General features: G+C 36.2%; 41 protein-coding genes and 3 pseudogenes. 22 read left to right on the top strand and 22 right to left on the bottom strand.

Going from position 1 to position 57671, the window contains the following annotated elements:
* Nucleotides 1-74 precede the first annotated feature (74 nt).
* The 3 genes from F6K18_RS24010 to F6K18_RS24000 all read right to left on the bottom strand — a co-directional run bounded on the left by F6K18_RS24010 (nt 75) and on the right by F6K18_RS24000 (nt 5956).
* On the bottom strand, nt 75-1217 hold the full coding sequence (locus tag F6K18_RS24010) for an RNA-guided endonuclease TnpB family protein (RefSeq protein ID WP_287524815.1): 1143 nt from the start codon (nt 1215-1217) through the stop codon (nt 75-77).
* A 359-nt stretch (nt 1218-1576) separates the two neighbouring features.
* Entirely contained in the window at nt 1577-3787 is a 2211-nt protein-coding gene (locus F6K18_RS24005; protein WP_287524813.1) for a nitrate reductase, read from the bottom strand.
* Nucleotides 3788-4522: 735 nt separating this feature from the next.
* On the bottom strand, nt 4523-5956 hold the full coding sequence (locus F6K18_RS24000) for a thioredoxin family protein (protein ID WP_287524811.1): 1434 nt from the start codon (nt 5954-5956) through the stop codon (nt 4523-4525).
* 127 nt (nt 5957-6083) lie between these two features.
* Here F6K18_RS24000 and F6K18_RS23995 point away from each other — a divergent pair, with 127 nt between their 5' ends.
* The gene (locus F6K18_RS23995; protein ID WP_287524809.1) at nt 6084-6224 is read left to right on the top strand and encodes a hypothetical protein; all 141 of its coding nucleotides are present in this window, start codon (nt 6084-6086) and stop codon (nt 6222-6224) included.
* A 21-nt stretch (nt 6225-6245) separates the two neighbouring features.
* On the opposite strand, the gene F6K18_RS23990 is transcribed toward F6K18_RS23995, so the two are convergent.
* The 3 genes from F6K18_RS23990 to F6K18_RS23980 form a co-directional block, all read right to left on the bottom strand.
* Nucleotides 6246-7763: an MFS transporter gene (locus F6K18_RS23990; protein WP_287524807.1), complete on the bottom strand. Its 1518-nt coding sequence runs from the start codon at nt 7761-7763 to the stop codon at nt 6246-6248.
* A 335-nt stretch (nt 7764-8098) separates the two neighbouring features.
* Nucleotides 8099-8785 carry a hypothetical protein gene (locus F6K18_RS23985; protein WP_287524805.1) on the bottom strand — a complete coding sequence of 229 codons (687 nt, stop codon included), beginning with the start codon at nt 8783-8785 and terminating at the stop codon, nt 8099-8101.
* 120 nt (nt 8786-8905) lie between these two features.
* Entirely contained in the window at nt 8906-10438 is a 1533-nt protein-coding gene (locus tag F6K18_RS23980) for a ferredoxin--nitrite reductase (RefSeq protein WP_287524804.1), read from the bottom strand.
* Between the two features lie 854 nt (nt 10439-11292).
* On the opposite strand from F6K18_RS23980, the gene F6K18_RS23975 reads away from it, so the two are divergent.
* The 8 genes from F6K18_RS23975 to F6K18_RS23945 all read left to right on the top strand — a co-directional run bounded on the left by F6K18_RS23975 (nt 11293) and on the right by F6K18_RS23945 (nt 18369).
* Nucleotides 11293-11643 (top strand): hypothetical protein, encoded by a 351-nt coding sequence (locus F6K18_RS23975; protein WP_353735151.1) that lies wholly within the window; start codon nt 11293-11295, stop codon nt 11641-11643.
* Between the two features lie 12 nt (nt 11644-11655).
* Nucleotides 11656-12642: a PAS domain S-box protein gene (locus F6K18_RS23970; RefSeq protein WP_353735153.1), complete on the top strand. Its 987-nt coding sequence runs from the start codon at nt 11656-11658 to the stop codon at nt 12640-12642.
* A gap of 57 nt (nt 12643-12699) precedes the next feature.
* A complete protein-coding gene (locus F6K18_RS23965; RefSeq protein ID WP_287524803.1) occupies nt 12700-12954 on the top strand; it encodes an ATP-binding protein in 255 nt (84 codons plus the stop codon).
* Nucleotides 12918-13091, top strand: a complete 174-nt coding sequence (locus F6K18_RS36820) for an ATP-binding protein (protein WP_353735152.1) — start codon at nt 12918-12920, stop codon at nt 13089-13091. The genes F6K18_RS23965 and F6K18_RS36820 overlap by 37 nt, the downstream gene beginning before the upstream one ends.
* Nucleotides 13078-13224: a hypothetical protein gene (locus F6K18_RS23960; protein ID WP_240038859.1), complete on the top strand. Its 147-nt coding sequence runs from the start codon at nt 13078-13080 to the stop codon at nt 13222-13224. The genes F6K18_RS36820 and F6K18_RS23960 overlap by 14 nt, the downstream gene beginning before the upstream one ends.
* A gap of 449 nt (nt 13225-13673) precedes the next feature.
* Nucleotides 13674-16334 (top strand): GGDEF domain-containing response regulator, encoded by a 2661-nt coding sequence (locus tag F6K18_RS23955; RefSeq protein WP_287524800.1) that lies wholly within the window; start codon nt 13674-13676, stop codon nt 16332-16334.
* Entirely contained in the window at nt 16300-16449 is a 150-nt protein-coding gene (locus F6K18_RS23950) for a hypothetical protein (protein WP_287524798.1), read from the top strand. The genes F6K18_RS23955 and F6K18_RS23950 overlap by 35 nt, the downstream gene beginning before the upstream one ends.
* A gap of 546 nt (nt 16450-16995) precedes the next feature.
* Nucleotides 16996-18369, top strand: a complete 1374-nt coding sequence (locus tag F6K18_RS23945) for a pentapeptide repeat-containing protein (RefSeq protein ID WP_287524796.1) — start codon at nt 16996-16998, stop codon at nt 18367-18369.
* A 510-nt stretch (nt 18370-18879) separates the two neighbouring features.
* On the opposite strand, the gene F6K18_RS23940 is transcribed toward F6K18_RS23945, so the two are convergent.
* Entirely contained in the window at nt 18880-20829 is a 1950-nt protein-coding gene (locus tag F6K18_RS23940; RefSeq protein WP_287524794.1) for a lipoxygenase family protein, read from the bottom strand.
* Between the two features lie 590 nt (nt 20830-21419).
* Between F6K18_RS23940 and F6K18_RS36815 the strand changes: the two genes are divergently transcribed.
* Nucleotides 21420-21656: a transposase family protein gene (locus F6K18_RS36815; RefSeq protein ID WP_353735150.1), complete on the top strand. Its 237-nt coding sequence runs from the start codon at nt 21420-21422 to the stop codon at nt 21654-21656.
* A pseudogene (locus F6K18_RS23935) lies at nt 21635-22079 on the top strand (IS701 family transposase); the annotation flags it as partial. The gene F6K18_RS36815 and the pseudogene F6K18_RS23935, both read left to right, overlap by 22 nt.
* 37 nt (nt 22080-22116) lie before the next feature.
* On the opposite strand, the pseudogene F6K18_RS23930 reads toward F6K18_RS23935, so the two are convergent.
* Together F6K18_RS23930 and F6K18_RS23920 are read right to left on the bottom strand one after the other, a co-directional pair.
* Nucleotides 22117-23009 (bottom strand): annotated as a pseudogene (locus F6K18_RS23930) (reverse transcriptase N-terminal domain-containing protein); the annotation flags it as partial.
* Nucleotides 23010-23763: 754 nt separating this feature from the next.
* A complete protein-coding gene (locus F6K18_RS23920) occupies nt 23764-24636 on the bottom strand; it encodes an S-methyl-5'-thioadenosine phosphorylase (RefSeq protein ID WP_287279031.1) in 873 nt (290 codons plus the stop codon).
* Between the two features lie 942 nt (nt 24637-25578).
* Between F6K18_RS23920 and F6K18_RS23915 the strand changes: the two genes are divergently transcribed.
* Nucleotides 25579-25785 carry a hypothetical protein gene (locus F6K18_RS23915; protein WP_287524792.1) on the top strand — a complete coding sequence of 69 codons (207 nt, stop codon included), beginning with the start codon at nt 25579-25581 and terminating at the stop codon, nt 25783-25785.
* Nucleotides 25786-26341: 556 nt separating this feature from the next.
* Here F6K18_RS23915 and F6K18_RS23910 read toward each other — a convergent pair.
* Nucleotides 26342-27610 (bottom strand): transposase, encoded by a 1269-nt coding sequence (locus F6K18_RS23910; protein WP_287524790.1) that lies wholly within the window; start codon nt 27608-27610, stop codon nt 26342-26344.
* Between the two features lie 144 nt (nt 27611-27754).
* Nucleotides 27755-28615, bottom strand: coding sequence for a Tab2/Atab2 family RNA-binding protein (locus F6K18_RS23905; RefSeq protein WP_287524788.1), 861 nt, complete (start codon nt 28613-28615; stop codon nt 27755-27757).
* A gap of 93 nt (nt 28616-28708) precedes the next feature.
* On the opposite strand from F6K18_RS23905, the gene F6K18_RS23900 reads away from it, so the two are divergent.
* From F6K18_RS23900 to F6K18_RS23880, 5 genes are all read left to right on the top strand, one after another.
* Entirely contained in the window at nt 28709-29974 is a 1266-nt protein-coding gene (locus F6K18_RS23900) for a valine--pyruvate transaminase (protein WP_287524786.1), read from the top strand.
* A gap of 1142 nt (nt 29975-31116) precedes the next feature.
* Entirely contained in the window at nt 31117-31596 is a 480-nt protein-coding gene (locus F6K18_RS23895) for an NC domain-containing protein (protein ID WP_287524784.1), read from the top strand.
* Nucleotides 31597-31958: 362 nt separating this feature from the next.
* Complete coding sequence (locus F6K18_RS23890; RefSeq protein WP_287524782.1) at nt 31959-32660, top strand: class I SAM-dependent methyltransferase; 702 nt, start codon at nt 31959-31961, stop codon at nt 32658-32660.
* 547 nt (nt 32661-33207) lie between these two features.
* Nucleotides 33208-33783, top strand: a complete 576-nt coding sequence (locus tag F6K18_RS23885; protein ID WP_287524780.1) for a hypothetical protein — start codon at nt 33208-33210, stop codon at nt 33781-33783.
* 265 nt (nt 33784-34048) lie between these two features.
* A complete protein-coding gene (locus F6K18_RS23880) occupies nt 34049-35290 on the top strand; it encodes a glycoside hydrolase (RefSeq protein ID WP_287524778.1) in 1242 nt (413 codons plus the stop codon).
* 137 nt (nt 35291-35427) lie between these two features.
* Here F6K18_RS23880 and F6K18_RS23875 read toward each other — a convergent pair whose 3' ends face one another.
* A complete protein-coding gene (locus F6K18_RS23875) occupies nt 35428-41226 on the bottom strand; it encodes an AAA family ATPase (RefSeq protein ID WP_287524776.1) in 5799 nt (1932 codons plus the stop codon).
* A gap of 516 nt (nt 41227-41742) precedes the next feature.
* Between F6K18_RS23875 and F6K18_RS23870 the strand changes: the two genes are divergently transcribed.
* A protein-coding gene (locus F6K18_RS23870) for an IS1 family transposase (protein ID WP_287524843.1) occupies nt 41743-42587 on the top strand; the annotation gives its coding sequence in 2 pieces (ribosomal slippage) (nt 41743-42099 and nt 42102-42587; 843 coding nt in all).
* A 31-nt stretch (nt 42588-42618) separates the two neighbouring features.
* Here the strand turns inward: F6K18_RS23870 and F6K18_RS23865 are convergent.
* Together F6K18_RS23865 and F6K18_RS23860 are read right to left on the bottom strand one after the other, a co-directional pair.
* A complete protein-coding gene (locus F6K18_RS23865; protein ID WP_287524774.1) occupies nt 42619-43305 on the bottom strand; it encodes a hypothetical protein in 687 nt (228 codons plus the stop codon).
* A 312-nt stretch (nt 43306-43617) separates the two neighbouring features.
* Nucleotides 43618-44991, bottom strand: a complete 1374-nt coding sequence (locus F6K18_RS23860; protein WP_287524772.1) for a radical SAM protein — start codon at nt 44989-44991, stop codon at nt 43618-43620.
* 261 nt (nt 44992-45252) lie between these two features.
* Here F6K18_RS23860 and F6K18_RS23855 point away from each other — a divergent pair, with 261 nt between their 5' ends.
* Together F6K18_RS23855 and F6K18_RS23850 are read left to right on the top strand one after the other, a co-directional pair.
* Nucleotides 45253-45486, top strand: a complete 234-nt coding sequence (locus tag F6K18_RS23855; RefSeq protein WP_287524841.1) for a response regulator — start codon at nt 45253-45255, stop codon at nt 45484-45486.
* Between the two features lie 1230 nt (nt 45487-46716).
* Nucleotides 46717-47400: a CADD family putative folate metabolism protein gene (locus F6K18_RS23850; RefSeq protein WP_287279692.1), complete on the top strand. Its 684-nt coding sequence runs from the start codon at nt 46717-46719 to the stop codon at nt 47398-47400.
* 111 nt (nt 47401-47511) lie between these two features.
* Here F6K18_RS23850 and F6K18_RS23845 read toward each other — a convergent pair whose 3' ends face one another.
* Nucleotides 47512-48507: a phosphonate dehydrogenase gene (locus F6K18_RS23845; RefSeq protein WP_287524770.1), complete on the bottom strand. Its 996-nt coding sequence runs from the start codon at nt 48505-48507 to the stop codon at nt 47512-47514.
* Nucleotide 48508: 1 nt separating this feature from the next.
* Here F6K18_RS23845 and F6K18_RS23840 point away from each other — a divergent pair, with 1 nt between their 5' ends.
* A complete protein-coding gene (locus F6K18_RS23840; protein ID WP_287524769.1) occupies nt 48509-48655 on the top strand; it encodes a hypothetical protein in 147 nt (48 codons plus the stop codon).
* Nucleotides 48656-48982: 327 nt separating this feature from the next.
* Here F6K18_RS23840 and phnE read toward each other — a convergent pair whose 3' ends face one another.
* From phnE to phnC, 3 genes are all read right to left on the bottom strand, one after another.
* Nucleotides 48983-49789 carry a phosphonate ABC transporter, permease protein PhnE gene (gene phnE, locus F6K18_RS23835; protein WP_287524767.1) on the bottom strand — a complete coding sequence of 269 codons (807 nt, stop codon included), beginning with the start codon at nt 49787-49789 and terminating at the stop codon, nt 48983-48985.
* A 466-nt stretch (nt 49790-50255) separates the two neighbouring features.
* On the bottom strand, nt 50256-51179 hold the full coding sequence (gene phnD / locus F6K18_RS23830) for a phosphate/phosphite/phosphonate ABC transporter substrate-binding protein (protein ID WP_287524765.1): 924 nt from the start codon (nt 51177-51179) through the stop codon (nt 50256-50258).
* Nucleotides 51180-51834: 655 nt separating this feature from the next.
* Entirely contained in the window at nt 51835-52587 is a 753-nt protein-coding gene (gene phnC, locus F6K18_RS23825) for a phosphonate ABC transporter ATP-binding protein (protein WP_287279688.1), read from the bottom strand.
* A gap of 1082 nt (nt 52588-53669) precedes the next feature.
* On the opposite strand from phnC, the gene F6K18_RS23820 reads away from it, so the two are divergent.
* Nucleotides 53670-54029: a class I SAM-dependent methyltransferase gene (locus F6K18_RS23820; RefSeq protein ID WP_287524762.1), complete on the top strand. Its 360-nt coding sequence runs from the start codon at nt 53670-53672 to the stop codon at nt 54027-54029.
* Between the two features lie 158 nt (nt 54030-54187).
* Here the strand turns inward: F6K18_RS23820 and F6K18_RS23815 are convergent, their stop codons facing one another.
* From F6K18_RS23815 to F6K18_RS23800, 4 genes and pseudogenes are all read right to left on the bottom strand, one after another.
* Nucleotides 54188-54322 (bottom strand): hypothetical protein, encoded by a 135-nt coding sequence (locus tag F6K18_RS23815; protein ID WP_287524760.1) that lies wholly within the window; start codon nt 54320-54322, stop codon nt 54188-54190.
* Nucleotides 54323-55198: 876 nt separating this feature from the next.
* Nucleotides 55199-56374 carry a GUN4 domain-containing protein gene (locus F6K18_RS23810; protein ID WP_287524758.1) on the bottom strand — a complete coding sequence of 392 codons (1176 nt, stop codon included), beginning with the start codon at nt 56372-56374 and terminating at the stop codon, nt 55199-55201.
* A 105-nt stretch (nt 56375-56479) separates the two neighbouring features.
* Nucleotides 56480-57520 (bottom strand): ATP-binding protein, encoded by a 1041-nt coding sequence (locus F6K18_RS23805; RefSeq protein ID WP_287524756.1) that lies wholly within the window; start codon nt 57518-57520, stop codon nt 56480-56482.
* A gap of 19 nt (nt 57521-57539) precedes the next feature.
* Nucleotides 57540-57671, bottom strand: a pseudogene (locus F6K18_RS23800) (IS630 family transposase); the annotation flags it as partial.

Raw genomic sequence — 57671 nt, 5'->3', positions numbered from 1 at the left:
GCAAACACTGAAGACCACTGACTATCGTCTGTCACTTATCTTCTCCACAGGCTTAAAATCCCTTGGAACTCAAGCTACTTATTCACATAGTTTTCTAGGTTGACAGCAGCGTTAAAGTCTCTGTCAGATTGAAATCCACAGTTACTACAATCATAAGTTCTCACATTTAATGGCATTTTCTGTTGATGCCCACAGTGAGAACAAATTTGAGAACTTGGATAAAATCTATCAGCTATCACTAATTCACTGCCATACCACTCGCAATTGTATATTAGCTGACGCTTAAACTCATAAAAACCACAATCTGCTATGGCACTTGCCAATTTATGATGTCTTGGTGCGCGTTCCGCAAGCGAGCTGACGTCGTCGCGGGGTCGCACCGCTTTTTGAGCATTCCACTTACATTCAAATCTTCTATGACTATGGTGCTGTGGTTCAAAGCTCGCCCATGTTGTTAGTTTATGTAGTGCATCTGCTCTGATATCAGATATTTTCTTGTGCAGTTTGGCTAATTTTTTGATGGCTTTGGCTCTGTTTTTCGTTTGCGTAGCATTCCGCAGGAAACCTAGCTCTTTTTTGTTGACACGACGTTGATCAAGAGTTAGTCGTTTTTTGCCTTGCTTATAGGCTTTGACGTTGGCAAATTTGGTTCCATCACTACAAGTTGCTAGAGCATTTATTCCTACATCTACGCCGATAATGTCTCGTTCTTTGGCGGTAGGAATTGGTTGATAATTATATTTAAAGCTGATATACCAATTATTTGCTCGTTTAGATATTGTGACATTTTTAATTGACACAGAGGGTAAGATTTCATAAGTTTTTACTATTCCTATTCTGGGTAATTTGATGTAGTTTCCTTTCAAGATTTTAATGCTTCCTTCTAGATAAAAACTATCTTTTTTTCCTTTTTTCTTAAACTTAGGAAATCCACGTTTGGGAATAGTAAAAAAGTTTTTAAATGCCCTTTCTAAGTTTCTTAATGCTTGTTGAGGGGCACACTTTGATACTTCATAATACCAGGGATTTTGACTTTTGACTTCCCTCACCAAACGTTTATGTAAAGTGATAGCACTCAGTCGTTTCTTGGTTGATTGGTATTCAGCAATGCAAGCCGCTAATCCCCAGTTATAGGCATGACGGGCTACACCCGCGTGTTTGGCAAGTAGTGTTTTTTGCTTATTATTAACTTTTAATTTAGTCTTAATTGATTGCATTTCAATTGATTTGCCACCTTTTTTAATAGTTTAATAAGTTAGACATAGATCTAGTATATCACAGAGTATTTGTCTATTTCTGTTGAACGCATGTCCAATTATTTTAATACTGTTGATAGCCCTAAATCAGCTTATACAATCGGTAGGAGAGTATACTAGAGAATTAAAGTTAGCTGATCAAAAACTAGAGAAACGTAGTGCTGAATTCACACAAGCTTTGAAAGACCTAAAACAAGCTCAGGCGCAACTAATTCAAACAGAAAATAAGCTACGCTAACATTCTTCAACCCAACCTACACCTAAATCCTCTTTCCTCCTTACTCCTGATTCCTGACTCCTGACTTGCGCATAGCGCCAGATCATCCCCTCAAAGAGAGCGCTGACGATCTTTCTACAGAATACTCTGATTCCATTAAGTCTTCCATAGCAGAAGTTTCAAATTTAATTGGCCTCAACTGCACGGCACAAGCTTTTAACTCTGGTTGCCCAGACTCAGGACAAACTTGAGGATGAGTCAAAGCATTTGCCTCTGCTTGATTTGCCCATAGTGCGCCCCAGTGCATCGGCACAAATACAGTCCCGGGAGTAATAGCTTTAGTCACTTTTGCTGGAAATCTTGCTGCACCTCGTCGCGATCGCACTTCTACCCAGTCATTTTCTTCAATCTCTAACTTCTCAGCATCCTTTGGATGAATTTCTATAAACGGCATCGGGTGCATTTTTCTAATTTTATCAATGCGTCCTGTGCGTGTTTGAGTATGCCAATGAGCATATAAGCGCCCTGTTGTCAACACAAAAGGATAATCAAAATTTGGTGGTTCTGCTAAACCTTGAGAGTAAAATGCAGCAAACTTTGCCCTGCCATCAGGAGTATTAAATCGGAAATTAGTATACAGACGTTCCTGAGATACTCCACTACTATCGGGACAAGGCCATTGAATCGGACCCTTTTCCCGTAACCGCTCGTAGGTAATATCCGTCTGGTCACAGGGACGACTGCGTGTCAACTCAAGAAACTCAGCTCTCACTGCTTCCGAGTCAGCAAAATCAAACTGATTTGTAAATCCTAAACGGCGACCTACCTCTGCAAAAATTTCCCAATCTGCTTTTGCTTCTCCCAGGGGATCGCGGAATGCAGAACACAAAGTCACCACTCGCTCCGAGTTTGTCATCGTTCCTGTTTTTTCTCCCCACTGAGCAGCAGGTAACAAAAGATGAGCATATTCCGCTGTTTCAGTAGGATAATAAGCATCCTGATAAACAGTAAAAGGCGATCGCAACAAAGCAGCCTTAGTCCGCTCTAAATCTGGCATACTCACTGCCGGATTAGTCGCTGCAATCCACAAACAACCTAATTCTTGGCGTTCCAAAGCCGTAATCATCTCCCAAGCAGTGCGACCAGGAACAGCAGAAATTTGCCCAGGAGTCAATCCCCATAACTTTTCCAAATCAGCCCGATGCTGGGAATTTTTCACCACCCGATAACCAGGCAAAATATGAGCCAGTCCACCAGCTTCCCTACCACCCATAGCATTAGGTTGACCAGTCAGTGAAAAGGGTCCTGCACCCGGTTTACCAATATTACCTGTCATCAAATGCAGATTAATCAGAGTCCGGACCTTGGCAGTCCCCTCAGACGACTGATTCATTCCCATTGACCACAAAGATAAAACTTGCTTTGACTCACTCCAATAACGAGCTGCCTTTTCCAAATCATCCAAACGGATATCGCAGTGGCGTGCAACTAGATCGGGTGGGGAATGACGAATCACATCAGTGTATTCAGGAAAACCAGTGGTACATTCATCAATGAATGTAGCATCGATCGCTCCCCAACGCATGAGTAGATTAGCAATACCGTTGAGTAGATCGATATCCGTACCTGGTCGAATGGCCAAATGTAAATCTGCTGCTTCCGCTGTTTGAGTACGACGGGGGTCTACCACAATCATTTTCACTTTCTTATTTTTCTTGTGGTGAACCCGCAGACGATTAAATACAATGGGGTGACATTCAGCTGCATTAGTACCGATTAAAAATGCACAGTCTGTTTTTTCTAAATCGTCGTAGCAACAGGGGGGGCCGTCGGAACCAAAACTTTGAACATACCCCGATACTGCCGAAGACATACAGAGACGAGAGTTAGCATCAAAGTTATTAGTCCCCAGACATCCTTTGAGAAATTTCTGAGCTACATAATAATCTTCTGTTTGAAACTGACCAGACCCGTACATACAAATTGCATCCGGTCCTTGAGTCAAGCGTACAGTTTGAATCCGATTAACAATCCGATTAAAAGCTTGATCCCAAGTAACACGACGGAAAGGCTCATCTAGGGTATCGCGCATCATTGGATATTTGAGGCGACTTTTATCCAATGCTTCAGCAACAGTGGCACCTTTTACACAAACTTTGCCTTGACTAGAGGGATGAGAGCTATCACCCCGTACTCGCCAAATTGGATTACCTTTGCTATCTCGATTTGTTGCTTTTCCAGGAATTGCTGGCGGTAATACATCTAAGCCACAGCCAACTCCACAATAAGGGCAAAGAGTTTTGGTAGGTTCCATAGTTTACTTTAAGAATAATTTTATTTGCAGACGAACAAGTGAAATTAAAGAAGCGGTCAGCGGTCAGCAATCAGCCGCAGATTTTTTTTTTGAGACACCCTCGTTTGCGAAGCATTCCGGAACGCAAAGGAGATTTATAGCAGTTTTCATGAACATAGAATACAGAGATTTTGGCTTAAAGGCAGCTATCCTGAGGGCAGGGGGCAGAAGTTTTATTGTCTACCTTTGTGAAAACCGCTATCAACTCCTCCGAGAGCCATCCCGCCGATCGGAAGCGGGGGATTTGTACCCAGAGCTATAAAAGCTGAAGCGCTGTTAACGTAGTTCCTCTGCCGGAAGCTAGCTAAAAGCTGATAGCTAGTTAACGCGAATATCATTAAACTTAGATGCTCAATAATTTAGCTTTTTATTCTAGCAAAAATTTTTTTCCTGCTAAATTTTCCCTAATTAATTTTTTACTTTATTATAATATAATTAATATGATATAGTACTTAATATCAATATTTAAGTTTTATGATTGTGAATTTAATTTTTGTTTATTATTGGATAGATTCTGAAAAATTATCTGTTAAATTAGATACGTTTTAAAGATTTCTTAAAAGGGCAGGTTTGATGAATAAATGACTCAAACCCTATAGTAGAAAAATTAATCACAACTCGAGCCACTCTACCATTATCAAAATAACATGGGTCTAAAACCCCGCCTTTTAAGGCGCAATATTTTTGAAGAGTTGCTCACGCATCCCCGTTACAAAAATAACTTCTGTACGGGCGAACGGCCGTTTGCTTCGCATACTTCGTAACGCCCCTACTTGGGGACTTCTGACTTCGTTGATGCACTAGCGAATTTAGCCTAAAATTAAAAGCTCTGGCTTGAAAATCATCATCAATCCGAAAAAAAACCATGAATGTCCCCCCGATTAGCTTGAGTATTCTTCCTTGTCTTTGACTTAGCCTTGAGGATTTGAAGGAATAAATAAAGTTCAATAAAATTGCTAGGAGAGGAATGATATAAATTGAAGCATAAATCCCTGTCCAGAAGGAAAAACAAAGCCAAACATTTTCTCGGCAGTATTGAATCAAAGTGGTCATGTAAACTGCTGGAAGAATGGCAGTACATCCCAATTCCACCATGTTTACAAAGATAGCTAACATAATTGTCCCGCCCAAGGTTGCTAAAAATAGCTTCCCATTGGTGGGGGAGTTTTGCAGGTTACGAGCAATTTTCTCAGCCTTTTTGGTAATAGATAACTGCTGTTTTTCAGATAGAGAAAGAGAAAATGCTTGTTTAAAAAAGAAGTAATCTTTAATATTAATCGCTCCAGCTAAAGTAATAATTCCTCCCAGTACCAGCATAAAGATGGTTCCGTATTTGTCGAGAAAGACAGAACCCACCAGAATCATAATCATGATCAACAGGAAATACATCACGGCGGAAGTAACCACAAAAGTAGAACCAACCAGTGCCATATCTCTCCTGCTTTTGGTATAAGTCAGCAATGACAAGAGAATAATCAGGACGCTGAAAGCACAAGGGTTAAAGCCATCAGCTAGGGCAATTGTAGATACAAATAAGGGAAAGGGAAGTTCTTGAGCGAATTGTTTAATAGTAGCATCTGGGATAAAGGTGATGAAGAAAAATAGGCTAATAATAAAGCTAGCAATTAATCCCCCAAACCAATATCTTTTTCTTTGCTCATTATTATTAAATTTTCTTCTCAGCAGTGGATAGCTGAATAAATACAAAATTGGCAAGAAAATAATATACCAGGGAAGTTCAACCTGTTTGTCTCTTCCCGGAACATTAACTCGGTATCCTAATTGTGCTTCAATGGCTTGAATAATCTGGTTTTGGTAGCCGATATAACCTCGATAGACGGGATTATATTCCAACTCACCCTCAGTTTCGCTATAACCAATAAAATTTTGATCGCCAATAAATGTCCTGGGAACTGCCTCAGAGGCAATCTGATATTTTGCCAGAAATTCTCGCCAGATTTTGGGATTCTGACTGACCTCAAATGAGTAAACCTTAATCCCTTCATTTTGTCGGTCAATATATTCCATTAGAGGTTTCTGTTTGGCACAATGGGGACAAGTTTGAGAGTAAAAGAAATAGATATCTAATCCCTGTTCTCCAGCTTGAGCTAAAGGAGCAAAAACAGTCAAACTTACAAGGAGAATGAGCGCCAACAATATTTTTAAGATATATTTCCCCTGCATTGTCTAAATTTTTTCTCTAGCTGTAATGTTCAGTTAATCAACATTATAGTACTACCCATTTAGGTGTTTGACATTGCTAAATGCTGTTTCCTTAATAATTCCGCAGGACAAAACTTACAACGACGGAGGAGTCAGGAGTCAGGAGTCAGGAGTCAGGAGGAAAGAAGAAGAAGGAGAGAGTTTTTTTATCACTAATTATCCGGACATGATATAACTTACCCTACTCAAAAATTTCTTAGTCTTCAGCAAACATAGGAACAGATTCTAGATTCACTTTCTCTTCATCCTCTTCATCCTTATGGTGCTCGGCAAATGAACCCTCTGGCTCTTTCAAGAAGAAAGCACACAGGAACGCCACAATTATTGACATTACACCAAGAACTTCAAAGAAAATTCGATTACCAACAGCACCTTCAGGCAACAGACTAAAAGTAGTCAGATAAACCACCGCACCTACGTTACCATAAGCACCAACATTACCAGCAATTTGACCTGTAACTCGGCGCTTAATTAAAGGAACTATAGCAAAAGTAGAACCTTCAGCAGCTTGCACAAAGAAAGAACACATCATAGTAAGTAACACAGCAGCAGGTAGCCACCAACCTCCAGTTACACGACCAAATGTGAGATAACCAATTCCCATCCCAGCAGTCAATACTGTCATTGTCAACTTGCGACTACCAAGTTTGTCTGAAATTAAACCACCACCAGGACGAGATGCCAAGTTCATGAAAGCATAGCTAGCTGCTATCATCCCTGCCACGGCTTTATCCAGGCCAAAAGTATTTTCAAAGAAAGCAGGAAGCATAGAAACTACTGCTAACTCAGAACCGAAGTTAACAAAATAAGTGAGTTCTAAAATTGCCACTTGAGAAAACTGATAGCGGTCAGCAGGAGGATAACGCTTATCACCTGCCATCAACTCTTTATTAGCTGCCCAACAGTTATAAGTTTGGAAAGCGTACAAACCTAAGAGCAATAGCCAGACAATATAAAGTTGACCTTGAGATAGAAAACCAACTTTACTCAAGCGCCAAGCTAGCAAACAAAGAACTCCTGTTAAAGGGAGATTCATCAAAATTAGGAAGAGAAAATCTTTCTGGGTGGTAACTTCTAAACCTGTGGCACGCTTAGGTTTTTTATACACCTTACCAGGAGGAGTATCTTGAACATTGAAGAAATAAAACGCACCATAAAGTGCAGCTATAATACCTGTCAGAGCGATCGATAACCGCCAGTTTAATATCTCACCGCCACTAAAAGTTAACACAGCAGCTACAGTAGGAAGGGTAAAAGCAGAAGCAGCAGAACCAAAGTTACCCCAACCGCCATAAATACCTTCTGCCAAACCTATTTCTTTAGGGGGAAACCATTCAGCGACCATGCGGATACCAATAACGAAACCAGCACCAACAATACTCAGTGCCAAACGACTGATAACTAACTGGCTGAAATTCTGTGCAAGGGCAAAACCTATACAGGGAATAGCTGCATACATTAGTAGCAGCGAATAGGTAATTCTTGGCCCGTATTTATCTAACAACATCCCAATGATAATTCGGGCAGGTACTGTTAGTGCAACGTTACAGATAGCAATAGTTCTAATTTGAGAAGTTTCTAAACCAAAGTCTGCTTTTAATGATGTTGCTAATGGGGCTAAGTTAAACCAAACAACAAATGATAGAAAAAAAGCAAACCAAGTTAAATGGAGGATACGGTAACGGCCCCGAAAAGACCAAAGTTCTGTTAACATATTTTGTTGAATTACAATTATTAAGGCTATATAAGGTCACAAACAAAGATTAATTTTGCTGACAAGTGTAACTAAAAATAATCTGAGGCAGTTATGAAATTTGTGAATTAAATTAGTACCAGAGTGAGGTGTTAGTTTAAAGCGAACAATTAAATTTTTTTCTGATCACATAGTAGGTTGGCAGAAATTATAATTTATGTATTTTGCAGATTTTTAAGCACTTTAGCATCAAAAAGTTTCTTACTTTCATCGCTATCAGTGCAATTTTTAGTTAGTAGTGAATTATATATAAATTTCTACCTAACACCTACTATGTATTACCTCAAACCAAAGACCTATTTGGTTAACCATTGGTTAACTTGAAGTACACCATTGGGAGTTAGTAGCACTAAATATTCTGCTGTTGGTTTGTTCTCATCAATAATACTAGAGTTAGCCAATTTGGCTAGAGGAGTTTCCCCAATGTACTCGGAAGCTGCTTTATTTATATGTTCATACTTGGCAACCATTCCTGCAGAGTTCATTGTGACTCGATAGGCTAAATTTTCAGAAAAAGTTGGATATTGTTTCCAAGCTTGGTCTATCTGGTTATACAGCATTGAGTTTAATTTCTCAAGAGTATTTGAGTCAGTAATAACTTTTGGTGCTGTTTGAGTTTCTGGAACTGCTGCCATAGTTACTTGAGTTTCTATGGATGAAGTTTCTGCAACAGGTACTGTATTGACTGCTGAGACTGACTCGGTAGTATCAACCGCGGAAGAAACAACAGAAGTTGATGGAGCAATAGTAGGTTTTGATGTGGGTGCGCTGGCTATAATAGTAGGAGTATCAGTAGTGGATGTAACAACTATTGTTTCTTCTGCTTCTTGTTCTTGTTGTTGAGCATATTCTGCGAGAGAACTCTGCCAACTATTGACATAAGAACCAGCAAATAGTGTTAACCCAACTACAGATAGAATTTTTAGACCTAGAGATTTTGCAGTTTCGGGTGAATTGTTAGAAGCATTAACTGTAGTAGACATTGTTGAGATTCTCCTTAATTGTTATTGTACTTTAAATGTAATAAATAAATTTTGGCTGTGAGACTAAATTTGAGAAACGCTATTTAAGCTTCTCCGGTCTTTATTTGTAAGATTTACGATTTACTTTGGTTGAGCACCAAAATTTTCAATTAGCAAATTCCGCAAAACAGGTTTGAGGTCTTCACAGGCAATGCCTTTTTGAACGCAATTGCCGAGTTTAGCATCTTTGCCAACTGTGCCTCCCATGTACAGGTCAACACCCTCAACCATTTTGCCATCTTTGCGTGCTTTAGTACCCATCAAACCAATATCTGCAACCTGTGGCTGTCCACAAGAGTTGGGGCAACCAGTCCAGTGAATGCGTACTGGTTTTGGCATTGACAGTTCAGCTTCGAGTTCCTTTACCATTGCCACGGCACGATTTTTGGTTTCAATCATAGCAAAGTTACAAAACTGTGCCCCTGTGCATGAAACTACAGCCCGAGTTAATGGTTGAGGATTAATGGAAAATTTTTCTAGGAGTGGTTCCCCAAGGAATGGTTCTATTCTAGACTCAGGAACATTAGGAATAATAACATTTTGTTCCACAGTCAGCCGAATTTCCCCATTGCCATAAACCTCAGCTAGCCGCGCTAGGTCAAACATATTGTCAGCATACAGTCTACCAACCGGAATGTGCAACCCAATATAATTTAACCCTGGTTGTTTTTGTTTGTAAACCCCTATATGGTCGCGTTTTTCCCAGATAATTTCGTCTTTTGGAGCTTCTGTCTCTAGAATTTGCCCCATTTGTTGCTCAACTTCTGAGCGGAATTTATCCAGACCCCACTCATCTATCAGCCACATTAACCTTGATTTTTGGCGATTTCCTCGGAGTCCATAATCGCGATATACTTCTAAAATAGCTCGACAGATGGCAACAACTTGATTTGGTTCTACCCAAGCATCAAGGGGGATAGCTGCTGCACAACGTTTGGCCGAGAAAAAGCCACCAACTAGAACATTAAAGCCAAATTTATCGTTTTTGTAGGCAGGAACAAAAGCAATATCATTTATTTCCGCATGGACAGAATTATCACGGCATCCGGCGATCGCTATATTGAATTTCCGTGGTAAATTGGTAAATTCTGGGTTGCCTTTGCTGTTGCCAGTAATCATGTCTTGGACTTGCTGAACTAACTCGCGGGTATCGTAGAGTTCATCAGCATCTATTCCGGCCACTGGGGAACCTGTGATGTTGCGTACATTATCCATGCCTGATTGAACGGTGGTTAAACCTACTTGTTCAAATCGATAGAAGATGTCTGGAATATCTTCTATCCTAATTCCCCGCAGTTGCAAGTTTTGTCTGGTGGTGATGTCGGCGCTACCGTCTTCGCCGTACCGTTGGACTATTTCTGCCAAGACTCCCATTTGTTGACTGGTGATGAATCCATTTGGCATCCGCATCCGCAACATAAATTTGCCTGGAGTTACTGGTCGGAAGAATACACCTAACCATTTTAGTCTGTGGTCGCGGTCAGTTTTATCTATTGCTTCCCAGCCAATATTGGCAAATTTTTCTAGTTCTGTTTTCACTGCCAGACCATCTTTTTCTGCTTTAAACTTCTCAAATTTATTTAGTTTTTCTTGACGCTCTACTGTGCCAGTCATCTATATTATCCTCATTTGTAGGCAGTCTCATAAATTTTTGGGCAACTCACTTAAGATGCTTTAATTAACTCAATTACTAATTTTTTTGAGCTGACAACTAGAAAATCAAAATGTTTAAAAATTCTGCATCTATTGTCACCATCTAATGTCAAATTCTGATTAATTTGTTGTTGACTAATGTAAATGAGTTTAAATGAAATATTCGTATTATTTGTTACAAAATGTATATTTTTATGAATTTTATGTATATATTTAATGCGTTTATTGCATTTTAGATGCAAAAGAGATATAGGGACAAAGCCTACTAACTGTTCCATATTTTTTGTGCTGTAATTTAAGATGTGGGTCAGCTTAGAAATCTAGAAGCTACAAGTCAGTCGTCATTATTAATCAGACAAACAGCGAAATAGCCAAATTGTAAATATACAGAACTTTTTAGGGTGCTCAGGCGCACTTTAATAACAGTCGAAGGAAAGAGCGCGGACATATCAAAAGCTTAAAACTGATACAACACAAGGTTTTTCCTCCTTCCTTCTTTCTTCTGCTATAAAATTTATCTCTTTGTCGCTGTTTCCTTTTCCCTATTAGACTTGTTGCTTTATAAATTAAAAAAATCCCAAAAACCTTGTTCTGTAAGCATTGTAGCTATTGGATACAAAAATGCTTGGAATTATTGCTCTGTCTAGGTTAGAGTGATTTTTTCCCTTTATTTAGCGACAACTCTATTGCCTTTGACAAAAAATATGTTTAAATATATTCCTCATGGACACTGCTATCTATGGAACCCTAGTTTAGTTAGCTTGCATTTAGTCTCAGATATTCTGATTGCTATTGCTTAGTTCTCTATCCCTCTAATGTTGGTTTACTTTATCCAGCAAAGACAAGATTTACCTTTTCCTTATATATTCTGGCTATTTAGTGCCTTTATAGTTTCCTGTGGGACAACTCATCTTCTAGATGTGTGGACTTTATGGCATCCCACTTATTGGTTTTCAGGAACTTTGAAGACTATAACTGCCATAATTTCATTGTTTACAGCTTTTGAACTCCGTATTCTCATACCTCAAGCTTTAGTATTACCTAGTCCAACAGAACTAGAAAAAACAAATCAGGAACTACAGAAACAAATAGTAGAACGCCAGGGTATAGAAACTCAATTACGAGAAAGCGAAGTTAAATTTTGTGCTGCTGCGGAAGCAAGTTGAGATAGTTTATTTATATTTAATAGTCTGCGGGATGAAACTGGACGTATTGTCGATTTTATTTTTGTAGAGCTAAACTCCCCCGCAGAACAACTCATTTATATGCCTAAATCAGAAGTATTGGGACAAAGACTGTCCGAACTAATTCCGATCAACAGTACCGGAAATTTCTGGGAAAAATACGTTCAGGTTGTGGAAACAGGTAAAGTTTTCCAAGAAGAGTTTTCCACAAATATCTTTACCCCCAATATCTCCTGGTTGCAACAGATGGTAGTTCCTCTAGCAGATGGTATTGCTATTACTGCTAGAGATATCACCGAACGCAAACAGATGGAAAAAATATTGCAAGAAAGAGAACAACGCTTCCGTCTAGCTTTTGACGATGCACCTATTGGTATGGATCTGGTATCACTAGATGGAAATTTTTTCGAGGTTAACCATGCTTTGTGCGAAATGATAGGTTACAGTGAAGCTGAATTGATCCAGTTAACTTTCCAAAAAATTACTTATCCTGACGATCTAGCTGTTGACCTTGCCTTTGTGCAGGAACTCTTAGAAGGAAAAAAAAGCAAATACAATATGGAGAAGCGCTATATTAGCAAGGAAGGTCATATTGTCTGGATAATTTTGAGTGTTTCTCTAGCAAAAGATCCATCAGACGAACCTCTGTATTTTATTGCTAAAATTCAAAATATTACTCCCCGCAAGCAAAATGAAGCTCAACAGCAAAGACTCATTACTCAGCTAAAAATCAGTAACCAAGAACTAGAAGATTTTGCTTATGTAGCTTCCCACGACTTGCAGGAACCACTACGGAAAATTCAGACCTTTGGCGATCGCCTCAAAGCTAAATATGGGGAAGTGTTGGATGAAAAAGGGCTAGACTATCTACAAAGAATGCAGAGTTCTGCCAACAGGATGCAAATTCTAATTAGGGATTTATTAGACTTCTCACGGATTACGACCAAAGGGCAACCCTATGTATCTGTAACCCTTTCTTAAATAGTAGAAGAAGTTATTGAGGACTTAGAGAACCGCATTGAACAAACAAAAGCTCAGGTGGAAGTAGAAGAATTACTTACTATTCAGGCCGACTCGATACAAATGCGACAATTGTTCCAAAACTTAATTGGCAATGCACTTAAATTTAATATACCAGAAAATCACCCCATTGTCAAGGTAGAAGCAATTTTACAGTCGGAAACTAATCAAGTTCAAATTATGGTATCCGACAATGGAATTGGTTTTGAGGAAAAATATTTACACCTTTCTAACGCCTGCATAGCAAGCAACAATATCAAGGCACTGGTATAGGACTGGCAATATGTCGTAAAATAATAGAAACACACAATGGTAATATTACTGCTCGTAGTATCCCTAATCAAGGAACTACTTTTGTGATTACTTTGCCCATTGAACAAAGTTTAGATAAGCAAAATGAGCATATCTAAGTTGAATAAAACACCAGTACCAATTCTCATGGCTGAAGATGATGAGGATGATCGTCTCTTGGCAATGGAAGCTTTTGAGGAAAGTAAATTACTTAATAAATTATATATTGTTGAGGATGGGGAAGAATTATGAGATTTTTTATATCATCGAGGTGCTTATACAGATATCACAACTTCACCTCAGCCAGGAATAATTTTTTAGACTTATATATGCCAAAATAAAGATGACAGAGAAGCTCTCAAATAAATTAAAGCTGACCCTAACTTACGTTTAATTCCTATTGTAGTTTTAACTACTTCTAAAGCAGAAGATATCTATACTTATTATCAATTAGGAATTAGTTCATTTATTGTCAAGCCAGTAACATTTGAGGGATTAATAGCAGTCATTCAAGGTTTGAGTAGATATTGGTTTGAAATTGTTGAACTCTCTGCTCGAAAATATTGAACTGGAGCAATTTTTCCGCCTAGTATTTCCTGGAAAAATTATATGTATTAGAAATTGCTTTATGTTGGCTATAAGGACAATTTTCTACCTGAATATAACTATAATTCAGAGTATATAAATTCAAGCAGATTTTTATGCAAAAATACACTATTAATCTTCTCTTAATAGAAGATAATAAAGATGATTTTATTGCCATCGATGACATCTTGTCAAAAGTAGAGTCATCAAACATCTCCCTGGATTGGAAAAATACTTATGAAGAGGGATTAGCTGCAATAGAAACAGGAGAATATGACGTTTGTTTGCTTGACTCTCGTTTAGGAGAAAAAGACGGGATAGAATTACTCAAAACAGCAATAGAACTTAATTGTCAGACACCAATTATATTCATCACAGGTCAAGACGATCGAGAATTAGACCTACTGGCGATGAAAATTGGAGCAGCAGATTATTTGAATAAATTAGAAATTCGAGAATATACATTAGAGCGAGTAATTCGTTATGCAATTGAAAGAAATAAAAATTTAATTGCCCTCCAAGAAAGTCAAGCCAAACTACAAGAAGCACAAAAAATCCCTCATTTAGGTAACTGGGAATTCAACCTAAAAACACAGAAAATAACTTGGTCTGATGAAGTATTTCGGATTTTTGGTCTGAGTGGGACTCAAAAGTCACTAACTTATGCAGAATTCCTCCAAATGTTCGTTCCCGAAAGTAGAAAGTTGTGGGAGGAAAATATGGCTTTAATATTAGAGAAAACACAAAAATGTGAATGTGAATATGAAATAATTCGCCCGGACGGAACACTGAGATATCTTTATACAAAGACGACTTTAATCACAAATAGTAACTTAGAATCAATCGGCATATTTGGCACAATTCTAGATATTACAAAGCGCCAACTGGCCGAATTAGAAGTCAAAAAAATCAGAAAACAAGAGCATTTATTAAGTCTGGTGATTGACAGAATTCATCAATCTTTAAACTTAGAGGAAATATTAGAAACGACAGTAGAGTCGGTGCGAGAGTTTTTGCAGTGCGACCGGGTACTAATTTACCGTTTCTTACCAAATGGTCATGGTGTGGTAGAAAAAGAATCTTTAGCACCAAATTGTCTTTCACTGTTAGGAATGACAATAGTCGATCCATGTTTTCGCAACAGCAATATTTTAGAACGTTACAAACAAGGATATTTTAGTATTATTCATAATATTAATCAATCGGGGATGCAACAATGTCATATTGATATGCTCAGGGAACTTCAGGTGAAAGCAAATATAGTGCTACCTATCCTAATTACAAACGAAACTAAAAACAAAAATCATACTGACAACTCAGAAATTAATGTCTGGGGATTATTAATAGCTCATCATTGTCGAGAAAATAGACAGTGGGAAATATCGGAAACCGATTTATTAAGACGCTTGGCAGCTCAGACAGCGATCACTATTCAACAAGCTCAACTTTATCAACGCTTAGAAAAACTTAATCAAGAATTAGAAGCAATTGCATATATTGATGATTTAACAGGAGTGTTTAACCGTCGTCATTTTGAGCAAAAATTTAAACAAGAATGGAAAAGGTTGGCGCGAGAACAAGGTCTCATCTCAATTATTATGTTAGATATAGACTACTTTAAACCTTATAACGATACCTACGGCCATCAACAGGGAGATAAATGTTTGCAACAAGTAGCTAAAGCTATTCAAACGACAGTGAAACGCCCTGGAGATTTTGTCGCCCGATATGGTGGAGAAGAGTTTGTAGTTGTGTTGCCAAATACCCCCATGGAAGGAGCACTTAAGGTGGCAGAAAATATCAGAACAGAAATTGAAGCTTTAAAAATTCCTCATCAAGCTTCAGCAACAAGTCAGTGGGTGACAAGTAGCTTAGGAGTTGCAGATACTAATTGCTCAAAAACATCTAATCCAGAGAGATTGCTAAAAGCAGCAGATACAGCTCTCTACAATGCTAAAACTTCTGGCAGAAACCGCATAGGGATTTATTATATATCCATGGAAAGTCTAGAGAAACAACAGCAAGAAATTAATTTAGTTACACAACTACGAGATGCTTTAAGAGAAAACGGTTTTTGTCTGTTTTCACAAGCAATTGTCCCATTGCATGAAGGTGTACAAGCAAGACTTTATGAAGTTTTACTTAGATTTAGATATCCTTCAGGTAAAATTGTTTCACCAGCTACTTTCCTACCAGTAGCGGAGCGCTATCATCTAATGCCAGTAATTGACCGTTGGGTCGTAAAAAATCTACTATATTTCATGTCTTTGCATAAAATTGATAATTCACACCGAGATTGTATTTTTACTGTTAATCTTTCTGGTGCTAGCATCAACGATAGCCATTTTCTAGAATTTATCGAACATCAATTTGCCTGTTTTGAAGTGCCTCCCCAAAAAATTTGTTTTGAGATTACTGAGACCATAGCTATTACTAATTTAGATAAAGCAGCAAAATTTATTCAGTCTCTCAAACAAGTTGGTTGTAGTTTTGCTTTAGATGATTTTGGCAAAGGAATGTCTTCTTTTTCTGATCTCACAAACTTGCCAGTAGATTATCTCAAGATTAACGGGATGTTTATTAAGAAGATGGAAAAAGATACTGTCACTCAAGCAATAGTAGAAGGTATTCATCATATTGGCAGGGCAATGAATTTAAAAGTAATAGCTGAATATATAGAAACAGAGTCAATTCTCAACAAAGTCAATAGTTTAGGAATAGATTATGGTCAAGGCTTTTATCTTGACAAACCCAGCGCACTTTTGTTTTCTGTTTAAAGAGTCAAGAGTCAGGAGTCAGGAGTCAGGAGTCAGGAGTCAGGAGTCAGGAGGAAACAAAAAGAAGAAGGAAGAAGAGGAGAAAATTTTTTCATCACTAATTATCCGGACATGATATAACTATTATACCAATTTTATATGAAGCTGCATAGAATAATACTTAAAGCACAATTGACTGTAGATAGGCATAGATAAATATAGATTAATGAATGAATTTCGTAATTCTATGCAACCTCATATAAAATTGGTATTAGATATCTCCAAAAATCAATTCTCATAAAGAAATTATCAATTATTTCTCTCTACTGCCTACTGCCTACTGCCTACTGCCTCTTTTGGAGGAGATGTCTATTAGACATCTCCAAAAATCAAAAATCAAATTAATTCTTATCCATAAATTATCAATTCTTCCTCCCTGTTCCCTGTTCCCTGTTCCCTGTTCCCTGTTCCCTGTTCCCTGTTCCCTCTTTTGGAGGAGATGTCTATTGTATTTTATCAAGATTTCTGCTATTGAATTACCAATATAAGCACCTCTTCCAAAAAATATAAAATTAAAGCATAGTTCTCAGGGGACGAGGGTTTGAAGGATGAAAGTAGTCTTTTAGACTTTAGCTAAATTAGAAAAAAAGTAGTATAAAAATGAGAATAAGGAAAAAATACTATGAGTAAGCAACATTGGTTAGATATAAGTGAATATGTCTGCCTAGCAGGTTCAGTTTTAGGAACCATTGCTTCAGTTACTTCTGGACAGGCAATATACACAGCAGCACCTTTGACTTTGGCCTTATCTGCAAGTGTAGCTAATAGAAAGCGGCTAGATAAATTGCAACAACAAGAACAAACAGTGGCGCTTACAGATATTCAGAAAACCTTCTTAGAAGATTTGGATAGAATTGATAGTCAGACATCTAAGTTGCAAGAAAAACTGAATCTTCAAACTGAGGACCAAGAAAAGAAATTAGAAGTAATAACAGAACAGCTGAATCAAAAATTAGTAGCTGGAAGGGAAACCTTAGAGCAGCAAACTCAGCAACAAAGGCATAAATTACAAGAAGCTATAGAGTCAATACCAACTGAACTACAACAACTCATTCAACGTTTAGAACTATTAGAACGTCAGCAGAAAGAAATCATCAGTAAACGCTTACCTTGGGCAGTTTCAGCCATTGAGGAGTTACAAGATAGAGCTGCTGCTATAGCACCCTTAGAAAGTAAATTTGGTCATATTAGTAGAAATCTGCAAATTTTGAATAATCGTGTTGAGAGTCTGCCTCAACCAGAGTTTTTTGGTAAAATTGAAACAGCTATTACTTCAGTACAAAAGCGACTTGATTTGAATCCTGTCAATTTTCAAGGTGCAGTGCTAACAGATGCAGATTTCAGTGGTATTTATCTCAAGAATGCAAAACTAATAGATGCTAACCTCAGTGGTGTTAACTTGGGTGGTGCTTGTTTAAATAATGCCAATCTTACAGATGTTAACCTCAGCAACGCTAATTTAATAGGTGCAGATTTGGCAGTTGCTAATCTAGCCTATGCAAATTTGAATCATGCTGAACTTGGTCAAGTTGATTTGTCTGGTGCTAACCTCAGTGGAGTAGATTTATCCTCAGCTAACCTCAGTGGTGTTAATCTTTCGTCTGCGAATCTCACAGATGCAGATTTATCCTCAGCTAACCTCGTTGGTGCAAACCTAACTCACGCTAACCTCAGTGGAGTTATTCTCAGTGATGCAGATTTAAGTAATGCTAACCTAACTAATGCTAACTTGTCTCATGCAGGTTTAAATAATACTAATCTCAGTCATGCAAATCTTTGTGCTGCACAATTGTGGTGTGCTGATATAAGTGATGCTGACTTAACTGGTACATTCATAGATCAAAACACTAAATTAGACAAAGAAACTCAAGAGAAATTGCAAAGAGCAAGTCATAAAACAAAGAATCAAAATCTTCGTAGTTATGGCACAAAAGTAACTAATATTAATCATAATGGCGTTCATCTGATGAGTCCTAATTTTTTGGAAGGAAAATAAAATGATAGCATTGTTGTTCAACCTTCAATTATTGATACAAAGTGAGTCCTCCGATATCATATCAAATCCGGTAGCATCGGTGTAATTAGATAGTTAATCTAGGAGTCAGGAGTCAGGAGTCAGGAGTTAGGAGTCAGGAGGGAAGAGAATGCGCGAAACATTTGCTCTTGGATGAAGATGAAAATTTTTTTTATACCGAACCCGAGCGGATTTGATATCATCTCTCTTTGAATAACCACAATCAGAAATTTAGGGAGTAGGGAACAGGGATAATTAGTGATAAAAAACCTTCTCCCTTTAAATCTTTAAGCGTTGAAATTTTACTATTCCCTATTCCCTGTTAAGAGCTTCCTACTGACCAATGTTAAATTAATTTTGCACAGGTACTTATAATCTTTAGACATCTCCAATAATAAAACATAAAATCAATTATCCCACTCTTACTCATCAATTATTTCTCCCTACTCCCTGCTCCCTACTCCCTACTCCCTCTTTTGGAGGAGATGTCTTTTAGATATTAATACTCTGGGGAATTTGAGAAGGCAGCAAATACCTATACTGTGGGCGGTTCAAATTACGCTGCTCAATAGTAGCTTCAACCTGAGTCAAATTTGCCTGAAACTTTTCCAGTAGAGGTTTCACTTTGGAATCAGTAAAATGATTTTTTGGATACTCACCCAATTTCGTGTAATAGACAGACCCCAGTAAATATGTGAGATTCAGTTGTCCTTGTGCCTGCTCTAGAGGTGGCAGCAAATCTAAATAATCTTGCTCGCTTACTTCACCTTTGAGAATTGAACTAGGCAAATAACCAGCTAATGGAACCGCCGGAGCATAAGACATTATATCTTTCTGTGGAAAATTAACAGCAGCGTGTTGAGCACTAGCAGTAAAAATAATTAACGTTGCAGCATTAATCAAATACTCTAGTGTCCTAATACCTCCATCCTCACCAAAATCAGGTACACGAGCACCATCAAAAGCCATAACTTCACCTGCCCAAGCTTGTAGTCGCCGATCTGCCTGAACCTCTTCATCTCTAGAATAGTAAAGATTCAGATAATCTGAAACCCATTGATGAATAGCATCCCACAGTAACAGAGCATCATCCCGATAAGGATAAACAGGAAGTAAATTAGGATCGTCAACGCCGCGTTGCTCTAGTTGCTTCCGTAACATAGCTCCATTAAAACCATAACTCTGTAACCCTAACACCGCCAAAACACGAGCGTTATCAATAGTAGATGACAGTAAACTATCAACTCCACCCTTGGGAGCAATTAAAATTCCCTGAGCACCATCGTTAATTGCTAAAGTACCTTCAAAGTGAGGACGCAACAGCAGACTTAAGCAATGATTTTGGGGTAGTTGGCGATGGGTAGGTGGAATAAATGATCCCACAAATAAATGAGTTCTAGCTAAATGACTCACTGCTTCGTGAAAGTTAGCATCTACTATCTCTACAACGGTTTTGGCAAATAACCAAGCATACTTAGAAGAGTTGGGAGTAAAAATGGGGTTATCTGCTCCTGGGGTTTGACCACATTGAATAGCTACAGGACGTAATTTACGGTTTGGGTCTGAACCTTTTGGCACTGCGAATAAAGCTAGAGGAGCATAAATATACTTTTGGTATTTATTGGGATAAGTACCATTAAGAGCACCTTCCAAAATTTTATAGTCTGCTAGATAGAGTCGCCCTTCTTTTCCTGCTATTGCTAATGAATCATCTTTACCCATAACTTCCTGATATTGAGTCTCCGTCACCGGAAAACGTTCGTCAAGACTTGATACCTGCTCAATCATTAGGGGGTTATAACCTGCTACTCGCATATAAGCAAACACTTCATCTTCTTCAAAAGTATAAGCGATGCTTGGTATACCTCCTGTTTCTGGAAATAGCTCTTTATAGGAGAAGAGCTTTTGATAATCTTCAAGACTGGTTGCATGACCTTCTGGACTTCCTTCCTTTAATACTTTTACAGCTTCCTCCAAAATATCTTTAAGTACTGACAGACCATTTTCCCTGAGGATGGAAACAAACAGGTCATCTATTTCACGAAAATCGTCAGGTATTCCTTGACTCAACAATTGTTGAGTTAATAATAATTGTTGATTCAACAATAATTGGAAAAAAAATGGTATGATTTTATTATCCTCTCCAATTTTTATTGATTTTATTTGCTTATAGATTACTTCTAAGATATATTTAATTACATCGTCTCTTACCCCCTTATTTCCTTGGTTTCCTCGGTTTGTAATTACGATATTCACAAATAGAAGACGTATACTCTTTACCAATAATAAAAACCATTCTTTAGAAGGTTTTTCTCGTTCTGGTAATTCATTCACCATTGCCACAGGAGGAATGTGGTTATAGTTATATTGATATTCTTGTTTGGCTACTTCTAAATTATGATTTACTGATGAACTTGTGGTATCCGTCGGACAGTTAGTCATGTTTAATAAATGCCTTTTGGTAGAAATTAGGTATAGTTTATCAAAAAAGAAGTCAGGAGTTAGGAGTAAATAGGGCGGGACTTACGCAAATTGATCTTTGAAGTACCATCTGTAGGGGTAAATGCCATTCGCCCTTGCTATATGTAGAGTACCTGCGTAAGTCCTGTAGGAAATAAAAGTTCTATTTGCTATATTAGTATTTGAGGCTGACTATGGCATAAAAAACACTCTTCATTAACGCTATTGGTAGGGTTTGTTAGAGGTAGCGTAACGCACAAAACCCTACATCTATTGTCAGTGCTTCAATAATTAATAATTAATTAAGGCTATTCTAGAGTAGTTATGACAATTTAAGAATAAAAAAATTACATTTTCCTTAGTAATTTTCAAGTCAAGTATACTCAAACCCTTGCTAAATATTGACTAATCACAGATGTTAATGCTATTAAATATATTGAATAATAGCAACAAAAATGAAATTTTCATAATATGCCATCTAACTCCCTTCTGTTTTTGATCACTCAAATCATTAAATTTGAAAGCTTTAAAGCAACTAATTATCATTTGATTACTGAAAATGAATTTAAGAATTGAATGAGAAAATCAAGTCCAAACTACAACTTGTCCTCCCCCCTCAAAAGACTACAGATAAAATCCATCAATCTCATCCATATAGAGTCAGAGATATTCCCTTGAGTAGCTTTGATGTTTTTCTACTTGTTAATGGCCGTCAATTTAGATGTAAAAACTGTAAAAAAGTTTTGAGTGAGGAATTAAACTTTGTCAAATTTTGTAACTATATTCACGCGCATCAGTGTCACGACTAGAAGGAGAAAGAATTTTTGCCATCGTATCGGTATGCTAGTTCTGTGGAAGAAGCAACAGACATTGATTATTTTATGACCAACTTTGAACCGCCAAAAGTAACAGCAGAATGGGTAGTAAAGACTTATTCTGAGAGAAATTGGGTAGAAGTTTTTGAGCGAGAAGCGCTGATGATGGTTAGGGTTAAAAGAGTATCAAGTAAGAGATAAATGGAGCCTAGAACGCCATTTGATCTTGGTGTTTTGTGCTGATACTTTTATAATTTGGCATAAGTTAACAGGAGGATGACAAAGGCAATGAGCTAACAAACCTTTAAAGACTTTTACTGAAGCAATGGTACGCTTTTCGTACAGCGATGTATGCACCGTTTTTGAGGTTGGTTGACTGAAAACATGAACGTATTTGCCTGCCATCAAGAGGGTTGAGGCTATATTAAAGCTCTAAAAATTGTGTAAGTCCCACTAAGAAGTCAAATCCAGGTTTATTTCCTTCATATTCCTCTAAGGTATGGGCAATTCTGGTTTTTTGAGGTTTTAGTTCTAATCCTATCTGATTTAACCATTCTTGTGTCACGGCCTTTGCTTGTTTCACTACTTTGATATCAAATCCGTTTAATTGGACATAAAAAAAATCTTCAATCGCCATAACTACGTTTATCTTTGTAATTCTTTCTCCTCCTGAGGAAGTCCGACTGACTCCTGAGGACTCCTAACTTAACCATTCTATGGCTGTTTAACCGGATTTGATATTAAAGATGGCTTCTATGGCATCATGGGTTGACCTTCCTGGTCTAAAACCATAGCTGTTAGGTTCAAAGCGTGTCTCCCACTCTGGTTCCATACCTAACTTCACCAGTGCTTGTAACGTTCTGTCGTACATTGTTGGAATGCCTAAAGGACGTTTCTCTTCTCTTCCTGGTTTTGGTATCCAGACTCTGCGGGTTGGACTTGCTTTGAGATGGCGTGTTCTTAATACATCAACCAAATTAAGTCTTTGTATGGGTGTCAGGTTTTTGATTCCGTCTACCCCGGCAGTCTTCTTACCCTGGTTATCTTGTGTTACGCGCCTAACAGCTAGCAACCTTGCGTAGTATAGCAATGAGCGCTCAGGTATTTACAATGTCCAGCTCAAAGTGCACTCTAGAAAAGGTGTACAAAAAATAATGTGTAAATATGCCAGCGCACACTGCTATAACTTTTTGTCAGAAGTTTTTGGTATTTGCGCATCTTGCGGAGTTTGCCACGACTGGATGCTTTGTAAATCAATTTTTGCAATTTGAATACATACTTCTCTACTTGCTTCCAGTTTATGTCCTTCCACTTGAGTGTTGGGTGAATGGATGCTGGAGAGGGTATGTCCTATGTATCCCATACCACACTTGAGAATGGTTTAGGTGACCCTAATTTCTTCTTTAGTATTTTGGCTTTATTAATTACTAATCATTGCTTTACACTGCATTCAACAGTAGGTATGTCAGCTTGATAGCTTTTTACCCAATCCTACTCTCCTTAAGACCTACGACCATTTGCGTAGACTAACCTTGAATGGCTTCCTCAGTTAATCGACCTGTATACTTAGGTGTCTTTAAGGAGGTTTCCTCGTTCCCTTATGCCTTGATTGCGACTGATTTAGTGGGACTAAGTCTCCCGGAGGGTTCGATATGATTGTTGATATTAGCGGGAATAATGCCTATATCCTTGACCCTCTGACATTTGTCCTACATTCCAAAGGTAACTATGGAATGGTTAATCGTGACGAGAGTTTGATTGCCTTTGTGTTCGTCCACTTGTCAGTCTTTGCTAGCGGTGTCGTTCCTGGTAACTGGTATTGTCCCGCATTTAGACCAGCTTCAGGGATTGATGTTCAGTCTCTACCCTGTGGCCTATGCTGTCAGCCCAACAACAAGGCGGTAGGAATTTCACCTACAAGGTCATAAGAGTTTTTCAAGTCGTTAACGAAGTTATCCCGTAGGGAAAGCCATTCACTTGATGTATTGACTTAAAAGGCTTGCTAAAACTACATTACGGCGGTTTTGACTAGCCAACGAGTCGCACTTTCTCATTTATTCTGACTCCTGAGGACTGACTCCTGAGGACTGACTCCTCCCTATTAAGTATATTTCTGCAATAATAATCCCAACTTTTCTTTAGTTGTAGCAGGTACTTTATCCAAAGGAGTCAAAATAGCATTTTTCAACGCTGAATGAGAATCAGAAACAAACTGATTTTGACTCAATCTCCGGACAGTTTCCTGAATAACTTTTTGAGCATTCTCCCCATTCTTCTTTACATTATTAACCACCATTTCTATAGTTACGCTTTCATGTTCTTCATGCCAACAATCATAATCTGTAGACAGAGCTAAAGTTGCATAAGCTATTTCTGCTTCTCTTGCCAACTTTGCTTCTGGTAAATTTGTCATCCCAATAACTGTTGCGCCCCAACTACGATATAAATTTGATTCTGCTTTGGTAGAAAAAGCAGGTCCCTCCATACATAAATAAGTGCCACTACGATGCACATTTATATCCGATAAATTCAAACTTTCCGCAGCATCTGCCAGCATTTTTGCTAGTTGAGGACAAGTAGGATTTTCAAAAGTAATGTGCCCTGCTATTCCTTCACCGAAAAAAGTAGATATCCGACCTTTTGTCCGGTCAATGAACTGGTCTACTACTACTAAGTCTAGTGGTTTAACTTCTTCTTTGAGAGAACCAACTGCAGAAGCAGAGATTAAATATTCCACACCCAGACTTTTCATACCATAAATATTGGCACGAAATGGTAATTCAGATGGTAATAAAGCGTGATTACGATCATGTCTGGGGAGAAATGCTACTCTTGTTCCTTCCAAAGTACCAACAATAAAAGCATCAGAGGGAGACCCGAAGGGGGTATCTACCCGTATCTCCTCCACATCTGTGAGTGCCTCCATTTTGTACAAACCACTGCCGCCAATAATTCCTATTTTTACTTTGGTCATCCTGAGATTAGCTAATATGTTTAATTTCTCAGGTATTCTACCGAATTTCTGGTGAAATAATTTTGGATTGTATCCGTTTAAATACTGATGGAAGAAAGTAACCGATAATGCGGTTTACGGGGACTCTCACCCCACCAACGGCATTAATACCGCAGGTGATAGTGGGGTGAGTTATTAAACCCATTACAGACTAAAGATAAATAACTAGCAATAGGCTACTATAGAGAACAGGGCACAGAGTCAAGTAAGTGTTTATGACTAATACATAAGCATTAGACATACTATATATCTAAGTATTTTTAATCACCGAATGTATAAAAAAAAATTACTTTTTTCAAAATCTTCAATATTTATGCTTACTCCCTTTCCCCTAACAGAAGTTAGAGAATTATTTCAAATTTAACCAACTTCAGACACCGGAACAGATTCAAAACATAGTTCAGCACATTTGTGCTTTAGTTTAGTAGTTTTAAAGGATAAGAGAATAATTAGCGAGCGCATAACCGAAATACCCGATTTGGTAAAGGTTTAATAATCTTGGGGACTGAGTTACATTTTTGTAGTATTTAAATTACATTATAGGTAATCTTCTGGCAGGAAGGGATTCATTAATGGATAATTACCTCTCTCTTTTAGGGAGAGGATTAACTAAAAGGAAAAAATTTATTTTTTTCCCCTTGAAAGGGGAGGCTAACAAAGCTGAATTATTTAATTATTTAATTATTAATTATTCGGTAATCTTAACCAAATTTTCATAAAACAAACTATACTTTAATCGTATTGTAGGAAAATAAGAATTTATCAATTTTGTCTCGTGCCCTTTTTTAATACTCCTACCTAATTATCCTACCCAGATATTTTTTCAATTTTCTGTTCTGCAGGTAGCCAGTATTTTAGGAATATTTCTCTTTATATTGGACAATGATCTGATTTTTTAGAAAAATGAACAAATCTCAAGCTAAAGCTAGAACAACTTCCCTAGAATTAGTTGTCAGTAATATTTTTGTCGCTCGTAAAATTTCGGCTAGCGATCGCCAGTTTTTAAGAATGGCGTTATTTTCACCTCGTTCTTTAAGTACCACAGAACAAAAACAGATTAAACAGGTTTATGAAGAATTAATGGCTGGACGAATTAGTATTGTCAAATAGTGGGATTTAGTGAACTTTTGAAAATATCTCTGAATTATGACTTTTGAATATTACTTCAGAGTCTAGAGTCAATTAATGATAATTTTTTTCTAATCCCTCATCATCTATCCATAAAATCTACCTGATTTATACTCAGGAGTTCAGACATTAAGTTTTGGTACAAATCTGGGCTGTAGTAGTTATATCATATTCACCTGAATACTTATAAATTAAGTGAGCAAGAATCGGGAGGAATAGAGATATTTGCCGTTGAAGTGAGAGGGTCGGTTTTTTTCAAGTGCGCTATTAAATGGACATGATATTACTTAATTTTTCCTAAAATTAGTTTTAATAGACTTGCCTACGGTTACAACCTATACAGATAAAAAATTGGAAAACCTTTAATTGTATTTCCTACCTTGGTCGTGGGTTATAGCAGTCACCATTACTATATTTGAAATATCAAAAGCTTAAAACTCTGACAACACAAGATTTTTCGTTCTTACTTCTTCATTCTTGCTTCTGGTATAAATTAATTGTTTTCTACTTTGACATACTCCCGGCATCAAATCAAAGATTATGATGCGGGATTCTCATCATTGATGATTCTACGCTCACAGAGATGACTTAGATTAGCAATATTACTATCGTCAAACCAGTGGTCAGACTCTCCCGTAGCTTTTGGGTTTCCCCCAGATTCCGAGTGCCCCTCGGTACTGTTTACTATTGCCCCCAACATTTCTAATCCTTTTGCCAAAATGTTCTTTGCTGCGTTATGGTCACGGCCTGCTATATAACCACAATGCGGACATTTGTGGGTTCTAACTGATAATGATTTCTTAACTGTCTGCCCACAATTTGAACAATTTTGGCTAGTGAAATGTGGAGGTACTGCTATGCAAGCAATTCCATGGAACTTAGCATAATATTCAAGCCATTCTATGAACTGATACCAACTTGCATCGGATATTGACTTAGCTAAATGGTGATTCTTAACTAGGTTAGCAATCTTTAAATCTTCGTAGACTACCAAATCGTGAGACTGGATTAACGCCCTTGCAGTCTTTACCGCGTGGTCTTTACGTTGTCTACTAATTTTCAAATGCTGCCTAGCTAATTGTTTTCTTGCCTTGTGATAGTTATTTGACTGGGGTTTACCTTTGTGATGACGACGTGATACTCTACGTTGTAGTTTCTTTAACCGTTTTTCTGACTTCCTCAAATACTTAGGATTTTCTACAGCATTCCCATCACTATCAGTATAAAAAGCATTTAAACCTAAATCAATTCCTACTACATTACCCTCAAATTTATGACCTTCTTTTCTCTCTACATTTACTAAAATTTGACAATAATAACCATCTGCACGTCTAACAACCCTTACACGATTTATTTGCTGTTCTGAATACCAAACTAAATCACGGCTAGTCCATAGTTCAAATTCGCCTGCTTTAAAACCATCTTTAAACTCAATTTTCTTTCTATCTGGGGATAGCTTATAACCAGTTGTTTTATATTCTACTGAACGAGTGAACTTCTTGAATTTTGGATAGCCTTTTGTACCTGGCTTATTCAATCTACAATTTTTGTAAAATCGTTGTATTGATTGCCATGTCCTGTCGGCTGATGCTTGTCTTGCTTGAGAGTTTAACTTTTTCACCCAAGGAAAATTACTATCTTTTGCTAGTAGAGAACAAAGCTTCTGCAAGTCATTGCGTTTGACATCTTTATTATCCATCCAATAACGCAAACAACTGTTTCTGATAAATTGACCTGTGAGAATCATTTCATCTAAAACTTTGTACTGATTTTGACTGCCTTTTAATTTGGCCTCAATTGCTAGCAAAGCTGTTTAATTCCTTGACTACATTTATTATTATAACTAAATTTACCCGAAAAGTATGCTGGATAAACTATTAATCTTTGTATATAATTATAACATCGAATCATAATTATATACTCACCATTCATCCAGGCGCTAAATCATAGATTATAGCGCTGTCCTTCTGGTGATTACAGGTAAAAGCCAAAATCCACTATAAGTCATGCCAGAATCATCTGGTTGTACTAACAGAAAATGTAACCCCTGACTATGTTGTTTTCTCTCTTCATAAACTTGAGCTGCTAGTGACACTTCCTGGTCTGAAAAAGTAGCAACTACCCACCGATCTACTAATCCTGCCTCTAAAATTAACCCATCAGGATCCCCAGAAATATAGTTTAAAAAGTATGGTTGCGCTGCTTCTAACCATTTAGCTAATCTCATAGACTGACGACCTCCGTCTATAACAACCCCTGGTATAGGAAGTGTTGAAGACAATCCTAAATTTAAGGGTAAAAGAAATTCGGGTACTGCCACAATAGGAATTGGGCGCTCAATAATATCTTTAATATTACCCGCAGGTAATGTGGCAAATCTCCAGCGATCGCCCCAAAGATTTTCAGCTAATGGCACGGGTGGAGGAGAATCTAATTTTAAGGGATCGTAAAATTCTCTAGTATATGTTTCCATTCCCTGATATTCTTGCACCCTCTCCAGCAACCATTGTTTTAAAGCAGTAGTACGTCTAGTCGCTTCCACTTTTACCCCCAACATTTGAGCTGCGGTTTCAATTAAATCCAAAGATTGAGGTCGAAATACTTGAATTGTACCTGGTAAATCCTGGCCTTGACCCACTTTTTGTAGTTGTTCTACTACCCAATGGGCATTAACTTCTGACTGGGGACAAATAGCCGTAAATTCTAGGCTACGAGTGGGAGTACAAATTAATAATTCCCATAACTGTTGGCCTTGCTTATCCTTAAGTGGACGGCGATAATAATCTGCTTGCCAAATAGTTCTATTTTTCATTTATTTTTGGAGTAAAGAAGGAAAATTGCCTGGTTGAATTACTCTTGGCTACAATTAAAAAATTGTCAATCTATTTATATTTGATTAGATGCTATGGTTAATCCTGCCCTGAGTGAATTTGGTGCAACTATGTCCCGCCTCACAGGTGTGCGGGCAATTATGGCAGATATTATTGCTACCCTACGAGCAGGCCAGGGTCAGGAGTTTCTCAACTTTAGTTCAGGAAATCCCCTGGTTTTGCCAGAAGTAGAAAAGTTGTGGCGGAATATTACCACAATTTTATTGGCAAGTCAAGAATATGGGGAAGTTGTGGGGCGTTACGGTTCATCTCAGGGTTATCAACCGTTTATTGATGCAGTTATTAATGATTTTAACCGTCGCTATGGACTTAATTTAAGCGATCGCAATATTTTAATTACCCCAGGTTCTCAGTCTATATATTTCTATGCTGCTAATGCTTTTGGTGGATATACTAGCAGTCAAACTCTGAAAAAAATTGTTTTGCCTCTCAGTCCAGATTATACGGGTTATGGCGGAGTGAGTTTAGTGCCAGAAGCGGTAGTTGCTTATAAACCGACTCTGGAAATAGATACTGAATCTCATCGCTTCAAATATTGTCCAGACTTTAGTCAGTTGGTCATTGATGAAAATACTGGTTGTGTCATTTTCTCACGCCCCTGTAATCCTACTGGTAATGTGATTGGTGCTGATGAGGTCAAGAAAATTGCAGATCGGGCCGCTGTTTATGATGTGCCAGTATTTGTGGATGCTGCTTATGCTCCTCCATATCCAGGATTAAATTTTGTGGAGATGGAGCCAATATTTGGGGACAATATCTGTCATTGTATGAGTTTATCGAAGGCTGGACTTCCTGGAGAAAGAATCGGCATTGCTATTGGGGATGAACGAATAATTGAGGTTTTACAAGCCTTCCAGACTAATATGTGTATTCATTCTCCTCGTTATGGACAAGCGATCGCTACTGATGCAATTAATTCTGGCGCTCTGGCAGAAATTTCTACTGAAGTGATTCGGCCTTTTTACAAAAATAAATTTTCAATTTTAGAATCAACTTTATCAAAAGCTTTACCAAAAAATTTGCCCTGGTTTCTCCATCGTTTTGAGGGAGCAATTTTTGCTTGGTTATGGTTGAAAGATTTACCGATGACTGACTGGGAGCTTTATCAAAAGTTGAAGGAGGTGGGGGTTATTGTTGTGCCTGGCAGTTCTTTTTTCCCTGGTTTACGAGAAGAATGGGTTCATAAACAAGAATGTATTCGGATTAGCTTAACAGCTTCTGATGAGGATATTCAAGAGGGAATGGAGCGTTTAGCTAAGATGGTGATTTCTATTTTTTAAAGCACGTCTACTAACCTTATTTAATATAGCTATTATCCAAGTTAGAGTTAACAATAATTTTGCAGTTGGAGAGATTATTTATAGTAGTCTGACTATTGTTGATAAGATTTACTTGGAAGTTTCTATCATGTAAGCATTCAGCTATCAGCTATTAGCTATTAATTCATTGCCTTTAGATCGTTGATTAATTGATAATTGATCATGGGTAATTGATAATTACCTCGGGTTTTAACCGTTACCGAATTGAATATAAGGAAATATCCTAGCACTTTTTTTTCCCTTAAAAGGAGAGGGTTCAAGGCGCGAATTATTTAATTATTAAGTAAGCATTCAGCGGTCAGCTATCAGCTATGAGTTATTCACTGATTATCTTGGAAGGAGGAATTAGTATTTAAGGAGTGAAATATGTTTGTGCAGCATTCCGTAGGAAATGAAATAGTCCTTTCAACTAACCTTGGTAATTACTTGATTATTTATTTCATTTCAAAAGCTGATAACTGAATGCTAATAGTTGAATGCTTAATTATTTTACTTGATTCTTTCTTTCAAAAGCTCAGGACTTACCCATAACCACCACATATAACAAACGGCCGTTCTCCCCTACAGATGGTGTATAATTTCTATTTTGCGTAAGTCCTGAAGCTGATAGCTAAATGCTTACATTATTAATTATTAATTATTAATTATTCAGTAATTAGTATTGAGAGATTTAAAGAGAATTAAAAGTATTAAAAAAAACTGCTCTCGAACGCGATAAGTCTATATTCATTCTATTTCCTAGTCCCTAAAATTATCAATATATGTACTTTCTCAAGTAGGAAACTTTTGTATAAGTTTGTTAAACACATTAAGCAAGTTGTCATAGTATAAACTTAAAAAAATACATACAGCAGTTTCCGAAGCTATGAGGTAGAGTTGTTTTGATTCTTTTGTGTTCCCTGTTCCCTATTCCTTGTTCCCTCTTAAGCAAGTTGTCATAGTATAAACTTAAAAAAATACATACAGCAATTTCCGAAGCTATGAGGTAGAGTTGTTTTGATTCTTTTGTGTTTCCTGTTCCCTATTTCCTGTTCCCTCAAACCTAAAATTTTGTACCTCATAAAAATGGTAAAAGCTGTATAAATAAAAGGAGTATAAAATATATGAATTCCTCAATTTATAGTATTGCAATTGAATCCACTGCTGGAATTGCTAGACATTATTTTATTTCGTCTGACGGAACATTTGAAAATTCAATTGGATGGGGTCCTCTAGGAATTGAATATCAAGGAAAAGAGGCAGAATTAACAGTTGAACAAGAACAACGAGCTTGTGAATATTTACACAAATTTGGCAAGTACAATATTCATACTAATAATTGTGAAATGTTTGCTTGGTATGTGATTACTGGAAGACATTATTCTAGGCAAACTCAAGAAAAAATTCATACTGCAATTGGAGCTAAAATTGTTTCTCTTGTACAACCTGTTTTGACACCTCGAGAAATAGTTAATTATCAGTATGAAAAAGCAATAGTTCGTAAATTTAATGAAGACCTAGAAAAAGTAAAACTTACTCGGTTAAAATCAGAGCAAGCAATGCGTGATGATTTTTGGCAAAAAAGAGATGCCAAGGAAAATTAGATTTGAGAGTAAATTAAGTTCCTTACCGAATAATGAAGGTTTAAAGCCTCTCCTTCTGCTTTAAAGGAGAAAAAAGTGGTCGTTAGCGTAGCTTCCCGTAGGGTGGGATGGCGCCATTCGGAGCGGGTCTGCAAGAAAGGGTCTCGGAGCCATATCCAATCGACCAAGAGAAGAAAAATTTTTCCCTTTTGCGTCAATCCTCTTCTTTTCAAAGAGAGATAATAATTAATAATTAATAATTAATTTTTGAAGCATCCTAATTGTTCTTTCAGGATTTAATTTTTGAAGTTCACAGATTATTCTCCTGTAGAATCTGCTAAAAATATAAAGATACTACATATTAAAAAAAAGCCACTGTAACAATGATAACTGTCAAAGAAGCAAGAGAACAAGCATTATCTTTTCTTAGTCAACAAGGACTTGAAAGAGAATTTATTGAAAATGCTTCAGTCAAACTTGATGATGCAGAAAAATTGATTAATATCAGCCGTCAAAAAAATCCTCAAAAGGTATTAGAAATTGGCACATTTGTCGGAGTTTCCACTGCTATATTAGGATTGTGTCTGCCAGAGTCCGAAATTGTTTGTGTCGATGCCGATCTTCCTGTAGAACTTCTCAATCTTCTTTGCGTTAAACAATTTGAAATTAAAAATAAACAAACTCATTTATATTTTGTTGAAAAAGTCCTTAAACACTTTGATATTTTGACAAGATTTACCTTAAAACGAGGTTTTTTTTCTTGCGGTTTTCCCAACCAAGAAGATTTAGATAAAGTTGTAAATTATGGGATTAACCTTGAAGACAGAGAAATTATTGGTCGAGAAGTATGTGAAGAATATGGAAAATTCGATCTAGCATTTCTGGATGCAGATCATAGAACGGAGGCGGTCAAACAAGACCTAACACTACTTTCTAGTTATATTAAACCAGAAGGAACAATAATTCTTCATGATGTTGGTTTAGATTATTGGGGACAACAAGTACGACAAGGTGTGGAATTGTTCTTAAAAGAACATCCTCAAAAAAAATTTAATGTTGAAGGTGAAATTGGCTTTATCTCTTAACGTTTTGTCAGCAACGAATGATTCTTAAAACTTACAGCAGTTTTGGAGTTGATGAGGTACAAAATTTTAAGACTTTAGGTAGGGAGTAGGGAAAAAAATATTCATCTTAAAACTGTACTTCACGCTTCCTAAAAAGTGCTGTAAAATTGGGTCAAAAATTCCAGATACCGAGTATCAAGCATTGTTTTAGTCAGATACTCGGTTAATTTTTTATATCTTAATCTTTATCAATATCAAATTTTAGAAGCTACATATAGCAAAGAACGAGTTGGTATTTGACTGATGCTAATGTTTTTCCTAATATTCCCTATTCCCTTATTACAACTTTCAATAAATCATTTTTATTTGTAACTCAAATAAAGTCATAATCAGAAATGGTCAATCTTAGTCATCGATACAAACCGAAAATTCCCTTGTTCAAAGTGAAGTTCTAAAGAAAATGAAAACTTTCCCGATCAAAGCAAAGTTCTCAAGAATAAGCTATAAGTAATAATACAATGAGGGGTATAGCCCCTCGATGCGATGACAAATTTATCAAGGATGTCCAATGCTAAAGACTTTTCCCATTGATACAACGCGAAATATCAATCCTTTCAGCAATAACTTCAGAGTCAACAATTTCAACAGATATACCGTAGCCATTCCTGACGATGAAATGACTGAATCAGAATTCTTACAACTCTCAACAATGCCTAGTTGTATTAGCCTTGACCTAGAAAATTTAAAATCCTTTGAAGTAGTAGACCATCAGTTTAAAAATTGGGGCCTAACTTTCTCTAATGCAATTGCGATTGAACCATCAAACCCTGCTTTTGCAGTGCCTCCAGGCGTCAAAGTCTTAATGGGAGCGCCAAAAAGTGGCCTAATAGAAATTCACTTTAAATCTCCAGTCAAGTTTGTCAGTGGAGTAGTCACCAGTTCTCGCCGAACAGTCTTATCAGCTTATAATCAAAATGAAAAACTTCTGGCCAAAGACGAAACCTCCGCCTCAAACTTACTTAACTCTAATTCACATATTTCCCCAAATGCTCAATTAACTGTGAATGCCCAGAACATTCACAAAGTTAGTTTCTACGCTTTTGAGGGTCAACTAATAGTTGTTGATTTGAAGTTTGGCTTCTGAAACTTCCCAAAAGTTCCATCGAGCTTCAAGATTTGATACCAATTTGAAAAAAGAATGTTACAAATAGTTTCAAACTTTAGATGTAGAATAATTTGCTGAAATTACTGAAAAATAAAAGTTTTGAGCTATAAAATCATAATGCATAACTTTTGGCTTTTGACTTTTGAATTCCGTGAAACGGTATGAGAACTTGTCCTAACTTTTCTTAATAGTGTTATAAGTAATAAATCCACTAATGGTTTAGTACCAGGAAGAGTGTCAGAAAGTGTCAAATCCCAATCCTCTGTCCATATTTGTCCCCTGGTTACATTTTCACCAACCTCCGATTTGGAATAATGGTCAACTACAGGGCAACTTAGAAAAAATGCTTGGCAGTGAAGAAAACTCTGAAGAGCATTGGAATGCTCAATGGTTTGCTCAAGCATACAAAAATCCTGCCCGTTATGCGAAACAACTCACACAAGAAGGTCATCAACCCCGGATGATGGTAGATTACTCTGGAGTATTGCTTGAAGAAATGGCCAAACTTTCTACCAATGGCATTTTTTCTCATCTTCACGTTGATAATGAACCAGTAGGAGATGTGATTAGTCTCTGGCGAGAAGTTCTCACAGAATATTCAGACACAATAGAATTTACTGGTAGTGCATATAGTCATTGCTATTTTCCGGCCACTCCCGAACGAGACCACGAAGCTCAAATTATGGAATGGCGACGAGTCTTTGCCGATTTATTTGGGACAGAGGCACTATCGCGGATAAGAGGGTTTTGGTTGCCGGAGATGGGTATGACAGGAGACTCTGCTGAAGCATTGAGATTTATACGTCTATTGAAGAAGTGCGGTTATGAATGGATTATTTTACCTAATGCAGCGTTGGAACATCCTGAAGGTTGGAGTACGCCAGAGTTAGAAAATCGAGTGCATTGGTTGGTGGTAGAGTCAGATGGTGAGTCGGAACGTATTCTCTGTGTGGTTAGGGATACGGATATGGGTATTCGACAGCAAAGTGGTCAAAATGCTGATGGTTGTATTAGTGATGTACGATATCGTGGGCAAGAAGTGGGAATGAAACCGCCTGCTTTGGTAGTGCCAACTTCTGATGGGGAAAATGGTAATGTGATGATGTTTGAATATTTTAAGAACTCTTTTGCTCCTCTGTTTCGGGAGAGCGATCGCTGGTCTGATGTAGGTTTTCTGACTGTAAGTCAATATATCGATACATATTTATCAGAGGGTTCAGCGACAGAGGTAAGACTTAAGTCAACCGGGGGTTCGTGGATCGGCGGTCATCAGCAATGGCAAGAGGGAGACTTAAGACAACAGGTATTGGCAGCAGTTGAAAAGTTGAGTCAATATTATGCCAAGGTTGTAGAGTCTGGTAAGGGGTCTGCTGAAAAAACTAGAGCGTTATTGTTATGTGAAACCAGTTGTTTTGTTTATTGGGGTTCTGATTTTTGGGCAGAGCAGGCAAAGTTATTTATTGAGTGGGCAAGAGCAATGTTATAGAACCTGTTTGAGATATTTTTAATTTAAAAAGACAGAGCGAAGTTTGGGTAAGTTTAGTAGAACGGAGACCAGAATAGAATATTTCACAATTACTCCTGACTTCTGAGAACTGACTTCTGAGGACTAACTCCTGACTATTAGCTCAACTCAAGCAGATTTTTTTCAGTCCAACTGTGATTAAATATTAATTCATAAATGCGGTTATGAATTTTCAGCAAATCATTTTGCTTAATTACCAGTCCTGATAAACATAATTCTTTTTCTTCTGGAATGTTTGTTCTCATTATCTCTTTTTGCTCTAATAATTGTTGATAAATTTCGAGCATTTGTCTTCTATTTTTACTATGAAAAATACGATCGCGTATTGTTTTTAAATGTTCTGGTTCATCTTGACTTTCCCAATTTTTCAGGATTTTTTCTTGTACTAAGTTTTCTATCCACTTAGTTTCACCATTGACTGGAATTGGTATTTCTGAATTACGAATTAATTGACATAGTTTTTGAGTTAAAAAAGGCTGTCCTCCGGTCCAGTTTAATATTTCTTGGAGCATGGTTTGAGGATTACTAACTTTTTCTGTTATTCCATATAATAAAGGTTGTGCTTCATGTTTTTTGAAGCTTTCTAGTTCAATTGTTTGACCAATATTAAAAGGGGTTCTTCTAATATCAGTCATTAATTCTGAAGGAGTTGCTACCCCAAAAAAAGCAAAGGCGAGATTCTGGTATATAGATTCTGGATGAATCATTCGTTTATTGTAGCAAGAGCGTATCAGGGCAAAAAAGTCATTTACTGGAAATTTCAAGCTTAAAATTGTATCAACTTCATCAAGAAAAATGAAGACTTTTTTGATAGATTCATCGTTCTCATTATTCAGTTCAACTAATAAAATATCTTCAATAAATTGACCTAATCTTTGTACGGGAGAAATATCTAATCTGTCATTCCACCAAGTTTTTAATTTGATTAAATTAAATTTTTTCATTAAACGAAAACTGCGCAATAGATCCACTGCTAATCCTTTATACCATTGTTCTACTGTCACATTTTCACTACCAATTTGAGTTAAATCTATTGCAGCACAATGATGTCCTTCATGGTTAAGATGGTGTATCATTCTGACCATGAGACTAGATTTTCCCATTTGTCGAGCATTCAAAATATAACAAAAATCTCCTTGTTTTAAGGCTTGGTAGAGGGTGCGATCGGCTTGCCGGACTACATAAGTAGGGGCATTCATCGGCAAACTTCCACCTACTTTATAGTTAAAATTAGAGGCAGGTTTGCCAGTTTTTAGTAGTTCATTTTCAAAGATTAGTTCTGCTTGAGTTGCTTTGAGAACGTCTAAGGTTTGAGATAGTTCTTTTGTGCGTTCTTCTACTCTTTGTTCTAGGGTTTGATAAAGTCGGGAATTGTCGATGGAAATTGCTGCTTGAGCAGATAAAATATTTAATAGTTCGACTCTTTCTGAGGTGAATGTATTTGTGGTTAAATTATTTTCTAAATAAACTATTCCGCTTAATTGACTTTGATTAATTAGGGGTGTACAGAGAATTGATTTACTTTTTGTGGCGATAATATAAGGGTCATTAATAAATTGTCCTTGGTTAGCTGCGTCGTTGAGTGCAATATTTTCTTGAGTGCGAATTACATAGTTAATAATGGTAGTTGGTAATATGGGAATTGATGTTTGAGGGTCTGTAGATTCGATGGGAATTGATTGTAAAATTTTTACTTCGTCGCTGTTTATTTTTCCTTGAGCTTCTATAACCCAATTTCCTTGATGGTAGAGAATTAAAAATCCTGTTTGTGCTCCGGCATTTTCGATGGTAATTTTCATTAAGTTGTGCAGGAGATTTTCAAGCTTAATTTCACCAGAAATTGCTTGAGATGCTTTCATTACTGTGGTTAAGTCGAGAATTTCTCCATCATTACCGGAGGTAGAAATAGTTGTACTAATACCTTTTGATTTAGTTTTATTTACTACCCCTAATAAATACTGAGGATATTCCTCTTCTAATTGTTTGACTTTAGCTTTTGCTCCCCAACGGATGTAACAATGATGGGCGTTTCTGAGGTAAAGTTGACCTATTTCTTGTCTGTCAAGGGCAAGATAAAATTCTGCTGCTCGTTCGTAAGCTAAAGCTTCTTCATGGATAAATTCATATTTTTTTGCTCCTTGAATGGCGCGATCATACAGTTGTTGCGCTTGTAAAGTTTGTCCTAATATTCTGGCTTTTTCTGCTTCTACTAAATCGTATTTGTGCTGGAAATTTTCACGGCAATTCCCAGTCCACATTTTCATGCTTTCTTGATTTTTTTCTACTTGCTCTAGTAATTGTTTTTGTTTAATTGGATCTGAGTTATGATAATTAGCTAGGAAAGTAAGAGATGAATAGAAATTATGTTGAGGAGCTGGTAAATATTTGGAACAACCACCATAATTGTGTTTTTGACCTTTGATTGAATAATCAATCGCCCTATCATATTGCTTGAAAAAGTAAAGTAGAAATGTTTTGGCAACATAAGTGATAAATAACAACCATATATTTTTACTTTTATTCCAATTATCTAAATAAGATTCTTCTGCTGACAAAGAATTACCAATAAGAACAAAATGTTTCGAGTTGTTTATTAAATTGTTTACTATTTGATGACATATGTGTGTGTAATTAGTACAATACTCTATTTGAAAATCATTAATTAACTGAACATATTTTCCACTTTTTTCCCAGATAATTTCTAAGCTATATCCTCCAAATAAATTGATAAGATAATAACTAATGAAACAGGAGAAAGCCCAAATATAATCTCCCATATCCCTACCTTTCTGAAATCCATGAATGCATTGTTCTTGTGCCTCAGTATTTCTTAAATATTCTTTCCAATAACGGACGTGTCCATAATAGAGATGGATGACTAAAGGTTCTAATGAAGATATATTATATTTTTCTTGCAACTTCAGAGATAATTGTCCAAACTGATATCCTAATTCAATATCCTCGGGAGAAGAAGGTGAGAATAAAATACCGTAAACAGCATAGCTACCAGCAGCTTGAGGTGGATTACCGTATTGAATGCAGAGATTTATTATAGTTAGTATAATCAAAGATGCTAAAGGTGAACTTGTACTCACTAGAAGAGGTATCATCCGTTGTGATATTATTATAGCTGAAATTTTATAAGGATCTGTTAGTTGTGGAAGATCGACTAAATCCTGAATCTGTTTATCTTTTAAAATAAATTTTAAACGCTTATATTCTTGGTCGGTTCTTTCTTTTATTTCTTCTTCATTTTGAGGTATATCTATGTCTATTTTAGGTAATGCTAAAGCTTTGACAAAATTTTCTATTGCTTTTTGTTGGTTAAGATCGGACATATAAGACAAACTTTTGATTTGATATATCTTCACTTTGTCGAGAGTATCATAATTTTTACTTAGCAAAATGTCAGAGTAATCTTGAACTTTTTGATAATTGGCGGTTAAATAAAGAACTTCTAAAAATTCTAGATGAACTTCAAATATTAATGAATTTTGATAACTCCATTGGTGAAAATCTAAAAATTTCACCCCAGTTTCTATATACTTTAATGCCGTTTCATAAGCAGTCGATGCTTTAGCCTTTTTTCCAGCTTGAAGATTTAATTTAGCTAACTCACCTTTTTCTAATTGGTCAGTAATTAACTCCCTACCTTCGTTCAGTTGATTAACAATATCAAAAATATTGTTCTGTAACTCATCATCTTTATTCTGAGCATCTTGAACATTTTTCAGTAGCAAACGACCTACTTGTAGATGAACCTGCTTTTTTTCTGTTTCTGGTATCAAAGAATAAGCTGCTTGTTGTACTCGGTCATGTAAAAATTTGTAGGGAATATATTTCGCATATTCATCAAAAGTTTCTGAACTATTATTTGATAATTTTTCTGAATGCCAAAGCAAAGGAACTTTATAATTATTGTCTAGAGGAATTATTAAACTTTCATCTAGAGCTGACTGTATTTCTTTAGCTGTGACTGTTTGAGATTTATTATTAACGATCGCCAGAATTTCTAAATTAAATTGGTTGCCAATACAAGAAGCTAATTTGAGAACTTGTTGAGTTTTTTTATCCAAATTTTCAATTTTTCTAACCATTAAGTCAACTACATTATCGGTAATAGATACACTTTCAATTTCGTCTATATTCCATTGCCAGTAACTAGGAGATTGCTCAGGGTTAAATACTAAGAAATTTTCTTGGTATAAAGAATCAAGAAGTTGAGTCAGGAAAAATGGATTACCTCCTGTTTTTTTTGCAACTAATTCTGCTAAAGGTTTGGTGATTTCTGTGGAGCAATTTAGAGTCTCAGCGGTTAATTGATTAATATGATTAATTTTTAATGGGTCAAGGGTAATTTCATTAACTGGTACTTTCGCTTGCTTGATTTTTTCTAAAGTACATACTAGAGGGTGAGTCGAATTAACTTCATTATCTCGATATGCTCCTATTAAAAGAAAATATTGGTTGTCAGGATCTGCAATTAATTGCTCAATTAAGTTCAGAGATGGTAAATCTGCCCATTGTAAATCGTCAATAAAGATAACTAGAGGATGTTCTTTTTGACAAAATACACTCAAAAATCTTTGAAAGAATAAATTAAATCTATTTTGACTTTCGCTAGCTCCTAATTGTTCGACTTGTGGTTGTTTACCGATGATTTTTTCAACTTCGGGAATTACATCAATAATAATTTGACCGTTATTTCCTAGAGCTTCTAATAATTTATTTTTCCATGTTTGTAGGGTAGTTTCTGGTTCACTTAGCAGTTTACGGATTAATTCTTGAAATGCTTGAGAAATTGCTGAATAAGGAATATCTCTCTGGAGTTGGTCAAATTTTCCACTAATATATTTTCCTCGTTTTTTTGTGATGGGTTTATGAATTTCATTGACTAATGCTGATTTGCCTATTCCTGAATAACCAGAAATTAGAATCATTCCTGTGGTTCCCAGACTTACTTCCTCGAATGCTGTTAACAGTTGAGTAACTTCTTGTTCTCTACCATAGAGTTTTTGAGGAATCTGAAATTTCTCACAAATATCTTGAGTAGCTATTGGAAAATCTGAAATTTCTCCTAAAGTCTTTAATTGATCCAGACAGGTTTGTAGATCTGCTTTGATTCCCCAAGCACTTTGATATCTTTCTTCTGGGGTTTTTGCTAATAGTTTGTTGATGATATTAGATACAGAATTAGGAATATCGGGAATTAGTTGATGTACTGGTAATGGTTGTTGGGCAATATGACAATGAACTAATTCCATGGGGTCAGTTGTTTCAAAAGGTAGTTTATTGGTTAAAAGTTCATAGAATGTTACGCCCAGGGAATAAAAGTCGCTACGATAATCTATGCCTCGGTTCATTCTACCTGTTTGTTCTGGGGCGATATATGCTAAGGTTCCTTCTAGTTGGTTGGGGGGAACGACTGTGAGAAATTCTTGGGATAAACGGGTAGATATGCCAAAGTCAATGATTTTGAGTTCTTCTGTTTGGGGGTTATAGACAATATTTGAGGGGTTAATGTCTTTGTGGATAATATTAGCCTGATGAATTGCTGCTAAACTTTCTGTTGTTTTGATGGCGATGGTTAGAAAGTTTTCTAAGTTTAATTGACTTTGGGATAGTAGTGATTTTAGAGATTGACCGCCGAAGTCTTCTAGAAGTATTGCTAAACTATTCTCGTATCTTTGTAGGTTGTAAGCTTTTACAATAGTATCTACATTCAAGGAACGAGTAATTTCATATTCTTGTTTATAGCGGGTGAGTTCAGAAGCAGTAGGGTAGTTTTCTTTAAGTACTTTAAGAATAATAGGTTGATTATCTAGCTTGAGAATAGCTTTATAAACTAAGGAATTGGGACTTTCATAGATTTTTTTGAGAATCTCATAATCTTTCATAATCTTTATAGAAATAAGGTTTTTAGCTTGTTAGTTTTTACAGGGGTAAGTCTAGAATAAGCATTGTTATTAATTTTTGTAATTATACCTGAGAATAAATTTATATTACTGTGGTTGTCAGAACTTGGTACTTATCTTTAGATTTCTCGATTAATAACTTGTGATATCTACATACTGCAATCTTTACAAGCTGTTCTTTTTTTCTAACTCATTCAGGATTAAATCTCGTCGCAGTTGTTGAAATAAATCTCCAGAACAAATCTCTTGTAATATTTGCTGGTCATAATCTCCTAAACTTTTAATTTGTTACTCATAAAAAAAAATCCCGCATTTGCGTGAAGCGGGTAAAGTCTAACCTTGATTTCAAGATAAAGATTTAGGAATCTATCCCACTATTGTTCAAACCTTTACATTAAGCTAACTGACAAATTATGAAATGCTTAAAATTTGTATTATTGGGATAGATGGTAGTGCATCAAGAAAGTGTGGGAATGATCAGATGAATATAGTCCCTAAATCGTGGAAATAATTATGGAATGTCCTCTGTGTGGTTATCATAAACCCCATAAACACGGAAAAACCAGTAAAGGAACTCAACGATACTATTGTCCCGAATGCGGACAAACTTTCACTGAAACTTTTGACACTCTATACTATCGTCGGCAAATTGAACCAGAAAAAATGCGCATTGTTCTACAAGCTCATGTTGAGGGCAGTAGCTTAAGAGGAATTAGTCGCACAGTCAATCTAGCCTATAATACAGTAGTTAGTTTGGTTAGAGCAGCCTCTAAAAAAGGGCAAATGATTCATAATGCCCATGTACAAAATATAGAAACCTCACAAGTCAGTAGTGACGAATTTTGGTCATTTGTCCAAAAAAACAAAAACACTGTCAGATGAATGAATTGACAGAAGGTGATTGTTGGATTGGGATGACTCAAGCATCATCAAGTGGATTAATTTTGGCCACTCGTGTCGGCAAACACACTGACCAATTCATCGCAGAATTAATCGCCAACACAGAAGGGAAAACTAACTGTAAACATTGGCATACTGATGATTGGGGTGGATATGAGCGAGTTCTCCCTCCTGAAGTAAAGCACATCATTGGTAAAGACCAGACGCAGCAGTTAGAGCGAACTAACGGGATGATCAGACAGCAGATAGGTCGGTGGCATCGCCGACAGAATAAATTTGGTAAGGTCTGGGCCCAGACAGAGATAACGGTTAGGTTAGCGATCGCGTACTTCAATTGGATTTGGGTTCATAGTCGCAAAGAAAATACTGCTGCACAAAGAGCTGAGTTGGCGATCGCTCCTTGGAGTTGGAACGACCTAATTGCTTATCCCACACTTTGCTGATGCACTACCGGATAGATTCAGCTAAAAACAATTAAGAGCAGCTTGCTGGTATAAAAGGATTTGATGCAATAAATTCTCCTTTTTCTCTATTACTTATCCAATCATCCAAATCAGTGTCCTTCAGCAATACCTCTCCTAGTTGGGGACGTGGAGGATAGGGAATAGTAAGCTTCATATGGTATGAACCATGGATTTCTGGATCTTCTATTTTTCCTTGAAAAACATTAGTATCGATTATAAACAAATAACCAAATAATCCATTATTTGATTCACCTCGTTCAAAATCGTTAAATATAGGGAAAATATATTGTCCATTCTCTTCTACTATATTAGCACCAAAAACAGCTTTCAGGAAATTCCCTTCTTTACTACCATCTCCAGGCGAAGCTCTGAACAATTTCTTCAAATTATCATTTAAGTTATTATCAGTAGATTTCTGACTAAAGTCAGTGGGATGCATAAAATAATTATTTAATTTACGAGCAATATCCTGTTTCTTGGTATACTTATTACCATCAATCTCAAAAGGTTCATCTAATTCTTGATCATCATCACTCCATCGCCAAATATAAGCAATGATTTGAGAAATTTCTTTTGCTTGCTGATACATACGCAATATAGCTTCTACCGATGCTTTTGATTCTTTTGGTACAACAGACTGGTATTGATGTAATTTCTTAGCTTGATGAAAAAAATTACGACCGCCAAATCCAGGCATAAGTTCTCTCCTTTTTTTTACTTACAGAAACATATAGGATTATTCCAAACAATCTTTTTCACCATCTCCTGAGATGATTTTCATCAAAACTCTACAACTTTTCTAATAACATCAATTAACGATCCATGTGTGGATCATCTAAGGCAAAGATTAAATTGTTAGAGTCAATAAACTCAATTATTTGAGAAATATCAGGTTAAGATGGGGAAATTTTACCATATATTTTAGAATTCCCAATGTAAATTTTTGTATTCTTCATCCAACCGTCACCACATTCTAAAAGGCTCACCCGAAGTTAAGGATAAAATTTAATTAGACTTGAGAATAAATTTCTGTGACTGTAGTTGTCAGAACTTGACATTCATCTTTTTTTTCCATATTAATAACTTGTGACATCCACATATCGCAATCTTTACAAGCTGTTCTTTTTTCTAATTCATTCAATATTAAATCTCGTCGCAGTTGCTCAAATAATTCTCCAGACCAAATTTCTTGTAATGTTTGTTGATGATAATCTCCTAAACTTTCAATATCTTTATCAAAGCCTAATCTAAATAAAGTTTCTATACAATAATATATTCTGCCATCGGGCAAGACTGCCATTTCTATAAAAGGAAATAAACAAGGCCACCTGACTTGAGCTTTTTGTTGATAATATTGGAGAGATTTTTGTACTGCTTGATTAGTATTTTTGAGTCGCATATTGGTTTGTTGATATTCGGCGACATTTAAAATAAAAATACTATTTACTTTCGAGAACCAACGATTGAAAAATTGTTTTTCCTCTGCTTCTGTTACATCTTTATTTCTCACAAAGGATGTTCTGACTTCACAGGAAATTCCTAGTTTATCTCTAATTTTCAGGAAGTTAATTACATTAGATTCTACTCGGTTAAAATCTGCTCCTCTAACTTTTAAATAAGTTTCTGGAGTTGCTGCATCAATACTAATATCAATACTGGTTAATCCGGCTTTTAATAATGCTGTAGCTCTAGTCTCATCCAGTAGTTGACCATTAGTTGTCAGATGAACTTTAGGAACTCCTTGCTGTCTAGAAAGTTGAATAAAATCCACAAGTTGAGGATGAAGGAGTGGTTCTTCAACGCTGCCAATTAAAATACTAATTCCGGCTTTGCCACAGTCTTGTGCTAGCCGTTCCATCATCTGCCAAGACATCTGTTTTTTCCCTTGAAAAAAATCTGTGGTATGAGTTGGTTTTAATAGAGAACTGTGATAGGGACACATGACACATTTAAGATTACAAGTATTACCGACAATTACTCTGACATAAGAGGGGTTAATTGCTTTTCCATAATGGTTAGTAAAGTAATGTAGTTGTTCATCAATATCAATTTCAGATATTAAGGTAAAAGGAATGCGATCGTTTTTTTTACCTGTTAAGAAATCTTCAATTTGTGGCTGTAATTTATGCCAGATGTTACTGAATTGTTGGGGATATAAATAGGCTAATATCGGATAAGTGGGTAAACCTAATTCTGAGAGAATAGGCAAAGTTGGTTGAAAAACAATTATGGAATTATCTTCTTTGGCTGTAAGTAATAATTTTTCTAGGCTTTTTGGATGTAAAGGAATACTATGAGGGGGAATTTCTAGTACCCTATTTGGTATTTTCCAGTTATCATCGATTGGGGTAGTTAATAGTTTTTGAGGATCGTTGATAATCATTTTTTTGTTACTTGATTAAGATATTTTTATGGAGTCTGTTAGTATTTTAGTTATTGTTTTTCAAAAAAAATCCCGCATTTGTGATGAGGCGGGTACAGTCTATCCTAAATTTCAAGATTTTTAAAGATGTAACTAGTAACAACTTGCTGTTAGTTGTTGGAATATAAGGATTTTCCGAAAAATATGTATCCTCGTTCTCTATGAGCTATCCAATTATCCAATCTGAGAAACTGACGAAAAAAATTCAAACTAGCTGGCTTACTGGTACTGGATATCGAAATGCCTTGCTCTAGCGGAATTGAATTATGTAAAGTGCTTCGGAGTTATCCTTGCTGGTCTAGATTACCTGTGTTGTATCTCAGTGTTCATACAGGTGCAGATATGCGCGATGAAGTATTTGCCAGTGGTGCTGATGAGTTAGTTCCTAAACCTTTTGTCGGCAAACAACTTGCCGAGGGCATTCTTCATCATCTTGGTGGTCCTAATAGGACTTAGTGGTACTTAGACATTTTATGGTCTAAAAATGGCTAAGAGTCAGTTTAGGCAAGGGAATTACGTTATATCAAATCCGGTAGCATCGGTATAAAATCTTTTGAAGGTAGGAGTCAGGAGGGAAAACAGTTATAAAGATTTGGCAATGGTGAAGATAGACAATATTTTTATACCTAATTAAACGGATTTGATATCAATCCCTTAAAAAGGGCTGGAACCCTTGTTAGTTAAGGATTTATAACTTTTTGACTTAAATAGCAGTCAGCAGTCAGTGGTCAGCATTAGGACTTTTTTTTACGCCCTCGTCGGGGATTTCAACCCAAGGTCAAAAAGCTGTTAACGCAGTTCCGACCTAGGAGGCTAGCTGAAATGCTGATAGCTGATAGCTAGTTAAACTTTCTACCTGTATATATCGGTACTTTGGCAAAAAATATGTTAAAAACAGCATCAAACCCTTATATAGTCTAGGTTTTACATTTTACCAACCTTTTTCCTGATATATCTAGGTTTTCCTGCGGAATGCTACGCAAAGAGCCATTTTTAGCCAGAGCAACGTATTTCCCTTACCCCTACTAGCTTTGAAGGCATTTTCGCTGTAAAAAATATCAAAGTACCGATATTTGAAGCTATTTTATCACTCTACTTTGTGTAAGTCCCATTATTGAATCCTCATTCCTGACTTCAGCGATCGCTATTTGAAAAGTTTTAATTATCAATTTCAGCTTCTAATTTTAAATTTTTCAACTTTGTCATCAACCTCTGACAAAAAACATCAAAAAAAGCCTCAATTAGCTAACGGAGTTTCAATAGTTTCAGCTTTCCCATGATAAAATTAATAGATAATAATCCAAGGGTATTTGTGACTTAATAAGATTTTTCAGCCCAAAACCATGATTATTTCGTTGTTTTTCAAGAAATTACCTGATATTTATTCAACAAAGATTGACTAATTTTCATCAGTTGCTCTAACAAGGGTTTGACGTAGTTACAAATATGTGGTAATAGCTAAATATCTTCCAAACTATAGCACTACATCTTTTAGTGAGGACGATAAATTTTAGTTATAGCACTACGCAAATAGGTTAGGGCAATTGTAAACACTCAAACTCAATCAGGGATTACTTCTGACTTCTGACTTCTGACTTGCGCGTAGCACTATAGAGCAACATATGATAATATCCATATCTGAAACTATTAATTTACTAAATAAGTATGTTGCTTCAAAATACACAAATGACTGCACAAGATTTCCTTGCACAACTTGATGAGATTATTGAAAAACAACATTTACTTAAGCATTCTTTCTACCAAATGTGGAATGAAGGAAAACTTTCTCTAGAAATGTTGCAAGAGTATGCTCAAGAATATTATCTACAAGTTCATTATTTCCCCACTTATGTTAGTGCTACTCATGCAGCTTGTGATGATTTAGAAACTCGTAAAATGCTCTTGGAAAATCTCATGGAAGAGGAAATGGGAGCAGCAAATCATCCGGAATTATGGTTACGTTTTGCGGAAGGTTTGGGTGTAAAACGAGAGGCAGTTAAGAATAGGCAACATTTAGCAAAAACCAAGGAATCTGTAAGTATTCTCAAAGAGTTATCCCGCAGTGAAAATCCGGCAAAAGGTTTAGCTGCTCTTTATGCTTATGAGTCTCAAATTCCGGAAGTAGCTACTACTAAAATTGCTGGTTTGAAAGAATTTTATGGCATTAATTCTGAAGCAGCTTTAGCCTTTTTTCAAGTACATGAAAAAGCTGATGAAATTCACAGCCAAGTTACAAGAGAAGCATTAGTAAAAATGTGCGAAACTGATGTTGAAAAACAGGAAGCATTATCAGCAGCAGCTAAGGCAGTAGATGCTTTAAATTTATTGCTTGATGGTGTTTATGAAGAATATTGTCAAGCTGTAAATTAACTAAATTTACAATCATAAAGTTTTAAATAATTAGGTTACTGATGAGAGACTAGGGGTTTTGCATATCTGCCTCTAGTCTTTTGAATAGTAATTATTCAAATTGATTCTATATTATAGCTTATTAATTGCTCCTTGAGGCATATTTCCTGATAAAACTTGAATAATATTTTTAGCTGCTTCAAGAGCAATATCATGGCGAATTTCATCAACAGCGGAACCTATATGAGGTGTAAAAAAAGTCTGATTTTTCTCGGTTATTAATGTCTCACAAATGTCTTGAGGACGATGAGGAATTGCCCAATCTTCCATCTCAAATACATCAGCAGCATATCCAGCTAAATGTCCTGATTGAATTGCTGAGGCGATCGCTTTCTCATCTACAACTGACCCCCGACAAGGATTAATTAGGAAACTATTTGCTTTCATCTTCGCTAAGGTATCTTGATTAATCAGATGATAGGTATTAGGAATTAAGGGTACCATTAACACTACATAATCACTATTTTTTAAGAGTTCTAATAAAGACACTCTAGAGATTTTCCAGACAGTTTCTTGTTCTACAGATAAAGGAATAGGATCGCTGTAGAGTAAATTCATTTCAAATCCTACTAATCTTTGAGCTAAAGCTTTTCCTAATTTTCCCATTCCCACAATTCCTAGAGTTTGATTTAATAACCCCCTACTATAAAGTTGTGGTTTCCATCCTTGAAAATTACCATCACGAATTAGGCGATCGCCTTCTAACATTCGACGACCTAATCCAATTAGTAAACCAATGGTTAATTCTGCTGTGGATGCTGCTAATAAATCGGGAACAATAGTGAACCAAATACCTCGTTTTGTACAAGCATTTATATCAAAATTATCATAACCTCTTAAAGCTCCTGCAATAACTTTTAATTGGGGACAAGCATCTAAAAAACTCGATTCAATATAGTCAGGCATAAATACCATTAAACCTTCAGCTTCTTTAGTTCGTTTGATAATTTCTTCACGAGATAATGTGTCTTGAGTTTGATTGAGAATAACATCACAACTTTGACTCAAATAATCAATAACTTCAGGATGAATCCAATGGGTAATAACAACTTTAGGTTTTTTATTCATAATGAGGAAGGAAGAAGGAAGAAGGAGGAAGGAAGAGGGAAGAAGGAAGAATGAGGAAGGAAGAAGGAAGAGGGAAGAAGGAAGAAGGAGGAAGGAAGAGGGAAGAAGGAAGAAGGAGGAAGGAAAAAGGAAGAAGGTTGATTTTTAATAGTAAACATCAAAAACCGAGTTTCTGGCTTCGCCAGCGTAATACCACATTAAAAAAAAATGCTACAAAAAGATAGCTGCTCTAATTAATTTTAGATAGTTATATCTATCGTTTGGGTGCATCTCAATGCAAGAATAAAGCCAAAAATTTATAGTTTTTAGGCAACAGGCAACAGGGAATAGAGAATAGGGAATATATAGAAAAAAAGTATTTTTGCAAATATGAGATGCACCCTATAGTTTTTCCCTTTTTTTCAATATTTACTCCTTCTTCCTTCTTCTTTGTTCCCTCTTCCTTCTTCCTTCTTCCTTCTTTCTTTGACTAGAATTAAATAAATTTTTGACGTAAATAATTACTTAAACTATCAACTAAAGTAACCATTATTAACACAACCAATAAAAGTGCAGAAACTTCCTCATATTTAAGTAAACGTAAGGCTCCAATAATTTCAAATCCAATGCCACCAGCTCCCACAGCTCCTAATACCATTGAGGCTCGAAAATTGTATTCCCAACGGTAAAAAGTCACGTCAGCGATTTGAGGAAAAATTTGAGGAAAAATACTATGAAAAATAATTTGTAAATGATTAGCACCCGCAGATTTTGCAGCTTCTATAGGAGAATTATCCGTATGTTCTATAGCCTCAGCAAAGAATTTTCCCACCATACCAATTGAATGAAATCCTAATGCTAATACCCCAGGAAGTGTGCCAAATCCAACTGCTGCCACAAACAGAATTCCTAGAATTAATTCAGGAATTGCCCTCGCTATGTTCAGAATCATTCTTGACAGGAAATAAACAAAAGGATGAGGTGTAGTATTACGAGCAGCTCCTAAAGAAATGGGAAGAGAAAGAGCAATAGCCATACCTGTACCAGCAATACTCATAGCAATAGTATCAACTAAAGGTTTAATCCAGTCTAGAGCACGACTAAAATCTGGCGGGAACATTTCTCCAACCATCCCAATTAAATCAGGAACTCCCTCAGATAATCGTTGTCCATCCAATAATCCCACACTCCCAAAACTCACTAAAATAATGCCTAACAAAGTCAATGTTTTAGTCAAAGAAATATACCAACTTCTTTGTTGTTGACGGAGCAAACTATCAAATTTATTAGGAGTAACTGTCATATATCTCAAAGATAATTTTTACAAGAAAATCGACTAATTTTTTGTAAGCATTTCCTGCGGACTGCTGCGCAAACAGCTATTAGCAGTCAGGTCTCAGCTCTTGAATTTTTTTCATAAATGAAGCAAGCTTTTCGTTTAACTTATGCTACATTTTTAACTATAGAGTTGAAACACAATAATGACTAACTTAAGTTGTTAACTCATACAATTGTGTAGCGAGAAATTTGAGATGTGTTTCGGAAGCTAATAGCTAATAGACATCTCCAGAAAATAAATAAACCTTTTAATTAGAGCAGGCTAAGGATACGAAAAATTCACCCTAAAAAATTCTTTTTCGTGCCTTCGCGCGTAAAAATATCTTACCTGTTGCCTGTTGCCTGTTGCCTGTTGCCTACTCCTCCAAAAAATCTATATCTTTTTCACCAGAGGTCTAATAGCTAATAACTGAATACTTCTGTTTAGTCTATTATTTACTCAATTCAGCAAAATCAAGATCTAGTAGTTTTCCTAAGTCTCTCACCACATTATAATCTTCATCTGTAATTGATTGAAATCCATCTGCTTTAAATGGTTTTAGTATCGCTTCATCTTCTAATTCGAAAAATGCCTGTTGAATTTGTGCTTTAAGTTCAGGTTCTAAATCAGAACGCATTGTCCAAGGATATTGAGGAAAAGGTTTAGATTCAGCAATAATAATTACCTTACTTTTATCAATTGTTCCCCTCTCAACTAAGGCAGTGAAAATGGGTTTGCTCAACCCTCCCGCTTGTGCTTTTCCATTAGCAACAGCAACAGCAACAGCATCATGGGCACCCGCAAAAACTTCTTCATAATTTTCCCCAGCTTTTAATCCTTTTTCCATTAACATTGACTTGGGAATTAAGTGACTAGAAGTAGAAGCTTGATCGCCGTATGCCATGACTTTTCCTTCTATTTTTTCATAGGAATCAATTCCTGATTCTGCATTACCAATAACTAGAGCTTGATAAGTGGTTTTTCCATCTTTTTCTAAAGCAGCAAAGGGTTCAATATTACTTTTAGTTTTCGCTAAAACGTAAGATAATGGACCAAAATAGGCTAAATCTAAAGGTCCTTTGCTAGCCACTTCAATCATAGAAGAATAATCAGTGCTGACAAATAATTCAATATCTTTACTTAGTTTATTTTCTAAATAAGTCTCTAGTCCTTGATTATTTTGAATGACAGTAGCTGCAGATTCATCTGGTAATAAAGCAACAACTAATTTCTCAGGGTTAGCTTTTGTATCTGCTTGTGTAGGCTGATTTTCTGTACTTGATGTGTGAGTATTAGAATTACTACAACTAACTAAACCTAACCAAGCCAAAAAAACCACTATCAAAAAATTTTTTTTGAGGATTAAACTTAACATAATCTTTCTTGACTAAACAATTAATGAGTAAGCATTCAGCTATCAGCTATCAGCCATCAGCTATGAATTATACCATTTATCAAAAACTTTTCTGCATTTTGTTGAGCAGGGAAGTAGAGGAGTGGGGGAGTGAGGGATAACTAAACATAAGAATAATTAACATTAACTTAGCTTAAATTAGCAAAAAATAATTTTGCTTGTTCTGATTAATTGACAACTGAAGTTCTACAAAAGTATAGCAATACTTTTGGGAATTGGTATTATTAATTCATACTGTTTGGAAGGAATAATTAGTCTCCAATCCAAGAATAATTAAAAATCACCATCTGACTACTAATAGCTGAATACTTACATTAATGAAATTATAAATCTTGTCTCTCAAAAGTCAATCCCCTTTTTTTCTAATGTGTTATACATAACATTTATGCAGTTTTACTTAAAGGTAGAGTTTGATATATAGCAATTAGGAATCAGATGTGAGAATTGAGGTTTTCCTTTAAAGCATAGAATATAACAGTTTTATTATTATATTCGTTTTTTCCCTATTCCCTATTCCCTATTCCCTAAAGCAAAAGTCTCCAATATCTCACAACTAAAATCATATTGCTATATAGCAATTCCCAAAGTTATGAGGTAGAGTTGTTTTTCTTCTTTTCTATTCCCTATTCCCTGTTCCCTGTTCCCTTTGATAAATTTCTTCAAGTTGTTGGTTTTTAATCTCTGAAGGACTACCATCAAAGAGAATAGTCCCCTTACCTAATCCAATAATACGATCGGCATATTCTAAAGCTAAATCAACTTGGTGTAAACTAACTAAAGCTCCAATTCCATCTTCCTGACAAATCTTTCGTAAATTGGATAAAACTTGATGAGAACTGGCAGGGTCTAAACTAGCGATCGGTTCATCAGCTAAGAGAAATTTAGGTTTTTGGGCCAAAGCACGAGCAATTCCTACTCGTTGTTGTTGTCCTCCACTTAAAGCTTTCACAGGTGTTAAAGCTTTGTCTAATAAACCTACTCTTTCTAGACAGTTTAAGGCAATATATTGATCTTTTTTAGGAAGAGGGAATAAACTTCTCAGGGTAGAATGATAAGCTAAACGACCTACTAGAACATTTTTCAGAGCTGTTTGTCGAGGAATTAATTGATGTTGTTGAAAAATCATTCCTGTCCTTTGACGATGTTTTTGTAATATTTTGGGGTGATGTAAATTACTGTTACCTTCAGTAATGACTTGACCACTTGTAGGATGAGTAAGAAAGTTTATACAGCGTAAGAGGGTAGATTTTCCCGCCCCAGAAGACCCTAAAATTACCGTGAATTCTCCTTGAGTAAATTCAACAGAAATGTTCTGTAAAGCTATTGTGCCATCTTGGTAAGTTACCCCCAGATTATTCAGAGAAATCATAATGTTTGATTAGTTAAATGATTAATTAATTTTTCCTAGAGTTTACTTTTTATATCAATATTTGGTCAAGTATATAGCAATTCCCAAAAAGCGTGAGGTACAAAATTCCTTGGTTTTAGGGAGTAGGGAGTATTCAACAATTAATAATTAATAATTACCTCTCCTTGAAAAGAAAAGGATTGACTAATCATGAAATTTTTTTCTTGTTTCTCCTTTAAAGGAGAGGCTTTAAACCTTAATTATTCGGTAATTCTGGTTTTGTAGGAATCGATAAATAAGAAAAAAAACTGTACCTCATTAGCTTGGGAAACGCTATATTTTGTGAAATTTTTGTCTAAATATCCCCAAGTTAAGTATCTATATTAAACTTCTCCATAAAATAGGGAGTAGGAATAAATAATTGATGTATCTAGTGTCGCTACGCGGAAGTTAAAAGTTAAAAGTCAAAAGTATTGATATATTGAAAAAGTTTAGGCAAGCTATAACCTTCAAAAATTGATGAAAAAATAAACCTCAGTATTTCAAGGTTATAGCTTTAACTGGAGGTATACCAATTTGATAAATGTTTGCTACAAATAGCTAGGGGAATTTTTTAGGTGTCAACCCACCCCTAACCCCTCCCAGGAGGGGAAGTCAGGAGTCAGAATGAATAGCTTCGATACCATTTATTAGTTAAAAACTTATCTTATTAGTCAAACAGACATCTCCTTTCAACAATTAATAATTAATAATTACCTCTCCTTTCAACAATTAATAATTAATAATTACCTCTCCTTGAAAAGAAGAGAATTGACGCAAAAGGGAAAATTTTTTCTTCTTTTGGTCGATTGGATATGGCGAGGAAACCCGCTCTTGACAGAGCCGCTCCGCTGTTAGCGTTTGCGGTAGCATTCCGGAACGGAAAGCTTTGCGGTAGCAAACGCCATCCCACCCTTCGGGAAGCTGCGCTAACGACCGCTTTTTTCTCCTTTAAAGGAGAGGTTTTAAACCTTAATTATTCGGTAAAATATTTTGACTGCCCTTATTATTCGTAATATTCTTTTTTCAAATTTATAGTACTAATAACTGATAACTGAAATAACATGAACGAAATTAAAATTCAAAGGCAATACGATGAACTTGCTAATATTTACGATTTACGCTGGCGTAATTATATAATTAATACTCTTACCTTTCTACATAACTGGCAGGAAATTGAGCCACAAGCAAGTATTTTAGATGTTGCTTGTGGCACTGGGGAATTTGAAAGACTTTTGCTTAACAAAAATCCAAAACAAGAAATTATAGGAGTTGATATATCTGAAAATATGTTAAATGTAGCTAGGAAAAAATATCAGGCTTATTCTAACGTTAAGTTTCAACAAGCATCTGTTCATTCATTGCCATTTAACAGTCATTCTTTTGATGTAGTTGTATGTACTAATTCCTCATTGGTGATGTAATAACATTCATCTGGTTCAACTCCTTTTTGCAAATCTTTTCGACTTAATGTTGTCGAACCAAGACTTGATATTTCTAATCCTAATACTTCTGTAGTTGTTTGTACCAGTCGTCCTAAAAAACCTTTATTAATTTCATATTCTGGTAAGGGAGTTATAATTTATAATGTACCTTGGTTGTAGGTCAATTTTTTACTAGGATTTTCTGCTAAATCTAACAATAATGCTTGATAGGTTTCCCATATAATTCCGATTAATAGAGTTGAATTTTCTGGTTTTAATAATGTTTTAGTCATGGTAATTTCAGTTAGGGGAGCCTTCAAAGTCCCCCTTTCAAAGGGGGATTTAGGGGGATTTTAAATTTGCTTCGTAACTATGGGAATTGCTGCTGCTCAGTTGTCAGATATTCAAATTAATTAATTTTACCTTCAGTTTGTAGGTTGGGTTCCTGATTTTAGATGAGGGTTTGGTTTCCAAACCCCTACGGTAATGTTTTCTGATTTTTTCACGCTATGAGGGGTTAAACCCCTAACTGCAACGTTATAGTTTTTGTAGGTTGGGTTCCTGATTTTAGATGAGGGTTTGGTTTCCAAACCCCTACGGTAATGTTTTCTGATTTTTTCACGCTATGAGGGGTTAAACCCCTAACTGCAACGTTATAGTTTTTGTAGGTTGGGTTCCTGATTTTAGATGAGGGTTTGGTTTCCAAACCCCTACGGTAATGTTTTCTGATTTTTTGGCGCTATGAGGGATTAAACCCCTAACTGCAACGTTATAGTTTTTGTAGGTTGGGTTGAGGTAACGTTTTCGGCTAAGAGCCGACATTAAACGCTGCGCGACATGAAAAGCGAAGCTGATCCGCAGGATAAACCCAACTCTAACTACCTGTTTGGAATTTGCTATTATTTGTTGGGTTTCACTGAGTTCTACCCAACCCTATTACAAATTAATTAATGTCACTTATCGCTACATTTATCAAAGGAAACTCTAGGAGGTTGAATAGAAAAGTAGAAGTACCTCACAACAAGAGGTGGCAATGCAATTTTTTAATACTGATAACTGGTAGATAGAGCGATCGCCAATAAATGGATTATAAAAAACTGATAACTGATAACTGAACTGTGCCAGGTATCAAAAATGCTGAAATAAAGAAAATTCCTAAAATTGAGTTCCTAAAAGTTTTTTCTATTGACGGCTGAAACGCTTATATGTTTAAAGTCTACAAGTCTCTGTGCGAGCAACACCCACACCCCACTCTCAGGTACCACCCACACCTCACTGCAAACGCCTGCTATGTCTGAAGGCAAAGTCCCCACACAATGCGTATCTAAGCGATAAGTTAGGTCATCCCAATACAACCATTCTCCTCCTTGACGCCATCCAACTTCGTTACCGAACGCTTCCCATACTTCCTCATCATACTTTTTCCTACCACCCACACTCTGATAAATTTTCTTGTGGACAGAAAAGCCAAACTTACCATCACTATATTTTACCCAAAGTTGGTCTATTTCTCTCAGTATTGAAAGTGGAATCTCGTCATAAATATTATGTTTTTCAATATCCTTGAATGCCATTACTTGATAAAAAATAAATAAAGTCTCCTCATCAGCTTTTCTCCATTCACCTTGACACATATATTCTTCTAGTTGGACACACAAACTATCCTCTGGTAGTTCAGTTTTGTTTTGCCTAAGTTCAGACTCAAAAGTTTTATCAGCTTCATGACGTTCTCCTGACTCAAGCATTTGAGAAAACCCTTGTCGAAATCTCTCAGGATTTTTTTTATTGGCAAACTTTAACCGGAAAATCTCACGCCATTTTTCCTCGCTTTCATTGTATCTCGTATCCCACAACTCAAATAACTTTTCAGAACCTTTTTCATACAAAGAATAAACTTCAGGCACTTCTGGCAATTTAATACTCGAAATAATACGAAGTAAAATCCGCGAAACTCGATAAAGACGCTCAGATTCTTCTACTTCCGAACTAACTTCTATCAAACCTAAATCAATACTTCTATTCAGTTGTTCTTGAGCACCATAAATAGACTCACAAACCGCCTCTAAAGCTGACATCGGTACAGGAATTTCAAACACCAAACAATGACTCAATACCCGCACAATTTTTTTATCAATTTGTGCATAAAGTTCAGACCAAATAATTTTCCCTTGCCAATCTTCAGAACTACATTCAAGCTGACTTAACTTCCCCTCAATATCCTCACAAACAAGTACCTCATTATCCAACCATTCCAATAAACGAGCATTTCCGTCGGCAAGTTTTAACGCTCTTTCGATTAACTTTTTATCAACTTTTCCAGAATTAAAATTCTCTAGACGTTTCAATTTTTTATCTAAGTCAGCTTCGCGAAGTGGCTTGAATCCTTGTACCCAAAACTCACTTAATAATTCATCATTTTGAAAGTTATAACGACAAGTAATAATAAATTTTTACCTCGCACCTATTTCTTGAATAGCCCAAACCAAAGCATTTAAAACTTCTGCTGCTTCAGGTTTTAAAACATATCCCCTTTCACGAAGTTCGAGATTCCATTCAAAGTCATCAAAGAGGAAAAGAAAAGGTTTTTCTCCAGCTTCAATCAAATTTTCAAACAAATCTCGCAACCTATATTTAAGTTCATTTTGATTATTTTTTAAAGCAAAACGTAGGTCAGGATCTCTCAATTTATCTGCCAATTTTTCCACAAAATTAGAATTATCAATTTGTCGCCACCAGAAAACCTTTTCATATTCCGATAAACGTTCCCAAAGTCGAGAAGCAATAGTACTTTTTCCCAAACCTCCCATACCATGAATTAATACTCCCAACTTATCATCTAACTTAAAAGCACGGAGACAATTTTGTAACTGACGACGACGACCAACAAAATCTTCACGAGTGGCAACCCTAAGTTTACCTTCTGGGTCTCTAAATTCAATAGTTTTCTGGTAACGGGGTGCAGGTTTGCGACCTCGCTCTCTCAAACGAGTTACCAACGCTCCCGGTAAACTACCCGCTACATAAAGTCGTAATTTATGCCAATCTCTCGCATTAACCTTAATTAATTCCTGGTAAGTTTCCCCTAATGCTTCCGTTACTCCCTTACCAGAAGACAACCCCTGATATAATTTTGCTGCTGCTGTTGTTGCGTCTGTATCTAATACCCGATCGCCCCATCCTAAAACTGCTGTTGCACCTTGACTTAATAAAGATTCTGCCATTGATGGAATATTTTCCTCCGGTGAATATCCACTCCGACAACTGCACAGAAAAATTAGTTTAGGATGCTGAAATTGTAATTCTGTGGCAATATCTTCCGCACTACTATATTCTGCTTCTCCATATTCTGTCTCAGTAATAAAGCAAGGTTTGTTATTCCGAAATGTTGCATGACCTGTGAGATGAATGACATCAAAAAAATTCTTTTCATAGCTTTTCACTAGATAACCTAACTCAGTCAAACAACCACTTTCTTCTACTTCTAAAAACAAAGGTGTTCTTTTAGTTGCCTCTAACTAAACATTGTTTAGTTAAAATACTCAATTCAATCTCTGCCACATTTAACCAACTGCCATTACGGGGAGTATGATAGATTTCTAGGCATCTAGCTAGAGGGTGGGCTTCGGGAGCCGGAAAGGCTTC

This window comes from Okeania sp. SIO2C2 (genome assembly GCF_010692625.1).
Lineage (GTDB): Bacteria > Cyanobacteriota > Cyanobacteriia > Cyanobacteriales > Microcoleaceae > Okeania > Okeania hirsuta.
Note: the sequence above shows the minus strand (reverse complement) of the source record. Positions and strands in the feature narration are given on the sequence as shown.

What these genes read in the sequence shown, in the direction of transcription:
- phnC (WP_287279688.1), bottom strand. Translation starts at nt 52,587, where the DNA reads ATGATTTCTCTGAATAATCTGGGGGTAACTTACCAAGATGGCACAATA.
- F6K18_RS23875 (WP_287524776.1), bottom strand. Translation starts at nt 41,226, where the DNA reads ATGAAAGATTATGAGATTCTCAAAAAAATCTATGAAAGTCCCAATTCC.
- F6K18_RS23890 (WP_287524782.1), top strand. Translation starts at nt 31,959, where the DNA reads ATGATAACTGTCAAAGAAGCAAGAGAACAAGCATTATCTTTTCTTAGT.
- F6K18_RS23975 (WP_353735151.1), top strand. Translation starts at nt 11,293, where the DNA reads ATGTTGGTTTACTTTATCCAGCAAAGACAAGATTTACCTTTTCCTTAT.
- F6K18_RS23815 (WP_287524760.1), bottom strand. Translation starts at nt 54,322, where the DNA reads ATGACTAAAACATTATTAAAACCAGAAAATTCAACTCTATTAATCGGA.
- F6K18_RS23940 (WP_287524794.1), bottom strand. Translation starts at nt 20,829, where the DNA reads ATGACTAACTGTCCGACGGATACCACAAGTTCATCAGTAAATCATAAT.
- F6K18_RS24010 (WP_287524815.1), bottom strand. Translation starts at nt 1,217, where the DNA reads ATGCAATCAATTAAGACTAAATTAAAAGTTAATAATAAGCAAAAAACA.
- F6K18_RS23920 (WP_287279031.1), bottom strand. Translation starts at nt 24,636, where the DNA reads ATGACCAAAGTAAAAATAGGAATTATTGGCGGCAGTGGTTTGTACAAA.
- phnE (WP_287524767.1), bottom strand. Translation starts at nt 49,789, where the DNA reads ATGACAGTTACTCCTAATAAATTTGATAGTTTGCTCCGTCAACAACAA.
- F6K18_RS23885 (WP_287524780.1), top strand. Translation starts at nt 33,208, where the DNA reads ATGCTAAAGACTTTTCCCATTGATACAACGCGAAATATCAATCCTTTC.
- F6K18_RS23840 (WP_287524769.1), top strand. Translation starts at nt 48,509, where the DNA reads ATGAGGAAGGAAGAAGGAAGAAGGAGGAAGGAAGAGGGAAGAAGGAAG.
- F6K18_RS23915 (WP_287524792.1), top strand. Translation starts at nt 25,579, where the DNA reads ATGAACAAATCTCAAGCTAAAGCTAGAACAACTTCCCTAGAATTAGTT.
- phnD (WP_287524765.1), bottom strand. Translation starts at nt 51,179, where the DNA reads ATGTTAAGTTTAATCCTCAAAAAAAATTTTTTGATAGTGGTTTTTTTG.
- F6K18_RS23905 (WP_287524788.1), bottom strand. Translation starts at nt 28,615, where the DNA reads ATGAAAAATAGAACTATTTGGCAAGCAGATTATTATCGCCGTCCACTT.
- F6K18_RS23990 (WP_287524807.1), bottom strand. Translation starts at nt 7,763, where the DNA reads ATGTTAACAGAACTTTGGTCTTTTCGGGGCCGTTACCGTATCCTCCAT.
- F6K18_RS23945 (WP_287524796.1), top strand. Translation starts at nt 16,996, where the DNA reads ATGAGTAAGCAACATTGGTTAGATATAAGTGAATATGTCTGCCTAGCA.
- F6K18_RS23900 (WP_287524786.1), top strand. Translation starts at nt 28,709, where the DNA reads ATGGTTAATCCTGCCCTGAGTGAATTTGGTGCAACTATGTCCCGCCTC.
- F6K18_RS23860 (WP_287524772.1), bottom strand. Translation starts at nt 44,991, where the DNA reads ATGATTATCAACGATCCTCAAAAACTATTAACTACCCCAATCGATGAT.
- F6K18_RS23985 (WP_287524805.1), bottom strand. Translation starts at nt 8,785, where the DNA reads ATGTCTACTACAGTTAATGCTTCTAACAATTCACCCGAAACTGCAAAA.
- F6K18_RS23980 (WP_287524804.1), bottom strand. Translation starts at nt 10,438, where the DNA reads ATGACTGGCACAGTAGAGCGTCAAGAAAAACTAAATAAATTTGAGAAG.
- F6K18_RS23845 (WP_287524770.1), bottom strand. Translation starts at nt 48,507, where the DNA reads ATGAATAAAAAACCTAAAGTTGTTATTACCCATTGGATTCATCCTGAA.
- F6K18_RS23820 (WP_287524762.1), top strand. Translation starts at nt 53,670, where the DNA reads ATGAACGAAATTAAAATTCAAAGGCAATACGATGAACTTGCTAATATT.
- F6K18_RS23960 (WP_240038859.1), top strand. Translation starts at nt 13,078, where the DNA reads ATGAGCATATCTAAGTTGAATAAAACACCAGTACCAATTCTCATGGCT.
- F6K18_RS23865 (WP_287524774.1), bottom strand. Translation starts at nt 43,305, where the DNA reads ATGCCTGGATTTGGCGGTCGTAATTTTTTTCATCAAGCTAAGAAATTA.
- F6K18_RS23895 (WP_287524784.1), top strand. Translation starts at nt 31,117, where the DNA reads ATGAATTCCTCAATTTATAGTATTGCAATTGAATCCACTGCTGGAATT.
- F6K18_RS24005 (WP_287524813.1), bottom strand. Translation starts at nt 3,787, where the DNA reads ATGGAACCTACCAAAACTCTTTGCCCTTATTGTGGAGTTGGCTGTGGC.
- F6K18_RS23955 (WP_287524800.1), top strand. Translation starts at nt 13,674, where the DNA reads ATGCAAAAATACACTATTAATCTTCTCTTAATAGAAGATAATAAAGAT.
- F6K18_RS23850 (WP_287279692.1), top strand. Translation starts at nt 46,717, where the DNA reads ATGACTGCACAAGATTTCCTTGCACAACTTGATGAGATTATTGAAAAA.